The sequence below is a fragment of the Erwinia aphidicola genome, from assembly GCF_014773485.1.
Lineage (GTDB): Bacteria > Pseudomonadota > Gammaproteobacteria > Enterobacterales > Enterobacteriaceae > Erwinia > Erwinia aphidicola.
The window spans coordinates 1-56,924 of record NZ_JACXBP010000010.1 but is presented as its reverse complement, the minus strand read 5'-3'; the positions used below and the strand labels follow the sequence as shown (position 1 = coordinate 56,924).

53 protein-coding genes (1 of these 53 running past the window's edge) are annotated in these 56,924 nt (G+C 56.7%); 17 read left to right on the top strand and 36 right to left on the bottom strand.

What is annotated here, in order from left to right:
• From ID864_RS20260 to ID864_RS20245, 4 genes are all read left to right on the top strand, one after another.
• A protein-coding gene (locus tag ID864_RS20260) for a YhcH/YjgK/YiaL family protein (protein WP_099754513.1) crosses the window boundary here: on the top strand, positions 1–456 show its 3' portion. The gene continues 36 nt to the left of window position 1, outside the view; 456 of the gene's 492 nt are visible here — the last part of the coding sequence; its start codon lies beyond the left edge, outside the window; the stop codon is at positions 454–456.
• Positions 453–1,757 (top strand): MFS transporter, encoded by a 1,305-nt coding sequence (locus ID864_RS20255; RefSeq protein ID WP_048917904.1) that lies wholly within the window; start codon positions 453–455, stop codon positions 1,755–1,757. The genes ID864_RS20260 and ID864_RS20255 overlap by 4 nt, the downstream gene beginning before the upstream one ends.
• A gap of 91 nt (positions 1,758–1,848) precedes the next feature.
• The gene (gene yidA / locus ID864_RS20250; RefSeq protein WP_048917903.1) at positions 1,849–2,658 is read left to right on the top strand and encodes a sugar-phosphatase; all 810 of its coding nucleotides are present in this window, start codon (positions 1,849–1,851) and stop codon (positions 2,656–2,658) included.
• A gap of 104 nt (positions 2,659–2,762) precedes the next feature.
• Positions 2,763–4,022, top strand: coding sequence for a DUF3748 domain-containing protein (locus ID864_RS20245; RefSeq protein ID WP_191150279.1), 1,260 nt, complete (start codon positions 2,763–2,765; stop codon positions 4,020–4,022).
• Here the strand turns inward: ID864_RS20245 and ID864_RS20240 are convergent.
• Positions 4,000–4,410, bottom strand: a complete 411-nt coding sequence (locus tag ID864_RS20240) for a YceK/YidQ family lipoprotein (RefSeq protein ID WP_048917917.1) — start codon at positions 4,408–4,410, stop codon at positions 4,000–4,002. The two genes, ID864_RS20245 and ID864_RS20240, sit on opposite strands and share 23 nt — an antisense overlap.
• A gap of 302 nt (positions 4,411–4,712) precedes the next feature.
• Here ID864_RS20240 and ibpA point away from each other — a divergent pair, with 302 nt between their 5' ends.
• Entirely contained in the window at positions 4,713–5,135 is a 423-nt protein-coding gene (ibpA, locus tag ID864_RS20235) for a small heat shock chaperone IbpA (RefSeq protein ID WP_048917901.1), read from the top strand.
• 52 nt (positions 5,136–5,187) lie between these two features.
• Here ibpA and ID864_RS20230 read toward each other — a convergent pair whose 3' ends face one another.
• Positions 5,188–6,438 (bottom strand): valine--pyruvate transaminase, encoded by a 1,251-nt coding sequence (locus tag ID864_RS20230; protein ID WP_048917900.1) that lies wholly within the window; start codon positions 6,436–6,438, stop codon positions 5,188–5,190.
• Positions 6,439–6,842: 404 nt separating this feature from the next.
• Between ID864_RS20230 and ID864_RS20225 the strand changes: the two genes are divergently transcribed.
• Positions 6,843–8,051: an aldose 1-epimerase family protein gene (locus tag ID864_RS20225; RefSeq protein WP_048917899.1), complete on the top strand. Its 1,209-nt coding sequence runs from the start codon at positions 6,843–6,845 to the stop codon at positions 8,049–8,051.
• A 48-nt stretch (positions 8,052–8,099) separates the two neighbouring features.
• Here ID864_RS20225 and ghrB read toward each other — a convergent pair whose 3' ends face one another.
• From ghrB to fdnG, 15 genes are all read right to left on the bottom strand, one after another.
• Positions 8,100–9,080, bottom strand: a complete 981-nt coding sequence (gene ghrB / locus ID864_RS20220) for a glyoxylate/hydroxypyruvate reductase GhrB (RefSeq protein WP_099754514.1) — start codon at positions 9,078–9,080, stop codon at positions 8,100–8,102.
• A 17-nt stretch (positions 9,081–9,097) separates the two neighbouring features.
• Positions 9,098–10,381 carry an MFS transporter gene (locus tag ID864_RS20215; RefSeq protein ID WP_048917897.1) on the bottom strand — a complete coding sequence of 428 codons (1,284 nt, stop codon included), beginning with the start codon at positions 10,379–10,381 and terminating at the stop codon, positions 9,098–9,100.
• A gap of 72 nt (positions 10,382–10,453) precedes the next feature.
• Positions 10,454–11,407, bottom strand: a complete 954-nt coding sequence (locus ID864_RS20210; protein ID WP_048917916.1) for a sugar kinase — start codon at positions 11,405–11,407, stop codon at positions 10,454–10,456.
• A gap of 3 nt (positions 11,408–11,410) precedes the next feature.
• Positions 11,411–12,160, bottom strand: a complete 750-nt coding sequence (locus tag ID864_RS20205) for a sugar phosphate isomerase/epimerase family protein (protein ID WP_048917896.1) — start codon at positions 12,158–12,160, stop codon at positions 11,411–11,413.
• 225 nt (positions 12,161–12,385) lie between these two features.
• Positions 12,386–13,420, bottom strand: a complete 1,035-nt coding sequence (locus ID864_RS20200) for a LacI family DNA-binding transcriptional regulator (RefSeq protein ID WP_048917895.1) — start codon at positions 13,418–13,420, stop codon at positions 12,386–12,388.
• A gap of 59 nt (positions 13,421–13,479) precedes the next feature.
• Positions 13,480–14,466: a LacI family DNA-binding transcriptional regulator gene (locus tag ID864_RS20195; RefSeq protein WP_099754745.1), complete on the bottom strand. Its 987-nt coding sequence runs from the start codon at positions 14,464–14,466 to the stop codon at positions 13,480–13,482.
• A 122-nt stretch (positions 14,467–14,588) separates the two neighbouring features.
• Complete coding sequence (locus tag ID864_RS20190) at positions 14,589–15,254, bottom strand: OmpA family lipoprotein (RefSeq protein WP_099754746.1); 666 nt, start codon at positions 15,252–15,254, stop codon at positions 14,589–14,591.
• Positions 15,255–15,360: 106 nt separating this feature from the next.
• Positions 15,361–15,942, bottom strand: a complete 582-nt coding sequence (locus tag ID864_RS20185; RefSeq protein WP_048917893.1) for a DNA-3-methyladenine glycosylase I — start codon at positions 15,940–15,942, stop codon at positions 15,361–15,363.
• A 37-nt stretch (positions 15,943–15,979) separates the two neighbouring features.
• Positions 15,980–17,818: a selenocysteine-specific translation elongation factor gene (selB, locus tag ID864_RS20180; protein ID WP_191150278.1), complete on the bottom strand. Its 1,839-nt coding sequence runs from the start codon at positions 17,816–17,818 to the stop codon at positions 15,980–15,982.
• A complete protein-coding gene (gene selA / locus ID864_RS20175; RefSeq protein ID WP_099754749.1) occupies positions 17,815–19,194 on the bottom strand; it encodes an L-seryl-tRNA(Sec) selenium transferase in 1,380 nt (459 codons plus the stop codon). The genes selB and selA overlap by 4 nt, the downstream gene beginning before the upstream one ends.
• Positions 19,195–19,197: 3 nt before the next feature.
• Positions 19,198–19,809, bottom strand: coding sequence for a glutathione S-transferase (locus ID864_RS20170; RefSeq protein ID WP_048917890.1), 612 nt, complete (start codon positions 19,807–19,809; stop codon positions 19,198–19,200).
• Between the two features lie 2 nt (positions 19,810–19,811).
• The gene (gene fdhE, locus ID864_RS20165) at positions 19,812–20,738 is read right to left on the bottom strand and encodes a formate dehydrogenase accessory protein FdhE (protein ID WP_048917889.1); all 927 of its coding nucleotides are present in this window, start codon (positions 20,736–20,738) and stop codon (positions 19,812–19,814) included.
• Positions 20,738–21,388 carry a formate dehydrogenase cytochrome b556 subunit gene (fdoI, locus tag ID864_RS20160; protein ID WP_099754750.1) on the bottom strand — a complete coding sequence of 217 codons (651 nt, stop codon included), beginning with the start codon at positions 21,386–21,388 and terminating at the stop codon, positions 20,738–20,740. The genes fdhE and fdoI overlap by 1 nt, the downstream gene beginning before the upstream one ends.
• Positions 21,385–22,275 carry a formate dehydrogenase subunit beta gene (gene fdxH / locus ID864_RS20155; RefSeq protein WP_048917887.1) on the bottom strand — a complete coding sequence of 297 codons (891 nt, stop codon included), beginning with the start codon at positions 22,273–22,275 and terminating at the stop codon, positions 21,385–21,387. Before fdxH ends, fdoI begins: the two co-directional genes overlap by 4 nt.
• Positions 22,276–22,278: 3 nt before the next feature.
• Positions 22,279–25,326 carry a formate dehydrogenase-N subunit alpha gene (fdnG, locus tag ID864_RS20150; RefSeq protein ID WP_191150277.1) on the bottom strand — a complete coding sequence of 1,016 codons (3,048 nt, stop codon included), beginning with the start codon at positions 25,324–25,326 and terminating at the stop codon, positions 22,279–22,281.
• Positions 25,327–25,496: 170 nt separating this feature from the next.
• Here fdnG and fdhD point away from each other — a divergent pair, with 170 nt between their 5' ends.
• Genes fdhD through ID864_RS20135 form a run of 3 tightly spaced genes read left to right on the top strand, consistent with a single transcriptional unit; the run spans position 25,497 to position 28,264 of the window.
• Entirely contained in the window at positions 25,497–26,300 is an 804-nt protein-coding gene (gene fdhD, locus ID864_RS20145) for a formate dehydrogenase accessory sulfurtransferase FdhD (RefSeq protein ID WP_396018894.1), read from the top strand.
• Between the two features lie 33 nt (positions 26,301–26,333).
• Positions 26,334–27,671 carry an AAA family ATPase gene (locus ID864_RS20140; RefSeq protein ID WP_048917884.1) on the top strand — a complete coding sequence of 446 codons (1,338 nt, stop codon included), beginning with the start codon at positions 26,334–26,336 and terminating at the stop codon, positions 27,669–27,671.
• A gap of 11 nt (positions 27,672–27,682) precedes the next feature.
• Entirely contained in the window at positions 27,683–28,264 is a 582-nt protein-coding gene (locus ID864_RS20135) for a retron system putative HNH endonuclease (RefSeq protein ID WP_048917883.1), read from the top strand.
• Here the strand turns inward: ID864_RS20135 and ID864_RS20130 are convergent.
• The gene (locus ID864_RS20130) at positions 28,261–29,037 is read right to left on the bottom strand and encodes a DeoR/GlpR family DNA-binding transcription regulator (protein ID WP_191150276.1); all 777 of its coding nucleotides are present in this window, start codon (positions 29,035–29,037) and stop codon (positions 28,261–28,263) included. The two genes, ID864_RS20135 and ID864_RS20130, sit on opposite strands and share 4 nt — an antisense overlap.
• Before the next feature lie 180 nt (positions 29,038–29,217).
• On the opposite strand from ID864_RS20130, the gene ID864_RS20125 reads away from it, so the two are divergent.
• From ID864_RS20125 to ID864_RS20105, 5 genes are all read left to right on the top strand, one after another.
• Positions 29,218–30,558, top strand: a complete 1,341-nt coding sequence (locus ID864_RS20125; RefSeq protein WP_048917881.1) for an aspartate aminotransferase family protein — start codon at positions 29,218–29,220, stop codon at positions 30,556–30,558.
• Positions 30,559–30,849: 291 nt separating this feature from the next.
• Positions 30,850–31,467, top strand: a complete 618-nt coding sequence (sodA, locus tag ID864_RS20120; protein ID WP_062818519.1) for a superoxide dismutase [Mn] — start codon at positions 30,850–30,852, stop codon at positions 31,465–31,467.
• A gap of 382 nt (positions 31,468–31,849) precedes the next feature.
• The gene (locus ID864_RS20115; RefSeq protein ID WP_048917879.1) at positions 31,850–33,355 is read left to right on the top strand and encodes a sugar ABC transporter ATP-binding protein; all 1,506 of its coding nucleotides are present in this window, start codon (positions 31,850–31,852) and stop codon (positions 33,353–33,355) included.
• Complete coding sequence (locus ID864_RS20110; RefSeq protein WP_048917878.1) at positions 33,352–34,350, top strand: ABC transporter permease; 999 nt, start codon at positions 33,352–33,354, stop codon at positions 34,348–34,350. Before ID864_RS20115 ends, ID864_RS20110 begins: the two co-directional genes overlap by 4 nt.
• Positions 34,351–34,381: 31 nt before the next feature.
• Entirely contained in the window at positions 34,382–35,443 is a 1,062-nt protein-coding gene (locus ID864_RS20105) for a sugar ABC transporter substrate-binding protein (protein WP_048917877.1), read from the top strand.
• A gap of 57 nt (positions 35,444–35,500) precedes the next feature.
• On the opposite strand, the gene ID864_RS20100 is transcribed toward ID864_RS20105, so the two are convergent.
• On the bottom strand, positions 35,501–35,983 hold the full coding sequence (locus tag ID864_RS20100; protein WP_191150275.1) for a hypothetical protein: 483 nt from the start codon (positions 35,981–35,983) through the stop codon (positions 35,501–35,503).
• A complete protein-coding gene (locus tag ID864_RS20095; protein ID WP_191150274.1) occupies positions 35,980–36,756 on the bottom strand; it encodes a winged helix-turn-helix domain-containing protein in 777 nt (258 codons plus the stop codon). The genes ID864_RS20100 and ID864_RS20095 overlap by 4 nt, the downstream gene beginning before the upstream one ends.
• 343 nt (positions 36,757–37,099) lie before the next feature.
• Here ID864_RS20095 and ID864_RS20090 point away from each other — a divergent pair, with 343 nt between their 5' ends.
• Positions 37,100–37,351, top strand: a complete 252-nt coding sequence (locus ID864_RS20090; protein WP_048917873.1) for a FaeA/PapI family transcriptional regulator — start codon at positions 37,100–37,102, stop codon at positions 37,349–37,351.
• Between the two features lie 68 nt (positions 37,352–37,419).
• Here the strand turns inward: ID864_RS20090 and ID864_RS20085 are convergent, their stop codons facing one another.
• From ID864_RS20085 to ID864_RS20050, 8 genes are all read right to left on the bottom strand, one after another.
• Entirely contained in the window at positions 37,420–39,153 is a 1,734-nt protein-coding gene (locus ID864_RS20085; RefSeq protein WP_191150273.1) for an FKBP-type peptidyl-prolyl cis-trans isomerase N-terminal domain-containing protein, read from the bottom strand.
• A complete protein-coding gene (locus ID864_RS20080) occupies positions 39,150–39,629 on the bottom strand; it encodes a hypothetical protein (RefSeq protein ID WP_191150272.1) in 480 nt (159 codons plus the stop codon). The genes ID864_RS20085 and ID864_RS20080 overlap by 4 nt, the downstream gene beginning before the upstream one ends.
• A 70-nt stretch (positions 39,630–39,699) precedes the next feature.
• Positions 39,700–40,347 carry a response regulator transcription factor gene (locus ID864_RS20075; RefSeq protein WP_191150271.1) on the bottom strand — a complete coding sequence of 216 codons (648 nt, stop codon included), beginning with the start codon at positions 40,345–40,347 and terminating at the stop codon, positions 39,700–39,702.
• Positions 40,348–40,654: 307 nt separating this feature from the next.
• Positions 40,655–41,017, bottom strand: a complete 363-nt coding sequence (locus tag ID864_RS20070) for a YibL family ribosome-associated protein (protein ID WP_048917870.1) — start codon at positions 41,015–41,017, stop codon at positions 40,655–40,657.
• 72 nt (positions 41,018–41,089) lie between these two features.
• Positions 41,090–41,635 carry a mannitol operon repressor MtlR gene (gene mtlR / locus ID864_RS20065; RefSeq protein WP_048917874.1) on the bottom strand — a complete coding sequence of 182 codons (546 nt, stop codon included), beginning with the start codon at positions 41,633–41,635 and terminating at the stop codon, positions 41,090–41,092.
• A gap of 74 nt (positions 41,636–41,709) precedes the next feature.
• Complete coding sequence (gene mtlD, locus ID864_RS20060) at positions 41,710–42,858, bottom strand: mannitol-1-phosphate 5-dehydrogenase (protein WP_191150269.1); 1,149 nt, start codon at positions 42,856–42,858, stop codon at positions 41,710–41,712.
• Between the two features lie 97 nt (positions 42,859–42,955).
• Positions 42,956–44,887 carry a PTS mannitol transporter subunit IICBA gene (locus ID864_RS20055; RefSeq protein WP_048917868.1) on the bottom strand — a complete coding sequence of 644 codons (1,932 nt, stop codon included), beginning with the start codon at positions 44,885–44,887 and terminating at the stop codon, positions 42,956–42,958.
• A gap of 474 nt (positions 44,888–45,361) precedes the next feature.
• On the bottom strand, positions 45,362–46,078 hold the full coding sequence (locus ID864_RS20050) for a DUF3053 domain-containing protein (RefSeq protein ID WP_048917867.1): 717 nt from the start codon (positions 46,076–46,078) through the stop codon (positions 45,362–45,364).
• A 330-nt stretch (positions 46,079–46,408) separates the two neighbouring features.
• On the opposite strand from ID864_RS20050, the gene ID864_RS20045 reads away from it, so the two are divergent.
• Positions 46,409–46,705, top strand: coding sequence for an HTH-type transcriptional regulator (locus tag ID864_RS20045; protein WP_048917866.1), 297 nt, complete (start codon positions 46,409–46,411; stop codon positions 46,703–46,705).
• A 42-nt stretch (positions 46,706–46,747) separates the two neighbouring features.
• Here ID864_RS20045 and ID864_RS20040 read toward each other — a convergent pair whose 3' ends face one another.
• From ID864_RS20040 to glyQ, 3 genes are all read right to left on the bottom strand, one after another.
• Positions 46,748–47,794, bottom strand: a complete 1,047-nt coding sequence (locus ID864_RS20040) for an NAD(P)-dependent alcohol dehydrogenase (protein ID WP_099754768.1) — start codon at positions 47,792–47,794, stop codon at positions 46,748–46,750.
• Positions 47,795–48,027: 233 nt separating this feature from the next.
• The gene (gene glyS / locus ID864_RS20035; protein ID WP_048917864.1) at positions 48,028–50,097 is read right to left on the bottom strand and encodes a glycine--tRNA ligase subunit beta; all 2,070 of its coding nucleotides are present in this window, start codon (positions 50,095–50,097) and stop codon (positions 48,028–48,030) included.
• A 9-nt stretch (positions 50,098–50,106) separates the two neighbouring features.
• Positions 50,107–51,018, bottom strand: coding sequence for a glycine--tRNA ligase subunit alpha (gene glyQ, locus ID864_RS20030; RefSeq protein ID WP_012443081.1), 912 nt, complete (start codon positions 51,016–51,018; stop codon positions 50,107–50,109).
• Between the two features lie 230 nt (positions 51,019–51,248).
• Between glyQ and ID864_RS20025 the strand changes: the two genes are divergently transcribed.
• The gene (locus tag ID864_RS20025; protein ID WP_099754766.1) at positions 51,249–52,244 is read left to right on the top strand and encodes an acyltransferase; all 996 of its coding nucleotides are present in this window, start codon (positions 51,249–51,251) and stop codon (positions 52,242–52,244) included.
• Here the strand turns inward: ID864_RS20025 and ID864_RS20020 are convergent.
• From ID864_RS20020 to ID864_RS20000, 5 genes are all read right to left on the bottom strand, one after another.
• Positions 52,229–52,675, bottom strand: coding sequence for a SemiSWEET family sugar transporter (locus tag ID864_RS20020; RefSeq protein ID WP_048917862.1), 447 nt, complete (start codon positions 52,673–52,675; stop codon positions 52,229–52,231). The genes ID864_RS20025 and ID864_RS20020 overlap by 16 nt on opposite strands.
• Positions 52,672–54,075 (bottom strand): D-arabinitol 4-dehydrogenase, encoded by a 1,404-nt coding sequence (gene dalD, locus ID864_RS20015; RefSeq protein ID WP_048917861.1) that lies wholly within the window; start codon positions 54,073–54,075, stop codon positions 52,672–52,674. Before dalD ends, ID864_RS20020 begins: the two co-directional genes overlap by 4 nt.
• Positions 54,076–54,164: 89 nt before the next feature.
• On the bottom strand, positions 54,165–55,085 hold the full coding sequence (locus tag ID864_RS20010; protein WP_048917860.1) for a GlxA family transcriptional regulator: 921 nt from the start codon (positions 55,083–55,085) through the stop codon (positions 54,165–54,167).
• 1 nt (position 55,086) lies between these two features.
• Positions 55,087–55,629 carry an isochorismatase family protein gene (locus tag ID864_RS20005; RefSeq protein WP_048917859.1) on the bottom strand — a complete coding sequence of 181 codons (543 nt, stop codon included), beginning with the start codon at positions 55,627–55,629 and terminating at the stop codon, positions 55,087–55,089.
• A gap of 311 nt (positions 55,630–55,940) precedes the next feature.
• Positions 55,941–56,810, bottom strand: a complete 870-nt coding sequence (locus tag ID864_RS20000; RefSeq protein ID WP_143355027.1) for an MrpH family fimbial adhesin — start codon at positions 56,808–56,810, stop codon at positions 55,941–55,943.
• Between the last annotated feature and the right edge of the window lie 114 nt (positions 56,811–56,924).

Below are 56,924 nucleotides of genomic sequence, written 5' to 3'. Positions count from 1 at the left end.
CGTCATACCCTGCACCCGGTGATTAACCAGGCTTTGGAATGGATTGCCGCCACGGATTTTGCCGCGCTGGAACCGGGAAAATTCGACATCCTGCCGGATAATAAGATGTTCTGCCTCTATCAGACCATGGCAACCGAACCGGCCAGCGCCCGCCGCGCCGAGTCACATTTTAACTATGTTGATATTCAGTATCTGCTGTCCGGTGAAGAGAGCATCGGCGTGGCGCGCGCGCACCCAAGCCATGTGGTCGTCGAAGACGACGCCGAACAGCGCGATATCGTGTTCTACCATCAGACCCACAATGAATCGATGATTGCGCTGGAAGCGGATACCTTTGTGGTGCTGTTTCCCCATGATGTTCATCGCCCCTGTTGCCAGACCCACGGTGTTTCCCGCATCCGCAAAGCGGTAATCAAAATTCACCTGAGCCTGTTTACTGACGAGACATCATCATGAAAGAGACCTCTGTAGCCGCAACCTCCTCCGTGCAGCCGCTGGCCGCCAACCCGCCGCAGATCTCTCGCCTGCGCTGGGGCATTATCCTTATTCTGCTGCTGGCAGCGGTGGTTAACTATCTGGATCGCGCCAACCTCAGCATCGCCAACACCACCATTGCCGCCGAGTTTGGCTTCTCGCAGACCGAAATGGGGCTGCTGCTGTCGGCCTTCCTCTGGCCGTATGCGCTGGCCAACCTGCCGGCGGGCTGGCTGGTGGATAAGTTCGGCCCGAAACGCATGTTCTCCTGGGCGCTGGGGCTGTGGTCCGGCTTCACTTTCCTCGCCGCTTTTGTCAACAGCTACTCGGTGTTTTATGGCCTGCGTATGCTGCTGGGGATTTCCGAATCGCCGTTCTTTACCTCCGGCATTAAAATCACCCACCGCTGGTTTGGCGACAAAGAGCGCGGCCTGCCAACCTCAATCATCAATACCGGTTCGCAGATCGCGAACGCCATCGCCCCGCCAATCCTGACCGTGCTGCTGCTGAGCTTTGGCTGGCGCGGGATGTTTATGGCAATCGGCCTGATGGGGCTCCCACTGCTGCTGGCGTGGTGGAAGTTTTACCGCGATCCGGATGCGCGTGAAGATGCGCTGATCCATGCCGGGCACCGCAGCGTCACGGCCGCCGGGGAAAAAGTGGTTAAAACCAGCTGGGGCGCGCTGTTTAAGCACCGCACCACGTGGTTTATGGTGATCGGTAACTTCTCCATCATGTTTACCATCTGGGTGTATCTCACCTGGCTGCCAAGCTATCTGGAAAAATCGCTCGGCTTCAGCCTGAAGCAGACCGGCTGGATTGCCTCGATTCCCTTCTTTGCCGGGATCCTCGGCGTGCTGGTGGGCGGAATGCTGTCCGATAAGCTGGTGCGAGGCGGCATGAAAGCCATCCACGCGCGTAAGATCCCCATCGTTGCGGGTGCGGCGCTGGCAGCCTGCTTTGTCGCCCCGATCCCGTTCGTCGACAGTACCCCGCTGGCGATTACCCTGCTGTCGCTGGGCTACTTCTGCTCGCAGATGCCACAGGGGGCTATCTGGACGCTGGCGACCGACATCGCGCCGAAGGATCAGGTGGCGTCACTCGGGGCGATTCAGAACTTTGGCGGCTTCCTTGGCGCCGCAATGGCACCGATTGTCACCGGGGTGATTCTGGATATGACCGGAAAATTCACCAACGTGTTCCTGCTCGGGGCCGGGCTGCTGATGCTGGGTGCGATCAGCTACGGTTTCTTTGTTAATAAACCGCTGGCAGCGCAGCGCTGATGGATGCGTGCCGTTCAGCGCGTAATCAGGCTGGTGATCATTAGCTGAATCGCGCTAGCATGGGAACAAACTGTTGGCTAACGAGGATGGTATGGCGATAAAACTGATTGCGATTGATATGGACGGCACGTTACTGAATCCACAGCACCAGATCACCCCTGGCGTGAAGCAGGCCATTCAGGCGGCGCGCGATAACGGCGTGGCGATTGTCCTGGCGACCGGGCGCCCGTTTGTTGGCGTGCAGAATTACCTGACGGAGCTGGATTTACAGCAGCCCGGGCAGTACTGCATCACCAACAACGGCGCACTGGTTCAAAAGGCGGAAAGCGGTGAATGCGTGGCGGAAGTGGCGCTGCATTTCGATGATTATCTCTACTTCGAAAAGCTGGCGCGCGAGCTGGGCGTGCATTTCCAGGCGCTGACCAAAACCGAGCTGTTCACGCCAAATAAGGATATCAGCGAGTATACCGTTCATGAGGCGTGGCTGACCGGAATCCCGCTGCGCCAGCGCGACGTCGCTGAAATGGACCGCAGCCTGAGCTTCCCGAAAGTGATGATGATCGACCCGCCAGAACTGCTGGATGCGGCGATTAAGAAGATCCCGCAGGAAGCGTACGATCGCTACACCATCATGAAAAGCTCGCCTTACTACCTCGAAATCCTTGATAAAAGCGTCAATAAAGGGTCGGGCGTTAAAGCGCTGGCGGAGCTGCTGGGGCTGAAGCGTGAAGAGGTGATGGCCATCGGCGACCAGGAGAATGACCTGGCGATGCTGGAATATGCCGGCACCGGCGTGGCGATGGGCAACGGCATTGAGAAAGTGAAGGCGATGGCGCAGTTTGTCACCCGGCCTAACTTTGAAGATGGCGTGGCCCACGCGATTGAGAAGTTCGTACTGTAGCCTGCCTGACCCCGTCAGACGGCGGATATTCTTCATCCGCCGTATCCACTATCCTTAGTTATCGGTGGCGGGGATCCTCCCCGCCCCCCTATCAGCGGCCCCCTATGAAAGAAATACAACTCACCTTCGCTGCGCGCCACCACCAGCTGACCAATATCAATGTCTGGACCGCGGACAGCCAGTGGCTGGTGTACGACGTGCGCCCTTCCGGTGCGTCATTTACCGGCCTGACCATTGAGCGGGTTAACGTCAGCAGCGGTGAGACCGAGGTGCTATATCAGGCGCGCGACGGTGCGCACGTTGGCGTGGTAACCGCCAGCCCGGATCTGCCCCCGCGCTATGTCTGCATTCACGGCCCCGAGCACCCGGACAGCCAGTGGAAGTATGATTTTCATCATCGGCGCGGGGTGATCGTTCAGCACGGGGTGGCGGAAAATCTTGATGCCTGCGATATCACCCCGCCGTTTACCGCCGGGGCGCTGCGCGGCGGCTCGCACGTGCACGTGTTCAGCCCGGATGGTTCACGCCTGAGCTTTACCTATAACGACCACGTGATGCATGAGCTGGACGTGAAGCAGGACCTGCGCAATGTGGGCGTGGCGGTGCCGCTGCATGCGGTCTGCCCGCCAAAAAACCATCCGCGTGAATATGACGGCAGCCACTACTGCGTGCTGGTGAGCCGCACCACCGTTCAGCCGCTGCCGGGCAGTGATGAAATCAACCGCGCCTATGAAGAGGGCTGGGTGGGGAACCTGGGGTATCAGCGCGCCGACGGTAGCCGTCAGCGCTGGGCGCTGGCCTTTATTGGCGATACCGTCGCGCCAGGCGGCGAGAAAGTGGCCGAGGTGTTTATTGTCGATCTGCCGGAAAACAGTACCGACTATGCGCTGGCCGGGGACGCGCCGCTGGAAGGCACCGCATACAGCCTGCCAGCGCCACCACGCGGCGTAAAACAGCGGCGCCTGACCTTTACCCGCCGTGGCCTGGCCAGCACCCCGCGCCACTGGCTGCGTAGCTCGCCGGACGGCAGCGCGATTGCTTTTCTGATGGCGGACGAGGCGGATGTGGTGCAGCTGTGGACCGTTTCCCCACTGGGGGGCGAGCCGCGGCAGGTGACGCACGGTCATCACAGCATTCAGTCGGCGTTCAGCTGGCACCCAAATGGGCAGCAGCTGGCATTTGTCTGCGATAACAGCGTGATGATTTGCCAGCTTGCCAGCGGAGCAGTGCGGCGCATTACCGCACGCAGCGAAATCCCGCCGGTAGCCGATGCGGTGGTGTTCTCGCCGGACGGTGAGTCAGTCGCCTATTTACGGGACGGCAACCCGTGGCGGCAGATATTTATCGCGCGGGTGCGTGGCTAGCGCCGCTGGCGGGTGACGGTGCGGCATCGTGGGAGGACGACATGGGGGCCATGGTTTCGTTCATGATGGCATCGGTATGATTGGCCTGCTCGCTGCGCAGCACGCGCGCGCGCGGGGAGTCATCTTCCCCTTTGTCGCCGGAGCGGTAATAGTCCATCGGCAGCAGCAGCGTATCCAGCACCGCCGAGAATGGCAGATCGATAGCGGCCAGCGGTTTCATCACCCAGCCGCTGTTTTTATCGACGATTGTCTCTGCGCTGGCGCGCGTACCGGGGTAGTAACCCTCGTAAGGCGCGGAGTGCATCATCACGCTGGAGCAGCCGCTGGTATTCACCAGCGAAACGCAGGCAACAAAACCGGCAATATGGCACTTCTTCAATGCATTCATCATTAATATCCCTTGTTATGGCAAGCCTGCTGAGACTTGTCGCCGGCGTGCGTCAAAGCATTGTCCACTCTGTGGTGGCTGGCACCGTGGTCCGGCAAACTCATCCCTGAGTGTATGACATTCACTGCTTTCCGGTTAAAAAAATCGCATTTTCCCCTTGAAAGCATCGCGTCTGTCACCATTTTACTCTTACGGTCAGTGAAGCCTGCGCCGACAGGGCAGCGTTTTCTGAACCGGCGGTCCGTCCAATGTGGAGGATCGACTTTGTTAATCACATCTCGCTGACTATCAGGAGCTGCAACATGCGTAATTTTGACCTTGCCCCACTGTACCGTTCATCCATTGGCTTTGACCGTCTGATCAACCTGCTGGAATCCAGCCAGGGTCAGAGCAACAACAATGGCGGCTACCCTCCGTACAATGTGGAGCTGGTGGCAGAAAACAACTACCGAATTACCATTGCCGTGGCGGGCTTCGCGGAAAGCGAACTGGAGATCACCTCCCACGACAACCTGCTCAGCGTGCGCGGTTCGCACCCGGAAGAGCAGCAGGAACGCACCTATCTCTATCAGGGCATTGCCGAGCGCAACTTCGAGCGTAAATTCCAGCTGGCCGAGCACGTACACGTGCGTGATGCCAAACTGGAAAATGGCCTGCTGTATATCGACCTTGAGCGCGTGGTGCCAGAAGCCAATAAACCGCGCCGTATCGAAATCATGAAATAAAATGCTGACGGGCCGCCAGCTGGCGGCCCTTGTTTTATCCTCTTTTCCGGCGTTAGCCTTCGCGGTGCGCCCGCTCGACCTCTTCCGTCAGAATCGCAATTCCGCGCTCAATCTTCTCGCTGTCCGGCACATAGTTCATGCGCATGCACTGATGCGTATGCGGCCACGCCTGCTCCAGCCCCGGGAAGAAGAAGTGCCCCGGCACCATCAGCACGCCGCGCTGTTTTAAACGCTGGTACAGCACTTCGGTGGTGATCGGCAGGTCTTTGAACCACAGCCAGAGGAAAATCGCCCCCTCCGGTTTATGGATCAGGCAGCGATCGGGGGATAAATAGCGGCGAATAACGGCGATTGTCTGGTTAACCCGCTGCTGGTAGAACGGCTTAATCACCTCTTCTGACAGCCGCAGCAGATCGCCGCGCTGGATCATCTCATTAGCGATCGCCGGGCCAATGCTGCCGGGTGCCAGGCTGATAATGCCGTTCATATTGCTGATGGCGGAGATCACTTTCTCATCGGCAATAATGATGCCGCAGCGCGACCCCGGCAGGCCGAGCTTGGACAGGCTCATGCACAGAATAATGTTCGGGTTCCACAGCGGGCGCGCCTCGCTGAAGATAATACCCGGGAACGGCACGCCATAAGCGTTATCGATCAGCAGCGGGATCTGATGCTGCTGCGCCAGCGCATCCAGCTTCAGCAGCTCCTCATCGGTGATGACATTGCCGGTCGGGTTGGTCGGGCGCGATACGCAGATCAGCCCGGTATCGTCGCCGATATGCAGGTGTTCAAAATCGACGTGATACTTAAACTGCCCTTCCGGCAGCAGTTCGATATTCGGGCGCGTGGAGACAAACAGGTCTTCATCCAGTCCGGCATCGGCATAGCCAAGGTATTCAGGGGCCAGAGGGAACAGCACGCGTTTCTTACTGCCGTCGGCGCGGCGGCCAGCGTACAGGTTAAACAGATAGAAGAAGGCGCTCTGGCTACCGTTGGTCAGGGCGATATTTTCGGGGGCGATCTGCCAGCCCAGCTCATCGCGCAGCAGCCGGGAGAGTGAATCCAGCAGGGTGCTTTTACCGCGTGGGCCGTCGTAGTTACACAGCGCTTCCGCCAGCTTGCCTTCGTCGTGCATCTGCTGCAGCAGCTGCTGGAAATAGTCGTTCATCGCCGGGATCTGCGCGGGATTACCGCCGCCGAGCATCACCGTCCCCGGCGTGCGTAAACCTTCGCCCATATCTTCCATCAGACGAGAGATGCCCGAATGACGCGTAAATTTGTCACCAAATGCCGAAAAGCTCATACCCTGTTAATCACTTGTTAGTCCTCAGGAGGACCACCTTAACGTCAGCAGCCGGATGAATGCAATGCTGCGGCGGCAGAATCGCATTTGTCTGATTGTGCCAGCCTGCCTGGCCCCTAATCAGGAGGGCGAGCGGTGTAGGGTCGGGGCAGACCCCACTTGCAGAGGGCGAGCAGCACCCCATAGCTGAATCGTTTTTTACATCCCGCTCAATCTTCCGCTAAACATCACATTTATTTATGTAATTAATCATGAGTCATCATTTTTACGTGACCACTATCGCGTTTAGTGGAGCAAAAACAGCTTAAAAGTCAGTCGGTGATGGTTGTCACGTTTTTATCTGCCGGTGATTTGTAGTCTGGACCCGCATAAAGCTAAATCAATTCAGCTAAAGGGATAAAGAGATGAAAAAAAGCGTTCTGGCAGGGTGTGTGTTGGCGATTCTTAGCGGTCAGGCTGCGGCGCAAAGCTGGCTGCTGACGGATGCTGAAAGCGGGACAGAAAAGGGCAACTGGCAAATCAGCAGCCAGCAGCTGAAGCTGGCAGGCGAGAGTTTCAGCATCGAGCAAAAGGTGTTGCACGGCGGCAAGCAGGAGGGCTCCAAAGTGCTGACGCTGACCAGTAAAAACGGGCTGACCATTGCACTCAGCCCGACGCGCGGTATGGATCTGCTGCACGTCAGCGGCCACGGCGTGCGCCTGGGCTGGGACTCTCCGGTGCAGGAAGTGGTCAACCCGGCCTATATCAACCTGGAGAGCCGTAACGGGCTGGGCTGGCTGGAAGGATTCAACGAGATGATGGTGCGCTGCGGCTTTGAGTGGACCGGGCACCCGGTAACCAAAGACGGGGTGATCTACACGCTGCACGGCAAGGCAGGCAACACCCCAGCGTCGAAAGTTGAAGTGATGGTTGATGATAAAGCCCCGCATGAAATTCGCATTCGCGGGCTGCTGAAAGAGGTCACCTTCAAGAAGGCGAAACTCGAAACCTGGACCGAGCTGCGTTACGTGCCGGGCTCGGACTCATTCACCGTGCATGATGTGCTGACCAATGAGGCAGACTATCCGCACGACTATCAGATTATCTACCACAGTAACTTCGGCACGCCGATCCTGGAAAAAGACGCGCGCTTTATCGCCCCGCTGAAATCAGTATCGCCTTTTAACGACTACGCCAAAAAAGGGCTGGATGGCTGGAACGTTTATGGCGCGCCGACCAAAGATTTCGACGAGATGGTGTTTAACCTGCAGCCCAAAGCGGACAGCAATGGCAAAACCGTGGCGGCGGTGATTAACAGCAAGGGCGACAAGGGGGCCGCGATTGAGTTTGATACCCGCCAGCTGCCGCTGCTGACCATGTGGAAGAACACCGACACCCTGAAGCAGGGTTATGTCACCGGGATTGAGCCGGGCACCAACTATGCTTATCCGGTAACAATCGAGAAAGAGCAGGGAAGAGTGAAACAGCTGCAGCCGGGGCAGAGCACCGAATTTACGCTGACCTATTCCCTACTGAAGGACGCCAGCGCGGTGCAGAAGGTTGAACAGCGCGTGAAGCAGATCCAGGGGGATGACACAGTAGAGATTAACCAAACGCCGATCGCGACGGAGTAACCCTCCCCGTGGTAGGGGCGGGGCATGCCCCGCCCGTTTTGGCGTGCCTCAGCCCAGGGACAATATCTGTGGATTAACGCAGTTCTTCTCCACCTTGCCGGTTAACGCGGCAATCAGGTTATCTACCGCGTCCTTCGCCATACCGTAGCGGGTCTCATGGGTCGCGGAGCCGATATGCGGCAGCGCCACCACGTTGCGCAGCTGCAGCAGCTCTGAGCTGACCGGCAGCGGCTCCCGCTCAAACACGTCCAGCCCGGCAGCGTGGATCGTGCCATCTTTCAATGCGTCGATCAGCGCCTGCTCATCGACCACCGGGCCGCGCCCGGCGTTAATCAACACCGCGCTTTTCTTCATCTTCGCCAGCTGCTCACGCCCGATCAGGTGATGGGTCTGCCCGGTCAGCGGCAGGCTGATGCAGAGGAAGTCTGACTCGGCCAGCAGCGTATCCAGGTCGCAGTACTGCGCGTCAAAGCGCTGCTCGGCTTCTTCATGATGCTTACGCGCGTTATACAGGATCGGCATGCCGAAACCGAGGTGCGCACGCTGCGCCAGCGCCAGACCGATGCGGCCCATGCCCAGAATGCCGAGCTTTTTGTGGTGGACATCAATGCCGAACCACTCAGGGCCGAAACTGCCCTGCCATTCGCCCGCCTTCACGCGTTCCGCCATTTCGACCACGCGGCGTGCGGAGCTGAGCACCAGCGCCATCATGGTATCGGCCACCGTTTCGGTCAGCACCGTCGGGGTGTGCATCAGCAGCACTTTGCGGTCGTTGAGCGCGGCGACGTCAAAGTTGTCATAACCGACCGAGACGCTGGAGGCGGCACGCAGCTTCGGCGCGTGCTGTAGAAACTCCGCATCCACTTTGCCGCCGGAGCCGAGGATCCCCTCGGCGTGACGGAAGGCGTCGGCATGTTGCGCGAGGGTTTCCGGGGTTAAGCCGTTGATTTCGGTCACGCTGAAATGTTCATCCAGCTTTGCACGCAGGTCTTCAGGCAACGATTTATACAGCACCACAGAAGGTTTCATTCATTTCTCCAAAAGCATTAAGCGTGTTTAGCGCCGTCGGGCAGCGGCTGTTGCTTGTTGCGCGCCGGTTTTACGGCCAGCGTCAGCCAGACGGAAATCAGTAATGCCGCGCCCATAAAGATATAGGACGCGGACGGGCTGCCGGTGGCACCGTTCAGGTAACCGACCACCCACGAGCCGAGGAACGAGCCCAGGGCGCCCATCGCATTGATCAGGGCCATCGCGCCGCCGGCGACATTACGCGGCAGCATTTCCGGGATAATGGCAAAGAACGGGCCATAAGGCGCATACATCGCCGCCCCGGCGATCACTAGCAGGGCATAAGAGAGCCAGAAGTTGCCAGGCCCCACCAAATATGAACCTAAAAACGCCAGCGCACCAATCAGCAGCAACGGCCAGACAAACAGTTTGCGGTTTTGTAACTTATCGGAGGCCCAGGAGACGACGATCATCGCAATGGTTGCGGCCAGATAGGGAACCGCCGACAGCCAGCCCGCTTCGACCATGCCCATGCCGGTGCCGTTACGCAAAATAGATGGCAGCCACAGCACGAAGCCGTAAACGCCGATGCTCCAGGTAAAGTACTGCGCGCAGAGGAGAATAACGTTGCGCGACTTAAAGGCTTCAGCATAGTTGCGTACCGCCTTCAGGTTCTCCTGCTCTTTCTGCAGCTGCGCCTGGAGCGCGGCTTTCTCCGCGTCGCTCAGCCATTTGGCCTGCGCGGGTTTATCCTGCACCAGGAACCACCAGGCGACTGCCCAGATCACCGCCGGGAAGCCTTCAATAATAAACATTTCACGCCAGCCGAAGGCGTCGATCAGATAGCCGGAGACCACCGACATCCACAGTACGGTGACCGGATTACCGAGGATCAGGAAGGTATTGGCGCGCGAGCGTTCGGATTTGGTAAACCAGTTACTGATGTAAATCAGCATCGCCGGCATCACCGCCGCCTCTACCACACCCAGCGTAAAGCGGATCGCCGCCAGCATCGGGATATTGCTCACCAGCCCGGTCAGCGTGGCGCAGATGCCCCACAGGATCAGGCACCAGAACACCAGCTTTTTCACGCTGCGCCGCTCGGCATAGATGGCGCCGGGGATCTGGAAGAAGAAGTAGCCGAGGAAGAACAGCGCACCCAGCAGGGATGATACCCCCTTGGTGATGCCGAGGTCTTCGTTGATCCCCGCTGCGGAAGCAAAACTGAAGTTTGCACGGTCCAGATACGCCAGGCTGTAGGTGATAAACACGATGGGCATGATGTACCACCAGCGTTTTGGCGCGATTGTCTGATTGCTCATAGTTCTGTCCTCGGTGTCCGCATTCTGTTGTAGGGCGATGCGGTTTTGTTATGTTTCGGTCAGTGGCAACAGCTAGAAATCACCCAGCGTGGCGCGCGTGGGTAACCCTTCGCTGTCGCCCGATACCTGGATTGCCAGAGAACCGATTTTATTACCGCGCAGGATCGCGGCGGGTAACGATTTTCCTTCCAGCAGGGCGCTGATCACTCCGACGGCAAAACCGTCGCCAGCGCCGACGGTATCCACCACGTTATCCGTCAGCACCGCCGCAATCTGGCCCTTTTCACCTGCTGCCGTTTTATACCAGGCGCCATCGCTGCCGGTTTTGATCACCACCGCCTGCACGCCCATTGCCAGATAGAAATCGGCAATCGCTTCCGGCTGCTGATAGCCGGTCAGGATCTGTCCCTCTTTAATACCGGGCAGTACCCAGTCGGCGTACTGCGCCAGGCCGTTCAGCTGCTTAATCATCTCGGCTTCGCTCGACCACAGCACCGGGCGCAGGTTCGGGTCGAAGGAGATGGTTTTACCCAGCGCCTTCATTTCGCGTGCCGCATGCTGTGACAGCGCCAGCGAGCTGTCGGAAATGGCCGCCGCCACGCCGCTCAGATGCAGATGGCGTGCGCTGGCAAAGTAGTCGCGATCAAAATCGGCGGGCGAGAGATGGCTGGCCGCCGAGCCTTTACGAAAGTATTCAACCAGCGGATCGGAGCCATCGTCCACGCGGGATTTCATCTGGAAACCGGTAGGATAACGCGGGTCGCAGGTGACCTGACGGCGGTCGACGCCCTCCAGATCGAGCTGCTGACAGGTGAAGCGGCCAAACGAGTCGTCACCAATGCGGCTGACCCAGCCTACGTTCAGACCGAGGCGCGCCAGGCCAATCGCCACGTTAAGTTCGGCGCCGGCAATGCGTTTGCTGAACTGCGTCACGCCTGCCAGATCGCCGCATTCGCTGGCGACAAACATCGCCATGGCCTCACCGATGGTCACGGCATCCAGCGTGGGGTGGGTTTGAGCGGTCATCATTTACTCCTCGCGCAGCAGGTCAACATAGTGGCGGGTAACGGCCACCAGGTCGGCCCCTTCCAGCGGAAACTCAATGGCCCGCGGCACGTCGGCAGGTAAAAGAGCCAGCGTCTCGCGCCACAGATTATCGGCATCATCCAGCGCCACCGCGCGCCAGCTGTCTCCGTCGGGCACGGCGGCCTTAACGTGGATATAGCTGACATAGCGGCTCAGGCGTTCGGCTGCCTGCAGCGGCTGGTCGCCAACCCACAGCCAGTTGCCCATATCGAAAGTCATGCCGTTGCAGGTGCGGCTCTCGCCGCAGGCGTGAAAGAATTGGTCCAGCGCGTGCAGTTTACCGCAGGCGGTTTGGTCGTTCTCCACCACCAGATGGACCTTTTTTCCCGCCAGCTTGCCGCGCAGGACGCTGCAGTCAAAGCCGGTCTGATAGTGGCCCAGAGAATATTTTAGTAGCTGCGCGTTAAGCTGTTCCGCCTCGTTGAAATGACCATCGAGGTTGGGGTTAAGCGAACCGTCCGCCATAAACAGCGCTTCCGGCACCGAGTAGGTCGCCATCAGGCGGCTGGCCGCGATCGCGTCGGCTAACTCAGGCAGCGCTGACAGCTGCTGCGCGTTGAACAGCTCGCGGCGGATCTCCACGCCATCGGCCCCGGCGGCGGCAATAATCGGCAGCAGCGCCTGCTGCCCGCCCAGCTCATCTATTTTCTCTCGGCCGTAGGCGGCGGTCACTACAATCACTTCTCTTTTCATCTTTCCTCCGGCATTACTGCGGACCTTTGCGCCCGACTTGATAAAAAAACGTTAGTTGGAACCGGTTCCAAAAGATAGCGGCAGAAGTGGAATTTATGATCGCGCTCACGATGTGAACAATTTCTGGCGGGGAAAGCTCTTAAAAATGGCAGGTGGCGGGAAGGGCAAGCAATGAACAAAAAATCCTGTTCCCGCTATAGGGAACAGGCAAGCCTGTAACGCTGTTTATCCTGAAACGGCCAGCTTCTGCGTCGACCCGCGCACAATCAGTTCACCGCTAAATACCTGCTCGTGCATCGGTGCTTCATCGCCCTCAATGCGTTTCAGCACCTGCTCCAGCGCGGCGTAGCCCATTTGCCAGGTGGGCTGCTTGAGGGTAGTGATGCCGACGCCGGCCAGCTCTGCCCACTCCAGTTCGTCAAAGCCCAACAGGCCAAGCTGCTGACCCCAGTTGAGATTGAGCCGGCGCAGGGCGCGGGCAACCTGCAGCGTCAGTGCGCCATTGACCACCATCACTGCGCACGGGGCGTGCTGATGGCGCTGGTAAAAGTCGCTCAGCACCTGCTCCAGCTTTTCACCGTCGCCAAGCGGCACCTCGGCATGTTCAGCGACCCGCTCCGGCTGCTGCGCCATGCGCTGATGGAATGCATGCACGCGCTCGAGGCGGGTATTCACCAGCCCCAGCGGTTCGCTGATAAACAGCAGGGCGCGATAGCCCTGCGTCAGCAAGTGGTCGGTGGCCTGAAGTGCCGCCGCCGGGTTATCCAGCCCGATCACATCGCAGTCGAAATCGGGGATTTTACGGTCAATCAGTACCATGGGCAGCAGCGACTGCTGCAGCTGATTGAGCGCCTCTTCGCGCATGCCGACGGCGTTCACCACCACCCCCTCTACCTGATAGCTGCTGAGCAGGTTGAGGTAGTGCTGCTCCAGGTCCACTTCGTTGTTGGTATTACACATCAGCAGGGTAAAACCGTGCGCGCGGCAGGCGGCTTCGATGCCGCTCAGCACGTTAACCGAGTAGGGGTTGGTGATATCCGCAATGATCAGGCCAATCAGCCGCGTGCGCCCGCGCTTCAGGCCGCGTGCCATCTGGCTGGGGCGATAGTTAAGCTCGGCGATGGCCGTTTCGATACGGGTTTTCAGCTCGGCGGACAGCGCGTTTAGCTCGCCGTTGAGATAGCGGGAAACGCTGGTTTTGCCGACGTTCGCGGCTTTGGCGACATCGCTGATGGTGGCTTTGGCGGCCTTACGGTTCATGATGGTCCCTGGCGGTGAATATTGCGCGAGACTATCACACCTGCTGCGTTACGCCAGCATCAGGGCAATTTCAGTTCGGGCTGCCACAGCACCTGAAGCGTTGTCACCTCTTCGCCCTGCATCAGCCGCAGCACCATTTCCGCCACCTGCTGACCGACGTCGAGGCGTGTAGCCTGCGCAATGCTGGCAACCGGTTCGGCAATCACCGAATCGCCGGGCAGCCCGTCATACACCATCAGCTCAATGCGCTGCGGGCCGGTCAGCCGCCCGGCTTCACGCAGTGCAATCGCCGCGCCGTCGCCCAGCATATTACAGTCGGCGACGATCGCCTGCGGCGGCTCTGACTGTGCCAGCAGCGTTTGAGTCAGGCGATAGCCTTCACGGCGGTTAGGCTCGGCCTGCCAGCAGCTATCGCGCGCCAGCCCGTGCTGCTCCAGCGCGTCGAGAAACCCCTGGCGGCGCTGGCTGACGAAGGTTTGATCGTGGTGGCTGCCGAGCCATGCAAGCCGCTGCAGCCCCTGCGCGGCATAGTGCGCCACGGCCAGCTGCGGGCCGGCGTAATTATCAAAATCGAACCAGGCATAGGGGGTGTCGAGCTGGCTGCGGCCAAGCGCAAGAAAGGGAAAGTGCAGCTGCTGTAGCTTCACCAGACGGCTGTCATGGCGGGTGGTGTGCGCGACAATCAGGGCGTCAACGCAGTGCGTGCGCAGCATACGCTGCATGCCGCGATGGTCGTCATGGGTATCATCGGCGATGATTAACAGGTCGATATCGGCGCGGGCCAGCGACTGGGCTATCGCCCCCATCATCTCGACAAAGCTGGCATCGTTAAACGGCAGCGGAGCGACGGGAAACAGCAAACCGACCGCGTTGCTGCGCCCGGTTTTCAGGCGCCGCGCGACGGCATTGGGGCGATATCCGCGCCGTCTGGCTTCCTGTTGAATGCGCAGCCGGGTCTCTTCCGCGACGTCGTCATAGCCGTTGAGGGCACGGCTGACGGTGGTGACGGAGAGGCCCAGCGCGTGAGCGATCGCTTTCAGGGACATGTTTGCAGGCGTGATCAATTTTTGCGCAGGGTAGCACAATTTGCTGTAGCTCACTATCGCACGGCGTAATAATTGCGGGTGAGACTTGATCGCCCCGCCAGGGTCAGGCGGGGCCAGGAAGATTACTGCAGCGGGCTGAGGGTGATCTCAACGCGGCGGTTTTGCGCTTTCCCTTCTGCGCTGCTGTTTGAGGCAATCGGGTTGTCCGGCCCCATTCCGCTGGTGCGCACGCGGTTAGCGGCGACGCCCTGGGTGATCAGGGCGCTGCCCACGCCGTCGGCGCGCTGCTGAGACAGGGTCATGTTCAGCTGGCGGCTGCCGCTGCTGTCGGTATAACCGATCACATTAACCGCCGTTTTTGGATACTCTTTCAGCACCATCGCCACGCCGCTCAGGGTATTGGCCCCGGCCGGTTTCAGCGTGCTGCTGCTGGAGTCAAAGGTAACGTTATTCGGCATGTTCAGCACGATATTGTCACCGTTGCGCGTCACGCTGACCCCCGTGCCCTTCATCTTGTCGCGCAGTTTGGCTTCCTGCACGTCCATGTAGTAACCGGCTCCGCCACCCAGCGCCGCACCGGCTGCCGCGCCAATCAGCGCGCCCTTACCGCGATCTTTCTTCGAAGAGGAGATCATGCCAACACCGGCACCCAGAGCCGCACCAAGGCCTGCGCCGATACCGGATTTACCTGCTTCGCGCTCGCCAGTGTAAGGATTGGTGGTACAGCCGGCCAGGGCAAGAGTGCCGCTCAGCACCAGGGCGATAGTGACTACACTTTTCTTATTCATGGGGGTTCCCTCTCATTGCAGCGCTCAGACAAAATCTTGCCTGAAATGAATAACTAAACAGGGCGATTATGCCGCTGAAATGTGAGGGAAATACGTAGGCTTATTCTCAATTTGTAACGCAAGGCGACTTTTTGTGGTCAGGGTGACAGAAACAGTCGGTCATATGTTCATTAATCAGCCCACAGGCCTGCATAAATGAGTAACAGGTGGTCGTACCAACGAATTTAAAGCCGCGTTTTTTTAGCGCTTTTGACATGGCATCTGAGGTCGGGCTGGTGGTGGGGGCACTGCGGTAGTCACTGAAACGCGTTATTTGCGGCTGATGTTCGACGAAGTTCCAGATAAACGTATTAAACGGCTCGCCGTTGGCTTCCATCGCCAGTACGGCGCGGGCGTTAGCGATAATTGCGTTGATTTTACCGCGATGGCGGATAATGCCGCTCTCCTGCATCAGCCGTTCAATATCGTCCTCATCCATCTGCGCCACGCGCTCAACATCAAAATGGTGAAACAGGCGGCGATAGTTTTCGCGTTTTTTCAGGACGGTAAACCACGACAGCCCGGCGACCTGGCCCTCTAGACAGATCATCTCGAACAGCTCCCGGGTTTGCGTCAGCGGCACGCCCCATTCACTGTCGTGATAGGCGATGTATAACGGATCCTCAGATACCCAGCCACAGCGTTGCATAACCCTCATCCCTTTTACTGTTTATATAACCAGCATATTAGCGAAACATCTGGCCGTCGCGCAACAGGTGTTCGTTGCCTTTGCGCCGGGTAAAACCGCAGCGGTCAAAAAACTCCAGAATCTGCACTGCCAGCTTACGCCCCACGCCGAGCCTGTCGCGGAAGTCCGCGGCGCTGGTGCTCAGAGCGGATGCCGCACGTTCGCGGATGATATCGGCAAAGCGCACAATCTGCGGCTGGGCGAAGTAGCGGTCTTTAACAATGGCGACGATCTCCCCGCCCTGTGCGGCCTTGCGCAGCAGCTGGCGCATTGGCGCTTCCTCACAGCCAGCCTGGGCCGCAAGGTCGCGCACCCACCAGGCCTGGTCGCCAAACAGTGGCCGCACCTGCTGCCAGAGCGCGTCCTCCCGGTCATCAAAACCTATCTCAAAATCAGGCAGGTGCAGCCAGCCATGATTGTTGCGCAGCGCCTGCTTATCCAGCAGCGTAGCAATAAGCGCCAGCACCAGCGATTCCGGCAGGTTGGGTAGCGCAATGCGCCGCAGGCGGTCGCGGCCGATACCGGGGCGGTCGTCGTGCTCGTTATGGTAGTTTTCCAGCGCGACCAGCAGCTCGGTCTGCCATTGGCGCGCATCTTTTTGCGGCAGCAGATAGTCCCCGGCAATGTCAGGCGCCACAGCAGTCAGCACCTCAGAGAGGGCGCCGGGGGAGAGCTGCAGCAGCCATTCAAGCTCTTCCGCCGTGCGCGGGCGCTGCTCCAGCAGCAGGGTGACTTTTTCCACCGCGCTATCGGCGTTTTCCAGCTGTTTTAGCCAGCGGATAAACGCCGGCTGTTGTTTACCGCGTTTTGGCGGCGTCAGCAGCAGCACTCTTGCTGCCCCAAGGGTTTCGCGGGCGCTGATATCGCGCAGGATAAGCCGGTCTTTGTCGGTCAGCCACAGCGGCTTGTCGAGCAGCAGCTCGGCGAGGTTATCCTGCAGCAGCGAGATGCGGCCGGTGATGTGGCTGGCAGCGTGATGCAGGTGCAGCGGCTGTCCCTGACGCAGAGCATGATGCAGCGTCAGGGCGACCAGTAGCCGATCGCACGGCTGCGCGGGCGCGTCGCTCAGCAGCCAGTCGCCGCGGGTGACGCGCTCTTTTTCAACGCCGCCGCTGAGATTGAGCGCGATGCGCTGGCCCGCCTGCGCCCGCTCGGTTGGCTGGTTCTGAGCGTGCAGCCCGCGCACCCGCACCGCTTTGTTCATCCCGCTTAGCCACAGGGCATCACCGACGCTGACGCTGCCGCAGAGGGCGGTGCCGGTCACCACCACGCCCGCGCCTTTGACGTTGAAAACCCGGTCGATGGCGAGGCGGAAGCGGCGGCCTGTTTCCAGCGTGCGTGCCGGTAGCTGGCGCAGATGGTCGCTGAGTTCGCTTATCCCAGCCTGGCTGTGAATGCTGGTGCTGAACAGCGCGATCTGCTGCCAGCCAAGCTGCTGCGTCAGCTGGCGGATCTGCTGCTCCACCCCGGCGCGCCGGGCATCATCAACGCTGTCACACTTGGTGATGGCGACGGTCAGCGCAGGCTGACCGCTGAGCTGTAAAATAGCCAGATGCTCGCGGGTTTGCGGCATCACGCCATCGTCGGCGGCGACCACCAGCAGGGCGCGATCGATACCGCCAATGCCGCTCAGCATATTGGCGAGGAATTTTTCATGGCCCGGTACGTCAATAAAACCGATAACCTGCCCGTCGGGCTGCGGCCAGTAGGCGTAGCCGAGGTCGATCGTCATGCCGCGCACTTTCTCTTCCGGCAGGCGGTCAGCGTTGATGCCGGTGATCGCCTGTAACAGCGACGTTTTGCCGTGATCGACGTGGCCAGCGGTGGCAATAATCATGCGGATACCATCCTGATAAACAGTGCCTCATCTTCCAGCGCGCGCAGGTCAAACCACAGGCGCCCCTGATAAATCCGCCCAATAAGCGGCACCTCGCCCGCACGTAAGCGCGCCGCCAGCGCCAGCAGGGTGCTACCGCTGCCATCGCGCGGGGTCAGCGTCAGCGCGCTGCTCGGCAGGCGCTCCACCGGCAGTGAACCGCTGCCGGGCTGCGAATGGCACGGCTCGGCCGCCACGACAAAATGTGCCCCGAGCGCGCGGGTCACGGCGGGCAGCAGGCGTGCGGCCTGGGCGGCAATCTCCCGCGCCGTGCGCGTCAGCAGCCGCAGCGTCGGTAGCTCGCGCGTCAGCATTTCGGGATGCAGGTAGAGCTGCAGCGTGGCTTCCAGCGCTGCCAGGGTCATTTTATCAACGCGTAAAGCGCGCTTCAGCGGGTGCTGCTGCAGGCGTGCAATCAGCGCTTTTTTTCCGACGATAATTCCGGCCTGCGGGCCGCCCAGCAGCTTGTCACCGGAGAAGCTCACCAGGCTGACGCCCGCGGCAATCAGCTGCTGAGGCATCGGCTCGGGCGGCAGCCCATAGGCGTCGAGGTCGATCAGCGAGCCGCTGCCGAGATCGCTGATGACCGGCAGGCCCAGCTCATTGCCCAGCTGCACCAGTTCGGCTTCGCTGACCGCTTTGGTGAACCCCTGCACCTGATAGTTGCTGGTGTGCACCTTCATCAGCAGGGCGCTCTCTGCGCTGACGGCCTGGCGGTAGTCTTTCAGATGGGTGCGGTTGGTGGTGCCGACTTCATGCAGCGTGCAGCCTGCCTGAGTCATCACATCGGGAATGCGAAACGATCCGCCAATCTCCACCAGCTCACCGCGCGATACCACCACCTCTTTGTCGGCGGCCAGCGCGGCCAGCATCAGCAGTACCGCTGCCGCATTGTTATTCACAATGCAGGCGTCTTCCGCCCCGGTCAGGCGGCACAGCAGGTCGGCTACTGCCCGATCGCGATGGCCGCGCTGCGCCTCATCCAGCGCGTACTCCAGCGTGACCGGGGAGCGCATCGCCCGGCAGACGGCACTCACTGCCGCTTCTGCCAGCTGGGCACGCCCGAGGTTGGTATGCAGGAGAGTGCCGCTAAGATTCAACACCGGCTGCAGGCCGCTGGCGTGCGTCTGCTGCAGCTGCTGTGCGGCATGCTGCGCCCAGTCGCTGCACCAGGCGGGCAAGTGTTGATGTTGCTGGATCGCATCGCGGGCCTGCTGTTGCAGCTGGCGCAGCAGATCGACCAGCTGACGGTGACCCCATCTGTCACTGAGTGCCTGAAACGCCGGCTGGCGCAACAGGCTGTCGATGGCGGGAAGTTGACTGAACAATTTTTTCATCGGCTAGTTTGCTGGCGGCTCCGTGCGGGCAAAGCTGTCGCGTTTGAACAGCGTTTCGGCCAGCTTCACCAGCTGCGGGCGGTTGACGCACCAGTCTGGCGCCACGCGGCGAAAGTTGAGGTAGCCGAGCGTACAGGCGGTAGCGATATCGGCCAGCGTGATGTCCGGGCCGTTCAGCCACTTACCCTCTGCGGCGGCGGCTTCCAGCGCGTCCAGCCCGCGGCGGATCTTATCGCGCTGGCGCAGCATTTCGCTTTCCGACTGCTGCGCCGGATCTTTTTGCAGCTCGCGCACGATCAGCAGGCCGGCATCGCAGATGCCATCGGCCAGCGTTTCCAGCAGGCGCACTTCGAGCTGGTCGCGCGGGTCGACCGGCAGAAAAGCGGGCGCCTGATGCTGAAGTTCCAGAAAGGCAGCAATAATCGACGAGTTGTACCAGGTTTCATGCTCATCGACGATCAGCGCCGGGACTTTACCCAGCGGCGTGTAGTCTTTGACGCGGCTGCTGTCGTGCCACGGCGACTCGTTAATAAATTCGAAGGTGATGCCTTTCTCCAGCAGCATCACCGAAATTTTACGCACAAACGGGCTGGTGTAATTGCCGATCAGCTTCATGGCTACTCCCCGGGAAATAAAAATGGATTCAGACTGCTGCGGGCAAAGCCCTCTTGCTCCATACGCGCGTCGAGGATAAGCGAAGCCAGGTCATCGGCCACCGGCTCCACCGCCGGGTCTTTTTCCTGATACAGCATCTTCATGTAGGTTCCGCAGTCGCCGCAGCTCTCCGCTTTAATCGCGGCCACTTCGCTGTCGAGCGACCAGTAGTGCAGGTCCCCCGTCTGTTCGCAGTTGCTGCATTTGGCACGCACCACGTACCACTCGCTTTCACACAGGTTGCAGTGCAGATAGCGCAGGCCGCTTTTACCGCTGCCCATATGAACCACGCTGGCGACCGGTACGCTAGCACACACCGGGCAGAACTGGCGCTGCTCGCCCGCTTCGGCGCGCGCCTTGCCGGGTATCAGCGCCGCCATCTGCGCCCAGTAGACCGACAGGGCCGCCCAGATAAACGGCGACTTGTCGCTGCTTACCTGGGCAAAATCGTTGGCAAACAGCGCGCTGGCCATCGCTTCAAGCTCACTGGATGAAGCCTTTTCCAGATTCTCCAGCACCGACAGTGCCTGACCGCTCATCTCCGGCTTAAGCTCGGCGATCAGCGAGTGCAGCAGGCGCTGCCAGTGGGGATCGCGCGGCAGCGTGCTGATATCCAGCGGCGGCTTGCCGAGGCGGGCACTCTCTTCCAGACGAGTGCGCAGATCCCTCTCCAGCGGATGGTCGTACAGCACGATCTCCTGAGCGGTGGCAATCACCGCGGCAAAGCGCAAATAATCACCCAGCGGGTTTTTCTCCGCCAGCTGCCGCAAACGGGCAGCACGACGGCTGTATAACTGCTTCAGTCGGGGGAAAAGTAACGGCGGGATGGTCGCTGCCGTTATCGGGTCGCTCTTCTCCAACTGGTCCTGGGGGATAATGCGAATTGTCATCAGGGACCTTTTTCCTGTTGTTTTGAACTGGCCTGCTGCTGGCGCAGGTTACGATACCAGCGCGGGTGATGCTTTTTAGCCCAGGCGGGCGTGACCCAGCCCTCCACCATCGCGGTGATGGTGCCTTTGACCCACAGGGCAGCGTAGATATGCACCATAATCACCACGATCAGCACCACCGCAGAGACCGAATGCACCAGCAGCGCAATGCGGATCAGCGGAATGCTAAACAGCGCCGCGAGATAGGGCCGCCAGATCACCATCCCGCTGGCCAGCAGCAGAAGTAAACTGATTATTGCAGCCCAGAATACGCACTTCTGACCAAAATTATAGCGCCCGGTATCGCCCACCTCCTCGTTTAGCGCAATTTTATGGATATTTTTTGCCCAGATCAGGTCTTCCCGCTCAATCAGGTTGTGGCGCCAGTAGCGGAAAAACATCAGCAGGAAGCAGGCAAACATCACCACGCCAACGAACGGATGCAGGATGCGCGCCAGCTGCGGCGTACCGAGGATTTGCATCAGCCAGTTAAAAGAGGGGAAGAAAAAACCCAGCCCGCTGACGGCGGCGAGAATAAAGCAGAACGCCACCAGCCAGTGGTTGATACGCTCAGGCGCGCTGTAGCGCTGAATGCGTGGACGTGACTTCATGGGCGTTCCTCCTTCTCTTTTTCATCCTCTTCCTCCACCCGGTTCGGACCGACGCCGACATAGTGAAATACTGACGCGGCGAAGGTGGCCGCGAAGCCAATCGCGGCAAGCGGTTTCCATATTCCTTTCCAGAAGGTCACTGCCGGGCTAATGGCCGGTGCATCCGGCAGTCCGTGATACAGCGTGGGCCGGTCGGCATGGTGCAGCACGTACATCACGTGCGTACCGCCTACGCCAGGCGGATCGTACAGACCGGCATGGCTGTAACCGCGGCTGTTCAGCTCGCTGACGCGCCCGGCGGCGACCTCTTTCATCGCCTCTTTGCTGCCGAAGTGAATGGCACCGGTTGGGCAGGTTTTCACGCAGGCAGGTTCCTGACCCACGGTTACCCGATCGACGCACAGGGTGCATTTGTACACTTTATTGTCTTCGGGGTTCAGGCGCGGAACGTCGAACGGGCAGCCCGCGATGCAGTAACCGCAGCCGATGCACTGCTCGGACTGGAAGTCGACAATGCCGTTAGCGTACTGGATGATCGCCCCTTCCGACGGGCAGGCCTTCAGGCAGCCCGGATCGGCGCAGTGCATACAGCCATCCTTGCGGATCAGCCACTCCAGCTTGCCGTGCTCTTCCACTTCGGAAAAACGCATCACCGTCCATGATTTGGCGGTCAGATCCGCCGGATTATCGTACACCCCGACGTTGTGACCGACCTCATCACGGATGTCGTTCCACTCGGAGCAGGCCACCTGGCAGGCTTTACAGCCAATACAGGTGGTGACGTCGATCAGCTTCGCCACCTCCTGCTGGTGGTCGCGCGCGCGCGGAGCCGGGGTCGCGGCGTTAGTGGCCGAGCGACGGATGATGTCCTGAGATTGATAAGCCATCGTTTACACCTTCTCCACGTTAACCAGGAACGCCTTGAACTCCGGCGTTTGCGTATTGGCATCGCCAACGAACGGCGTCAGGTTGTTGGCGAGGAAGCCTTTCTTCGCCACGCCCATAAAGCCCCAGTGAATCGGAATGCCGATGGTATCGACCTCCTTACCGTCTACCGCCAGCGTGCGCAGGCGTTTGGTCACCACTGCCACCGCTTTGATGTAGCCACGGCTGGAGCTGACTTTCACCGTGTCGCCCTGCTTAATGCCCAGCTGGCCCGCCAGCCGCTCGCCGATTTCGACAAACTGCTGCGGCTGTGCAATGGCGTTGAGCAGCGCGTGCTTGGTCCAGAAGTGGAAGTGCTCCGTCAGGCGATAGGTGGTGCCGACATAGGGGAACTGCGCCGCGTTACCCATCGCTTTCAGGTCAGCCGGGAACACGCGTGCCGCCGGGTTGGAGATCACCTTCGGGTGCAGCGGGTTGGTGCTAATCGGCGTTTCAAACGGCTCATAGTGTTCCGGGAACGGGCCTTCGGCCATTTTATCCAGCGCGAACAGGCGCCCCATGCCTTCCTGCTGCATGATGAACGGCCCGACATCGCTACCCGGCGGCGCGGTGCTGTAGTCAGGAATATCATCCCCGGCCCATTTCGCACCGTCCCACTTGATAAGCTGGCGTTTCGGATCCCACGGATTGCCCATCGGGTCGGCAGAGGCGCGGTTATACAGGATGCGGCGGTTCAGCGGCCAGGCCCAGCTCCAGCCAGGCGTATTGCCTAAACCGTGCGCATCGCTGTTGTCGCGCCGTGCCATCTGGTTACCGTCTGCGGTCCAGCTACCGGCGAAGATCCAGCAGCCGCTGGAGGTTGAGCCGTCGGCGCGCAGCTGGGCAAAGCTGCCGAGCTGCTGCCCTTTTTTCACCAGCAGCGTGCCCTTATCGTCGAGTAGATCGGCCAGCGCGCGCCCGTTGCTCTCCATGGCAACTTCTTCCGAGGCCGGTGAATCCGGCGTCAGATAGTTCCAGCTCATATTCAGCACCGGTTCCGGCTGTGCGCCACCCTCTTCGGCATACATCTGGCGCAGGCGTTGATAAATACCGGCCAGAATTTCGCCATCGTTGCGCGCTTCGCCCGGGCCATCGGCACCCTTCCAGTGCCACTGCAGCCAGCGCGCAGAGTTAACGATCGAGCCGTTCTCTTCCGCAAAGCAGGTAGAAGGCAGGCGGAACACTTCGGTCTGGATCTGCGATGGATCGGCGTCGTTATACTCGCCGTGGTTCTGCCAGAAGTTGGCGGTCTCGGTATCGAGCGGGTCGATGGTGACAAGGAACTTCAGCTTCGCCAGCGACTCGCCCACCTTCTGCTTATTCGGGAAGGAGGCCAGCGGGTTAAAGCCCTGGCAGAGATAGCCGTTCACTTCGCCGCGATGCATCATGTCGAAATACTGCAGCACGTCGTAGCCTTTGTCCCACTTCGGCAGCCAGTCGAAGCCCCAGCTGTTTTCCGCCTGGGCTTTGTCGCCGTAAAACGCTTTCATCATGCTGATGAAGAACTTCGGATAGTTGCCCCAGTAGTTCACCTGCTCCGGCAGCAGCGGTTTTGGCGTGTTGGCAGTAAGGTAAGTTTGCAGATCTGCCTGTTTCTCCGACGGCAGCGTCATATAGCCCGGCAGGCTCTGAGAGAGCAGGCCAAGGTCGGTCAGCCCCTGAATATTTGAGTGGCCGCGCAGGGCGTTAATGCCGCCGCCTGCCATGCCCATATTGCCGAGCAGCAGCTGGATCATCGCCATGGTGCGGATGTTCTGCGCCCCCACCGAGTGCTGGGTCCAGCCCAGCGCATACAGGAAGGAGGTGGTGAGGTTTGGCGCACTGGTTTCAGCCAGCATTTCACACACTTTCAGGAAGTCGCCTTTTGGCGTGCCGCAGATGTTTTCAACCACTTCCGGCGTGTAGCGGCTGACGTGTTTTAACAGCAGATTGTAGACGCAGCGCGGGTGAGCGAGCGTTGGGTCGCGTTTGGCGAAGCCCTGATCGTCCAGCTCGTAGTACCAGCTGGTTTTGTCATAGCTGCGCGTCTGCGGATCGTAGCCGCTGAACAGGCCGTCGTCGAAGCGGTAATCTTCACGCACTATCAGGCTGGCATTGGTGTAAGCCGAGACATATTGGTGCTGAATGCGATCTTCTTCCAGCAGATAGCGCAGTACGCCCGACAGGAAAGTAATGTCGGTGCCGGAGCGGATCGGCGTATAGAAGTCAGCCACCGATGCGGTACGCGTGAAGCGCGGATCGATGACAATCAGTTTGGCGTTGTTATGGATTTTGGCTTCCATCGCCCAGCGGAATCCTACCGGATGCGCTTCAGCGGCGTTGCCACCCATAACCACAATCAGATTCGCATTGCGGATGTCGACCCAGTGATTGGTCATCGCACCGCGACCGAACGTTGGAGCAAGACTTGCTACCGTAGGTCCGTGTCAAACGCGCGCCTGGTTGTCGACGGCAAGCATGCCGAGCGAACGGGTCATTTTCTGGGTGAGATAGCCGGTTTCATTGCTGGCCGCCGAGGCGCACAGCATGCCGGTGCTCAGCCAGCGGTTAACCGTCACGCCCTGATTATTTTTGGCAATAAAGTTGGCGTCACGGTCGGCCTTCATCAGTCTGGCGATACGGGTCAGTGCCTCGTCCCAGCTGATGGGCTGCCATGTGTCGGAGCCTGGGGCACGATACGACGGGCTTTTCAGGCGGCTTTCGCTGTGAATAAAGTCGAGCAGGCCCGCGCCTTTAGGGCAGAGCGCGCCGCGGCTTACCGGATGGTCCGGATCCCCTTCGATATGGAAAATATTCTCTCTGGCGTTTTTCGCGCCGTCACCCATGCTGTACATCAACAGCCCGCAGCCGACGGAACAGTAGGTGCAGGTGTTGCGCGTCTCGCGCGCGCGCAGCAGCTTGTACTGGCGGGTTTCCGCCAGTGCGGTAGCGGGCATAAAGCCCAGAGCAGCCGCGGTGGTTCCCGCCATGCCCCCCGCACAGATTTTGAAGAAACGTCTTCTGCTGACATTCATAGTGTCATTCCTGTTTTGACCGGGTGCAAAACCCTTTACGGCACTGAATTAACAAGCTCACAATGGGCGCTGATGTTTTTTAGCGCACAGACTGACAATATTACCACAATAAAAATGTGGATGAACGGGGCGAGAAACGCGCAGTGAATGACCAACAGCACAAAAATGAAATTAAATCACCGGGGCCGATTGGTGCCGGTCAGGTAACGGTGTGGCAGCGCGATGCGCTGGATCAGCCTGAGCCCGACTGGCTGGCGGAGGAAGTGCCGGTGGCGCTGGTGTATAACGGCATCTCGCACGTGGTGATGATGGCCACGCCAAAAGACCTGGAAGCTTTCGCCGTGGGTTTCTCTTTGTCGGAAGGGATAATTGCTGGCCCGGCTGATATTTACGGCATCGATATTGTCGCGGGCTGCAACGGCATTGAGGTGCAGGTTGAGCTTTCCAGTCGCCGCTTTATGGCGCTGAAAGCGCAGCGCCGCGCGATGGCCGGGCGCACCGGCTGCGGGGTGTGTGGCGTGGAGCAGTTGAGCGAGATCGGCAAACCGATTCAGCCGCTGCCGTTTACCCAGCGTTTTGAACTGGCGCGCCTGGACGGCGCACTGCGCCAGCTGAAAGCGTTCCAGCCGGTCGGCCAGCTGACCGGCTGCACCCACGCCGCAGCATGGATTACCCCTGATGGGCAGCTGAGTGCCGGATGTGAAGACGTTGGCCGTCACGTGGCGCTGGATAAGCTGCTGGGGCAGCGCAGCCAGGCGGAGTGGGCTGCGGCCGGCGGCGCGGTGCTGGTCTCCAGCCGCGCCAGCTATGAGATGGTGCAGAAATCAGCAATGTGCGGCGTCGAGATCCTGTTTGCCGTCTCCGCCGCTACGCAGCTGGCGGTCGAGGTCGCGCAGCGCAGTAATCTGACGCTGGTGGGCTTCAGCAAACCGGGCAGGGCGACGGTGTATACCTATCCGCAGCGACTGGTGTAATATTGAGCAAGTTTCATAGGGAGGATGTGACTTATGGGGCAACCTTATCGTCTCGAGAGCATAACGCTCAAAGACATCGGTATTTTTGAGCATACGCATTTTGATTTTCCGCCGATCATTAGCGAACAGAAGGATGCTGAGAAGGCCGAAATCCATATTTTTACCGGGCCAAATGGCTGCGGAAAAAGTACGATTTTATACGCGCTGGCGGCAATATTTGAGCTGGCTCCGGATGATGCGCTGATTTGCAAAAGATTCCGCAGTAGCCACAGTGTTGTCGAGTTTAAATTTTATGATGAAGCGGGATATTACGCCCGCAGAAAAAATGATGAAGATCCCTTTAGCGGGTTAAAGTTTGGTGGCATAAATGAGTTTATTTCAACAAAAGAAGCTCAGAGCCTTTTCAACCACAGAACCGCGGGTTTTGATAAAAACGATTCTGTCAGCCGCTCAACTTTCCCCTTTGCCGCATTTGCCTATTCCGGCAATCGTTCGCCCCAGGGCGTGTTTAGCGTTCAGGCCATTCAAAATATCAAGAACTCGCCGTTTGAAGACGCTTTATCTTTTGAGCGCACGGTGCGGCCTGGCGTACTGGCACAGTGGATTGCCAATAACCGTACCAAAGCCGCGCTGGCAAGAGATGATGGCGATAATGCCGAAGCATTACAATATGATGCTGCACTGAAGGCCATCAGCGATTTTATTTATGAAATCTGCCAGTTAAAACTCAACTTCCGCCTTAAGCGTTCCCCGCTCGATGTGGTCATTGAGGTTGATGGTCTGGCAGTGACGTTTGATGTGTTACCTGAAGGATTGAAATCAATTATCTCCTGGGTCGCTGACCTCGCTCTCCGTCTGGAAGATATCCCATTCACAGAACGGCGGGAAATCTTCTCCCAGCCGATAATCCTGTTCCTTGATGAAGTGGATATCCATCTTCACCCGAAATGGCAGCGCCGTATCCTACCTGCGGTGCAGAAATTGTTGCCGAATGCTCAGGTCTTTGTTTCCACCCACTCGCCTTTTGTGGTCGGATCGGTCGAGGATGCCTGGGTTTATCGCCTGCCCGATGCGCAGCGTAAAGTGTTACGCGACCCTTCAATTGCTGAAACCATCATTCCAGTTGCTTCGGCAGCGGGCAAAAGCTATCAGCTGATCCTTGAAGAGGTGTTCAACGTCAGCGAGCAGTTTGATGTAGAAACCGAAGCACTGCTCGATGACTTCTATTGCCAGCGTGATGCTTATCTGAAAAATCCCGCTAATGACCGCGCCCTGATGATGCTAGCCGATAGCATTCGTGAGCGTAGCGACGAGCTGGAATTAATTATTGAGATGGAACTGCGCCAGATTGCGCGTCGTGTTAAAGGATAGGGCTTACAGGGATGAACAAATTGATTCGTGGCGCTCAGCCACTCTGTCTGGCTGCGGGGTGTCAGGAGTGGACCGATCGTTATCTGACGGCGCATTTTTCAGATCCGGCAGCCTCTTTTAGCTGGTACTCCCGAAACTGTTATCAGCATATACGCATGGCGTTACTGGAGATGACACAGGATCATTGTGCATTCTGTGATGGTTTTCTCGGCACGGAAGCGCGTGAAACGGTTGAACATTTCCGCCCTAAGAGCCGCTATCCGCAACAGGCTTTTCAATGGATCAATCTGTTTCCCTGCTGTGATAAATGTCAGAGTGCCAAGCAGGAAAAATATGATGAGCTGTTACTGAAACCTGACGACGCAGACTATCAGTTTGCCCGTTACTTCATCTGCAACTACGCCAGTGGAGAACTGCATCCTGCACCAGATATTAGCGTCTTCGATCGGCAGCGGGCAGAAAAAACCATTGAGCTTTATGGCCTCAATCTTACCCTGCGCAAGCAGGCCAGAGCGCGGGAGCTGATTAAATTCCGTGGCTCTCGCGAAGAGCTACAGCTTGATGATTTTCCCTACCGTTACTTCCTCAGCTAGGCCAGAATCACCTGCGGCAGCACGGCTTTTAGCGCGTTTAGCGCCGGGAGACTCTCCGCGCCGCCGTCGGTGACCAGCGTGGCGATCTGCGCAATGCTGGCATAGTTCATCCGACTGCTGAGGCCGAGCTTGCTGCGATCGGCCAGCAGAATCAGCCGCCCGGCCTGCTCGGTCATGGCGCGGGCGATGGCAGCCTCGTGCGGATGGAAGCTGCTCGCCCCCTGCTTCGCATCCAGCGCCACCGGGGAGAGCAGCGCCACATCGGCACGGTAGCGATAAATCTCGCCGACTGTCAGTTCCCCCCGCGTCTCCTGCGCGCCGGCCAGCATGCTGCCACCCAGCAGGATCACCTGATTATTCAATGCCTCATGCTCTTCCGCCGCGCACAGCTTCAGGGCGGCATTAAGGCTGTTAGTGATAATCGTCAGGCCCGACATCGAGCGCAGCTCCTCCGCCAACATCGTGGTGGTGCTGCCGGCATCCAGAAATACCGTCTGGCCGGGCTGCAGCAGTTGGGCAGCGGTGTTGGCAATCGCCCGCTTCTCTTTCGCCATCACCGAACTGCGCACCGTCAACGGCGGCTCCGGCGTGGCATCCAGCGCCACCAGACCACCGTGGACGCGGCGTGCCAGCCCCTGCGCTTCCAGTTCGATAATGTCGCGGCGGGCGGTTTCGCGAGAAATCCCCAGCTCTTTAACGATCCGTTCAGTGCTCACCTGGCCCAGCGTACTGAGCAGGGCGCGGATGCGGTGGTGGCGTGTTTCCTGCAGCATAATTTTGACTCCCTGGCTTTCTCTCTGCGACATAGCCTAACCGACAATTTGCCACGCTGCATGTGTATTTTATTGTATTTGTGTATTTGATTGCATTTTACAAAAAAGTTGCCATGATGAGAGGCAGAAACCGCTGACTGCCTGCGCCAGGCAAACCTTAATTTTGCAACGGGAGTGATCATGGCTACACGTTCAACCATTATGGATACCAACAGCTTTCGTGCCGAGCATGCCGATGGCCTGAGCGCGGATGTGCGCAAGCTGACCGATAAACGCAGCAGGGTTCTGGGCGAGTCTTACCGCCTGTTCTACCGTAAGCCGGTGCATCTGGTGCGCGGTCAGGGCCAGTATCTGTGGGATGCCGCCGGGGATAAATATCTCGACGTGTATAACAACGTTGCCAGCATCGGCCATTGCCATCCGGCGGTAATTGATGCGGTGTATCAGCAGATGCAGCAGCTGAACACCCACACCCGCTACCTGCACGAAGCCATTCTCGACTACTCTGAACAGCTGCTCGCTACTGCCCCGGCGGAGATCGACCGCGCCATGTACATGTGCACCGGGTCCGAGGCCAACGACCTGGCGATCCGCGTGGCGCGCGCCTACAGCGGCGGCAGTGGCATTATTGTGACTCAGGAGTCCTATCACGGCACCAGCGACCTCACCTCCGGCGTCTCCCCGGCATTGGGCAGCGGGCAGCCGCTGGCCGCGACCACGCGGCTGGTACTACCGCCAGATCGCTACCGCGTTGATGCCCCTGATCTAGGCGCCTGGTTTGCCGCTGAGATTCAGAAGCAGATTGACGACATGGCCGCCCACGGCATTAAGTTCGCCGGCTTCCTTGCCGATTCGATCTTCTCCTCTGACGGCGTGCTGCCAGGGCCGAAAGGCTTCCTCAGGCAGGCTATCGACGTGGTGCATAAAAACGGTGGGATCTTTATTGCGGATGAGGTGCAGCCCGGCTTTGCCCGCACCGGTGAGGCATTCTGGGGCTTTGCCCGCCATGACGTGGTGCCGGATGTGATCACCACCGGCAAGCCGATGGGTAATGGCATTCCGGTTTCCGGCCTGCTGGCGAAAAGCGAGGTACTGGCAGCTTTCAGCGACGATATCCCGTACTTCAACACCTTTGGCGGCAACCCGGTAGCGATGGCTGCGGCGCAGGCGGTGCTGAACGTGATTAAAGAAGAGGGGCTGCAGGAGCACAGCCGCGTGGTGGGCGCGAAGCTGCTGGCGGAGCTGTCCACGCTGAAAGAGAAGTATGAGTGCGTCGGTGACGTGCGCGGCGCGGGTCTGTTTATCGGCTTTGAGCTGGTAAAAGATAAAGCCAGCAAAACGCCGGATAAGCAGTTGGCGCTGGATATTACCGAAATGCTGCGCGATAACCGCGTGCTGACGTCGGTCGCCGGCCCTTATGGCAACGTACTGAAACTTCGCCCGCCGCTAGCTTTCCAGGAGAGCGATATCGACTGGCTGGTCGGCGCGCTGGATAAGTCGCTGGCTGCACTGGGGCATTGATATCGCGGGTCGGGCAGGCCCGCCCCGGAGGGCCGATCGGAAAAGATGATCGGCCCTTACAGGCAGTTTTACCGGACGTTTAGAGAAATAATCCGTTAGATCATTTGGTTGTAACCTGGTCGCGATTAGCTATAACTGCGCCGCCCCGCCTGCTGTTAACGATACCCTTACCAACGTCGGGGCATTGATAACCCTTTTCCCAATGGTTTATTTAACTATAATGATCCCACTGCTTACGTGGTGCTGAACAGTGACTTGCAGCGCCGACTACCATTAATGGAGACGATGAATATGAGCTATACACTGCCATCCCTGCCTTACGCATACGATGCACTGGAACCACACTTTGACAAGCAGACGATGGAAATCCATCACACTAAACACCACCAGGCCTACGTGAATAACGCGAACGCGGCGCTGGAAGGCACCGAGTTCGCTAACCTGCCGGTTGAAGAGCTGATTGCCAAACTGGACCAGCTGCCAGCCGACAAAAAAGGCCCACTGCGTAACAACGCGGGTGGCCACGCTAACCACAGCTTCTTCTGGAAAGGTCTGAAAACCGGTACCACTCTGGGCGGCGATCTGAAAGCAGCCATCGAGAAAGATTTCGGCAGCGTTGACGCGTTCAAAGCGGAATTCGAAAAAGCGGCCACCACCCGTTTCGGTTCTGGCTGGGCGTGGCTGGTTAAGAAAGGCGATAAGCTGGCAGTGGTTTCTACTGCTAACCAGGATAGCCCGCTGATGGGCGAAGCGATTTCTGGCGCATCCGGCACCCCAATCATTGGCCTGGATGTGTGGGAACACGCCTACTACCTGAAGTACCAGAACAAACGCCCTGACTATATCAAGGCGTTCTGGGACGTGGTTAACTGGGATGTGGCTGCAGAGAACTTCAAAGCGGCTAAGTAATATTCAGGAGTTGTCGACCTGACGGGCGGAGCGAAAAAGAGGTCCGCCCCTACAAATATCCCTGTATAAAAAAACCGGCGCTACGTTCGCCGGTTTTTTTGTGCCTGCTTTTCACCTTCGAACATCTCTCTGCAGTCATCCACCGTCAGCGACGCAACAGGTCAGCAATGTCAGGCAGCATAACTGCGCTGTAACTGGCAATCATTCCAATTATTTCCACTAATTAGCACTCTTGCACCAGCGTTTAGCGCTGTAGTGTCTGGACATCTGGATGGCTAATAATATTTTGTGTTAGCTTATGCTCTTTCGTTCGTTGCCTGCCGTGACAATCCAATAAAAAATGCGGCACGCCTCAACATTTATAGCCAGAGAAAACACGCCCATGACCGCGATAAATCGCCTTGAAATGCGCCAGATCTCCATCGCTTTTGGCGGTTTTGCGGCGCTTAAATCCGTGGACCTCACGCTGGAAGGGCACTCCATCCACGCGCTGACGGGGGCTAACGGCGCCGGGAAATCGACGCTGATGGCGGTGCTGTCGGGCGCATACGATCGCTACAGCGGCGAAATCCTGCTGGACGGGCAGCCGGTGACGATTCGTACCCCGCGCGACGCCAGGCAGCTGGGTATTCACCTGGTGCAGCAGGAAGTCGACGTGGCGCTGGTGGCCGGGCTGAGCGTGGCGGAAAACATTATGTTGGACCGCCTGGCAGAAGGCGGGCAGCTGTACCGCTGGGGCGAAATGCGCCGCCAGGCGCGGGCGCTGCTGGCAAGGCTGGATGTCAGCATCGATGTGACGCGCAAAGTGGAGCAGTGCTCGCTGGCGGAAAAGCAGCAAATCCTGCTGGCGCGCGCGCTGTCGCATCACTGCCGCTTCCTGATCCTTGACGAGCCCACCGCCCCGCTGGACCAGCACGAAAGCGCAAAGCTGTTCGCAGTGGTGCGTCAGCTGCAAGGCCAGGGCATCGGCGTGGTATTTATCTCGCACCGTATCAATGAGCTGAAGGCGATTTGCGACCGGCTGACGGTGCTGCGCGACGGTGAGCTGATTGAAAGCGGCCCGATGCAGGGGCTGAGCGGCGAGCAGATCGTTGAGAAGATGCTCGGTCACCAGCTGGATGATATCTACCCACCTAAGCGCCCGCCATTCAGTGATGAAACGCTGCTGCATATCAGCGGGCTGCACGACGAACAGCTGCTGAAGGATATCAGCCTGACGCTGCGCAAAGGCGAAATCCTCGGCATCGCCGGGCTGGCCGGGGCGGGTAAAACCGAACTGTGCAAGGCGCTGTTTGGTGCCAGCCGCAGCCGGGTTGAGCGCGGCGAGCTGCACGGTAAAGCGTGGAAACCCTCTTCCCCGCATGCGGCAGTCGAGAATCGCATGGCGCTGATCCCGGAAGAGCGACGCAAAGAGGGCATCTTCATTGATGAATCGGTGGTGATGAACCTCAGTATCAGCGCCGATAACAGCTTCTCACGCTGGAGTTTGTTCGGCCACCGTCAGGCCTGGCGCTGGGCGGAAGAGGTGATCGCGCGACTCGGGGTGCGCACCACCGGGCCGAAGCAGACGCTGCGCCGCCTGTCAGGCGGCAATCAGCAGAAGGTGGCGATCGGCAAGTGGCTGCGCAATGACGCCGATGTGCTGATTTTTGACGAACCGACCAAAGGCGTGGATATCAAAGCCAAAACCGATCTGTTCACCCTGATCGATGGGCTGGCGCGCCAGGGAAAAGGGGTGATTTATGCCTCGGGCGAATTTTCCGAACTGGTTGGCCTGTGTGACCGTATCTGCGTGCTGTGGGACGGGCGCATCGTCGCTGAAATGGCGGCGGATGAGGTCGACGAAGAGACACTTTTACTTTACTCCACCGGAGGAACGCCTGCGTGAGCAGCAAAGAACTTTCCCTGAAGGCGGCACCGTCCGCACGACACCAGCTGTTCGATTTTCTCTATAAGTGGGGAATGTTGCTAACCGTGGTAGCGCTGATCGCCGGCTTTGGCGTGGCGTCGGACAGCTTCCTTGAACCGACCAATATCATCAACATCCTGCGCTCGATCGCCATTGTGACGGTTATCGCCATCGGGGTGTCTGTTTCTCTGACGATTGGCGGCTTCGACCTTTCCGTCGGCGCCACGGCCTCGCTGGCCAACTCGCTGGTGATCTCGATGTTCGTCTGGTACGGCTTCGGCCCGACCCAGGCCATCGCCCTGACCCTGCTGCTGTGTACGCTGGTCGGCCTGTTTAACGCCTTTATGATCGTGGTGCTGAAAATTCCCGACATGCTGGCGACGCTGGCCAGCCTGTTTGTGGTACAGGGTGTGGCAATGACCTACAGCTTTGGTGGGTCGATTACCGAGAATATGGTGCTGCCGAGCGGTGACATGGCGGAAGGCACTATTCCGGCCGTGTTTTCGCTGCTGGGTCAGGTACCGATTATTGTGATTGTCATGATCGCCGTGACGGTGGTGGCGCAGCTGCTGCTGTCGCTGACTAAACACGGCCGCCGCATGTATGCGATTGGCGGTAATCCGGAAGCGGCGCGCCTGTCCGGCATTCGCACCACGCGCTATCGCGTGCTGGCTTATGTTATCTCGTCACTGCTGGCGGGGCTGGGCGGTATTCTGCTGGCGTCGCGTATTGGCTCTTCGCAGGTCAACGCCGGTGGCGGTTATCTGATGGATGCGGTGGCTGCTGCGTGGATCGGCCTTTCACTGGCTGGTGCAGGCAAGCCCAACGCGCTCGGTACGCTGCTGGGGGCGGTGATCCTCGGTGTATTACAAAATGGCCTGGTGATGCTTTCCGTACCCTATTACGCGATGGACATTATCAAAGGCCTGGTGCTGGCGGTAGCGCTGGCGATCACTTACGTGCAGCGCCGTTAAGGCGCATGACTCTCAGACAGGGATTACTATAATGAAAAAATTCACGGGTTCACTGCTGGCTATCAGCCTGCTCAGCGCACTGCCCGCGTTCGCCGCCGATACGGCGGTACCCGCTGCTATCGCTAACCATGAAGGTCCGGTACGCATTGCGGTGATCCGCAACCTCGGCTCCGACGATAACACCACGCAGTTTGTGGCCGGTGCGATTCAGGAAGGGCGCAAGCTGGGCTTTAAAGTCAGCACCTTCCTCAGTAACGGCGACGATGCGCGCTTCCAGGATTTCGTCAACCAGGCTATCAGCCAGAAATATGACGGCATTATTCTGTCCCACGGTAAAGACCCGTACTCCACCGATCTGGTGAAACGCATTACTGACGCCGGGATTAAAGTCTCGGTGTTTGATACTCCGGTGAATAAGCCGATCGACGGCGTAACGGTTACCGCGCAGGATGATGCGTCACTGGCGCAGCTCTCCCTCGACCAGCTGCTGAAAGACACCAATGGCAAAGCGAATATCGTCAAGCTGTGGGTGGCGGGCTTCCCGGCAATGGAACGTCGCCAGGTAGTGTATGAAAAAGTGCTGAAAGCCAACCCAGGCATTCATCAGCTGGAGTCGATTGGTGCCGTATCGTCAGATGTGCAGGGCGACACGGCGAACAAAATTGGTGCGATCCTGGCGAAGTACCCGAAAGGACAAATTGACGCTATCTGGGGATCGTGGGACGCCTTCGCTCAGGGTGCCTATAAAGCCCTGCAGGAGAATGGCCGTAGCGAAATCAAACTCTACAGCATTGACGTATCCAACCAGGATCTGCAGCTGATGAGTGAGAAAAACAGCCCCTGGAAGCAGACGGTGGCCGTCGACAGCAAGCTGATTGGTGCGACAAATATGCGCCTGGTGGCAAATAAAATTGGCGGGGAAGCGACTCCGGCCAGCTACCAGTTTAAGGCTTCCGCTATTTCACAGTCACAGCTAAGCGGCGGTGCGGTGAACGTGGCGAATCTGAACAAAATTATCCCAGGCTGGGGAACCTCTCAGGACTTCGTTGCGCCCTGGTTCGCCACGCTCGAAGCGAAATACGCCAAGAAGTAATTATCTCTGAATTCAGGGCTTATTCACTCAGGTGAGTAAGCCCTTTTTTTTATCTTTTTACTGGTCGATGCAAACGTACAGCGGGATGCCCGGCAGTGAAACAAGGCGCGCATTGTTGGCAATTTGCTTCAGGGTGAGGATAAAAGCATCTTTCTTTAGCAATGCACGATAGAAGACATCATCTGGCGTGGTATCCACGTCGCTGACGTGACTACGGATATATTCCAGCTCAAGGGCATGATTTTCTGGATAATAGCGATAGTGCATTATCAGCGTCCTGCTAAGCGTGGTGTGCTGTTGATTAGCGATTAGCTGCCCTGAATATTGCAGCGCCAAACGCTCTCTACCCAGCGTTGTCAGGCTCAGGCTGCCGTTCATCAGGGTGGTTGAGGCCGGCAGTTGAATGTCGAACTGGACCTCAGCCCGGCATGACAAAACCAGCGGATGTCGATCATCATCAGGTCTGGCACAAAGGAAGTAGATACTCTGGCCGATGATAACCAGGGCGGTAAACCCGATGGCCAGCATAATATTTCTCATGGTTTTTTTAGTAAAATTGAAAAATAATTCTCACAGTGAGAAAGGGTGTCATTTTCAGTTATTTCGCACTGGGATATAAAGGTAAGATCCGGGGCTTTAGTATTAGTGGTTTTGGTATTAGAAAATTTATAAAAAATAACGCTATCCCTGCTTTCGCAGTCAATGCTGTATTTCCTGATGAATCTTTTTAACGTTTTTATGTTGTTTTTTCTGAATTCATGACTTTCATGTGATATCTCTTTGATTTGGCATTTTTCTACGTTGATTGATGCCGAGCGGCAGTAGTGAAGTAACAAAAGAATCACCACGATCGAGACAGCGATGATTAAAAAAACTGATAAATATAATTTATCTGTTTTGCTGTGTTGGTTTATTTTGGTTTTATCTTCATTGTTTTTTATATCGTGCGTATGCTCTGATTCTTTACAAGTGACGTTTGCCTCAATTTTAAATCCCTCCTTTGGTACGGTAATAATGGTTCTTTCATGCTCGCCTAGCTGAGAGAATACCTTTCTTAAGAAGCTAATATGGTTGCTTAGATTGCTGGTAGAGGGGGTTAATCCATGATTTTCCCATACGGTTTGTAACAGTTCTTCCCGGGAGAGAGTGATACCAGGTTGAGTTAACAGTTCCTCTAATAATCGGCTGCTGGGTTTGGAGAGTTTAATCAGTGGCGTGTCGCGGCCGATGGGTTTGATCGTTTCATTTATGCCATCAAAATGAAACTTTTGATTAATAAAATATTCCATTGTTTTATCAATATAATCCGTCATTAGCGTGGTGATTATCCGGATAACCGTTTGAGATGTCAATGAAACTCACTTTTCCGGGTTTTTACTTATGATTGAAAAATATTTTCTTGTCTGATTATTAATTTTAAGTTGAGATTAATTGTGTCAGTTATTCCTTTTAATGAATCAGCGTATTTTGGACTATTTAGTGATTTGTACTGCAAAATTAATTATTAAAGGTGATATATTTTAATATTTATTAATAATTGATATTAAGTTTTGTTTGGGTTGTGCTCGTACTATCATTGTTCACCTGCGATTAAGCAGGTTTTTTATCATTTTTCATTATGCGGCAGGAGCCGGAATAGAGAAAAGGAGAGGTATAATGAGCACTCAAAGAAAAACAGCAGTAGATAAAGTTATTCATGCTTTGAAAGCATTTTTTGAGGAGAATGGCCATGATGGAACCTCCTCCGTTTACGCAACCACCAGAGACATTGCTAACCGTTCCGAACTAAGCATTTATAACACACGTCATGTTCTTATAAAGCTGGAGCAGGAAGGGGTTGTCACTTCAGTGAAGAGAGAAAACCGTAAAAGTTTATTTTGGGATAAGACAGATCTTTTCAGGGCTTAAGGCTCTGATGGCGCAACCGCACAGGTTGCGTTTTTTTTGCCAAACCGTTTATGCTTGATGGTTTTTAATCATCCATTCCCGTTTTTCACTTCATTTTTTTTCTGATTTTCTGGATACATATCTGAAATGCGAAGTTGATATACCATGGTCGCATTGGGCGGAATCTTGGGAGGATAGCCCTTACTGCCATAGGCCAGCTCAGGCGGTACTACCAATATGGCAGAGCCGTGGTTTCTGAGTTTAATTAACGCTTCACGAAAAACGGGTGGGAATGCAGAGACAGGTTGTGTCAGCATCGTCCCGCTGGCATCCATATCCGTAATGACGGTACCATTAGTCAGGCTCTCTTTCACCACGACATCAAGAGTGGCATTTTTAGGAATGGCTGAATCACCAGGATAATCTATATTGTACCAAAAACCGGCCGCAGATTTGATGGTGCCTTTCCGTTTAGTAAACTTAGCCAGGTAGCTTTTCGTTGCCATATCCAGGTTGTTATGGATTTTGTCGCGTTGCTTTTTTAATCGGCCGTTAAGTTCAGTTAGCGTTGTACGTAATACATCGGAAGAGAGTTTTGCCTGGTTCTGAAAAGCATCAATGATCCCGCCTAAAACAATATGCTGATCCTTTGGTAAGTCATTAATCGCATTTTCAGCCTGCATCTGTAAGATCTCCGCTCCAAGAGACATACCAATGGCATAGGCTTCTCGTGACGCTTTTTGTTTTAACTGCTCTTTAGTCACTTCTAATGGGTTAGTAACCATCGCTACCGGTTTGTTGGCCAATGCTGCATCCAGTTTCGTCTGTAGTTCTTTGGCTTTTTCGTCGCTGGCCTGCTTGTCGGCCGTCAGGGCCGCAATGCGGGCATCACTACTTTTCGTTGAGGTCAGCTTGAGGCTGTCTAACTGAGCTTGCAGAGATTTAACCTGAAGCTGGCTGGCAGCTAGCTGTTCGCCTGAGTTAGGGCCAGCAGAAACTTGCTCCAGCAGCAGCTGCTTCTCTGCGGCAAACTTCTGTCGCTCAGCCTCCATTTTAGCTGACAACATTTTCATCTGTTGCTCAATCTTCTGCTGCTGTGCTCTGGCCTGATCTACCTGCTGGCGGCTTTGTGCTAAATCGATTTTTGACTGCGTCTGTGACTGCGTGAGTGCGTCAATCTGCTGAGCCATGGCGTCATTTTTTTGCCCGCTCTCCCTCTGCCGGTCGGCTGTCGCTGCCTGAGACCGGACTTTACTACGCAGTTCAACCAGTTCCAGGTTTAGCAATTTAAGCTTGCTCTGCAAGCTGCTTTCACTCTGGCGTGCTTCGTTCAGCTGCTGGTTAGCCTGCCTCAGTTTTTCTGCCAGGGTTTCAGGCGTGGGTAACAGCGATGCCGCATTTTTAAGTGACAGCAACGCCTGGCTGGCGGCCTGCTGAGCTAATTTTTTCTGTCCGGCTTCGATCGTTTTTTGCAGTTCAGCGCGACTCTGCTGCAGCTGATTGATGGTCGAGCTTTTCGCTGAAAGCTGCTGATCTTTTAACTTTAGCTCCTGCTGTAGCTGCTTTAACTTAAGGTTATCGACAGGCAGGGTGACTTGCTCAGCGCGTTTTTTTGCCACATGTTCAACCACCTGAGGTTTGTTCCTGGGGGGATAAACCGGTGGTTTTAACTGCTGCTGTTGCTGCTGATACTTTCGCGCAAATTGCAGGATGGCGGGGGCTTCACCCTCTGCGGCACAGGCATACTGGCTAGCGGCGGTCAAACAGCAGATAAGCAGTGCAATGCGAGAAAAAGCGAAAGGAACGATGCGTTTGCCGATCATGGACGCGCCTCACCCCTACTGGTCAGACTATCCAGCAGCGCTTGCGCAATCTGAGAACATAACAAGTTTGCCCGGTAGCGATACAGTGCATCAACCGTATCCTGGGTATCCACATTGGTGTTCTGACGTATCACGGTATATTGCGCAGCCCCGTTCATCAGGTAATCAAACGAGGTATGCAAACGCTTATACTTATCGGGATTCATCGTTTTAAGGGCTTCAAGCTGAGACTGGCACTGCTTTAGCTTTTCACTTTCCGCATCATATTTTTCATTGTGCAGCGGAGCTGGCCTGTTCTGACTCATTGCAGTTGGATTCTGCGATATTTCAGACTGGATAGGCGGTATTACCGGCACCGAAGAGGCGGCTGGTTTATCACGATGGTGCAGAATCTGGCAGCCTGAAAGAAAAAAAGCTAATAATAGAGTGATTCTGGTTATATTTTTACTGAATGAAAATCGGCGAATAGTTATCATGAAAAAACTCTGTTTTGAATCATTTACAGCGCGAAAATAACCCCATGCTGTACAGAAGAATTGCATCCGCTTATTGAATGCTACTCATTAACTCACCCGAAAAGCGGGCTTCACACCACCCTTCCTGAATGAGCCAATAGTTAAGTTCAGCCGGGCGGATCATATTGAGCTTCGACATAATATTTCTTTTATGAGCGCTCACTGTTTTCTCACTAATTTGAAGAAAACGCGCTACGCCACCGTTACTGATGCCTCGCGCCAGGTAGCGCAGAATCTCGGTTTCCCTTCGGGTCAAATTATTTTCACTGCGTATAGAACATGTAGGGATGAAAATATTGCGGATATCTTGTTGTTGATCGAGCTTTTCGCTCACCACGGCAAGAATGCTTTCGACGGACCAGTCACGATAAATGGGCACATAATTAGTAATGTCGCTCTTCATTGTCTCTGATGTTGCCTGTTGCGTACCATCGCCATCACGAATAATAAACACGCTGGAAGGGCGTGTTTGCAGGCGGTGATTAAGATAGTGGATATTGGCGATAGACAAGGCATCTTCAGCAAGAAAGACCATTTTTGCCCGCGTATTAAAGATGCAATCGGTAAACTCAGCATGTGTTTCGGCGGTGGCTAATTTCGCAGAGAGAGAGAGCTTCAATCCTTCCTGGAAAAAGCGATTGGGATCGTTTACCACAATGGTTATTGTACTTTGTCTCATATGGCCACTCACCTGTATTGTCCTTAACAGAAGACGCTTACCTGAGTCGAAACAAGCATCCTTACGAATCTTAATTTAATCCTGAGTAGGCTATTATATCGTCGTGTTTATTTTGTCGGTAGTTAGTTTTTTCTCATTTGATAATTGCGATATTTAATTCTGTTTATAAAAAAATAGCGAGTAGTAAAGTCGCGACTATCGCGTTATTGATGTTTTTCGATATTTATTCTGGAGGGGGGAGTAAGACGAACGAGTACAAGAGGGCTGGGGAACAGCAGCAATCTGCTCCCCGTACAGCTTTGGGCACTTAGAATGGGGTTTTAGCGTAGCCAGTCATGACTTTCAGGCCCATTTCTCGACCCAGGGCAGTCGTTGGGTGAACCACGATCAGGCCGCGCACGCTCTTCTTCAGCGCGCCCATGTTAGCCTGCTCTTTCTTGGTGATTTCACGGCTAAACGGCAGCTGCTGCAGCTGCTGAGCTTCTTTACTCAGGTTTTCCGCACGCACGCCGCGCAGACGTTCGATTTCCGCTTCCAGCTTGTCTTTCTCTTTCAGCAGTTCGCCGAGCTTTTCGCTCTCGCCAGAGGCCAGCAGCCCGGGTTCTTTGTGATTAAGGGCATCCAGCTTGTCGCTGAGCTCTTTGATTTCTGCCTTAACTTGTTCTTTCATCGCGATTGACCGTTAAATTGATTCATTGCTGCAAAGGATACACGAAAGCGGGGCAAAGGGGGAAAGGGCGGGTTACTTTTTAAAAGCCTGCTTAAGACTGATCACTGAGATTAATGTCGTCAGGGACAGCACCATCGTCGAGCGCACCACCTGCTGATAACGCTGCTGCTGCATGGCGCGCAGCTCGCTATCGTCACTGGCAAAATCAGGGCGCGGCGGCAGCGCGCTAACGCAGTGCAGCTCGCCAAAGGGCCCGAGAATTTCATCATCGGTAAAGCGATACTCGCTGCCGTCATGATTCAGCTCTTCACGCAGCGCCATCAGCAGCTCGCAGTCTTCATACTCGTTGCGGTTAATCATCCCGAGGCCATAAATCAGCTTCAGGCGCACCGAGAGTTCCCCCAGCGGGCCATCGCCGAGCAGCAGCGGTTCTACGGCATACTTAACGGCGTAATCATCCTTACGGAACACCTGCACCACCAGAATGTTCACGGCCTCAGCCAGCAGTTCAACGGCGGCGATCAGAAAACTTCTTACCGATCGTCCGGCGTTCAGGCGTTCGAGCACCCGATTTTCAAAAGCCTGTGGTTGTTCCATGAGTGCCTGCATATCTTTCATATGGCGTAAGGACGCCTGCGCGGGCACAGCAGTGCTGTGCCCTGGTTGTTCGTCCGTGAGGAGCGCTTGCACCATTATGCCATAGCGTTCCAGGCCTTCACTACCGCCTTGACGACATCGCTGTCGGCAGGCAGGCCGGAGATCTGCGCCAGCACGCTGTCAACATCCTGCTGCGCCAGCAGCCCGGCCAGTTCCTGCGCCTGCGGGTCCTGATCGCTGCGGTAGTGCAGAGCAGCGGCGATACCGGTCACCAGATTATCGTGCGGCAGGTTATATTCGAGCGTGCCGAGCGTTGGCTTGATCAGACGGTCGCCCGCGCTCAGTTTACGCAGCGGCTGGCGGCCGACGCGTTCCACATCATCTTTCAGGTAGGGATTCTCGAAACGACCGAGGATTTTCTGGATGTACGCCGCGTGTTTTGCCGCGTCAAAGCCATAGCGCTTAATCAGCACTGCACCGCTCTCTTCCATCGCGCCCTGCACCACTTTCCGCACTTTCTCATCGAGAATCGCTTCGCGGATGGTGTTATGCCCGGCCAGCTGGCCAAGGTAAGCGGTGATGGCATGGCCAGTGTTCAGCGTGAACAGCTTACGTTCGACGAACGCCATCAGATTGTCGGTCAGCTCCATGCCGGGAATATCAGGCAGCGCGCCTTTGAACTGGGTCTTATCGACAATCCACTCGCTGAAGGTCTCCACGGTGACTTCCAGCGGGTCGCTGTTGCCTGCTTCAGACGGCGGCACGATGCGGTCAACGGCAGAGTCAACAAAGCCGACATGCTCTTCAACCCAGGCGTGATACTGCTCTGGCAGCGCCTTCAGCACGTGGCCTTTCAGCTGCGTGGTGCCGCGCACCATATTTTCACAGGCGATGATATTGAGCGGACGGGAATTAGCGCTATCACTGCGTTTGGCCAGCCCTTTGGCAATGCCAGCGGCAATGCGCTCAAGGATCTGTGGGCCAACTGCCGTGGTAACGATATCAACCTCTGCGACCAGCGTGATAATGTCATCGCTGGTGCTGTTAACCGCGTTTACCCCTTTAACGATCTCAACCTGCGCCTGCTCACCGACGACGTGAACCGGATATTCTCCGCGCGCGTTGAGGGCATCCAGTACCACCTGATTCACATCCGCGAAGGTGAGCTGTATACCGGCATCCGCCAGCAGTTTACCGATAAAGCCACGGCCGATATTTCCGGCGCCAAAATGTAATGCTTTCATAATTATTCCCGTATCAAAAATGGAAAGGTCGGGCATGCCCAAAGCAAAAAAGGGCCGGGCATGCCCAGCCCCCAGGGAGGTATTAACTTCAACCGGCTCAGGCGCTGGTTTTACCTGACAGCAGGTCGAGAACTTCCTGCACGTCGGTGGTGCTGGCCAGGCGGGCAATCACGCTGTCATCGTCGAGCGCGTTAGTCAGGCTGGTAATCACCTGGATGTGTTCGTTATTGCGCGCGGCAATACCGATCACCAGGCGGGCAATATCTTCCGGCTCTTCACCGAAGTGAACGCCCTGCGGATACTGACAGAACACGACGCCGGTTTTCAGCACGCGGTCTTTCGCTTCCACGGTGCCGTGCGGCACGGCAATGGATTCGCCGAGGTAGGTTGGCGTCAGTTTTTCACGCGCCAGCATCGCCTCCACATATTCCGGCTCAACGTAGCCGCCTTTCACCAGCTGCTCACCGGCAAAGCGGATCGCCTGCTCTTTATCCGTCGCAACGTTGCCGAGGAAGATGTTGCTGGCGCTCAGTTTGAACAGGTGGTCCTGGCCATCATCGAAACTGTCGTTCAGCGTCGCGCTGACTTTCTCACGATGGTCGGCGCTGCGTCCGGCTTCCACCAGGCGTGCCGTCAGGTCGGTATACAGGCCGCTGTCGAGGAAGTTAGTCAGCGAGATGTGCTGGGCATGAGGGGCCTGGCGCATCGCACGTTCGGTCAGGTCGCGGTGGGTGATCACCAGGTCAACGTCGCCCGGCAGGCTGTTAATCGCCATGTTGGTAACGGAAACCGCAGTCAGACCAGCATCGTTCACTTTCTTACGCAGCACACCTGCACCCATGGCGCTGGAGCCCATACCGGCATCACAGGCTACGATGATTTTGCGCACGTGGCTCAGGTCACCGTGCAGGCCATCAGCAGCAGCAACGCCGGCCGCACTCTGACCTTTAGACTGGGCTTTCATCTCCTGCACACGGCGAGCCGCGGCTTCAATATCGTCATCTTCTTTCACTTTGCTGGTTTTCAGCAGGATGGCAGAGACCACGAAGGAGACCGCAAAAGCAGCGACAATCGCGGCGATGTTCGCGAAGTAGGCGCCTTTTGGCGTCATTGCCAGCACCGCCAGGATAGAGCCCGGAGAAGCCGGGGACACCAGGCCGCCGTTCAGCAGAGTCAGCGTGAACACGCCGGTCATACCACCGAGGATAACCGCCAGAATCAGGCGCGGGTTCATCAGCACGTACGGGAAGTAGATTTCGTGGATACCACCGAAGAAGTGGATGATTGCCGCGCCACCGGCGGACTGTTTGGCATTGCCGCGGCCGAAGAACATATACGCCATCAGCACGCCCATACCCGGGCCTGGGTTCGCTTCAATCAGGAAGAAGATCGACTTACCGGCTTCGCTGGCCTGCTGGATACCCAGCGGCGAGAAGATACCGTGGTTGATGGCGTTATTCAGGAACAGAATTTTAGCTGGCTCAACGAAGATAGAGGTCAGCGGCAGCAGGTTGTTCTGCACCATCAGATTCACGCCCGCGGCGAGAATATGCGACAGACCTTCAACCAGTGGACCAATCGCCAGGAAAGCGAGGATGGCCAGCAGCATGCCAATGATACCGGCAGAGAAGTTGTTCACCAGCATCTCGAAGCCAGATTTGATCTTGCCATCAATCTGACGGTCGAAGGTTTTAATTGCCCAGCCGCCCAGTGGACCGGCAATCATCGAGCCGAGGAACATTGGCATGTCGGCACCGACAATCACACCCATGGTGGTAATCGCACCGACCACGCCACCGCGATCGCCACCAACCAGGCGGCCACCGGTATAACCGATCAGCAGCGGCAGCAGATAGGTAATCATCGGACCAACCAGCTTCGCCATGGTTTCGTTTGGCAGCCATCCGGTTGGAATAAACAGCGCGGTGATAATACCCCAGGCGATAAACGCCCCGATATTCGGCATTACCATGTTGCTCAGAAAGCGACCAAAGTTCTGAACCTTGATCTTGATATCTGATGAGGACATAAACAAACACCCCTTATTGGTACGCGCTGACAATAAGAGAGCGCGTTGATTTTTGTTTTAGACGTGACAGCGGGTTAAACCGTCAGTATCACTGTATGCAGGCGGACTTTATCACGCGGATATGGTGCTGCGTAGCGGCGGGCTAAAGTGTGATGCAGATCACTATGAAGGGTGGGGTAGATGGGGTTTTTCAGTGATGAAGATCACATTTATTCACTGTAGCAAAAGGACTTAGCCTGAAATTTAATCGATTGTAGCGTATTGATGTGACATGAATCACAAATTAACGTTGTGGCTTTGTAGCTTTTTTGTGATTCAAGTCACAAAATATTTTGAGGCAAAACGCGCCAGATCACACTTCATTGGCCGATCAATCTGCCGGCCGACTCTGATGTAATAAAATTACGGCAGGAAATTAATTATTGACGCGAAAGAGAGAGAAAGGGCCGAAGATCTCCGGCCCTGACGAATGACTTACTGGAAACCACCCTGCAATGCACTTTGTGCCTGCGGCAGCGCCTGAGCATTCGCGCTCAGGTTGCTCATCAACGTGTTGTACTGCGTGGCCTGCTCCTGCGTCGGGAACTGTACCGTCGAGCCGTTGAAGCTGACGCGAGTCCCCTGCTGCTGCAGGAAATCACCCGTCTGTACCGCGTCCTGGCTCAGCGTCTGCAGCGCCGGTAACAGCGGGGCCAGCGAAGCAGCAGGCTGAGTCACCACTTTGTTATAGACGTTGTCATACACCGTCTTCAGCTCTTCCGGCTGCTTAAGGGCACCCTTGCTGCTGTCGGCCTGCGTCTTCGCGGCCTGGATCTGCTGGGCCAGCACGCCCAGTGAACCGCTCGCCTGGCGCAGCGAGTCGCGGCGCGTCAGGTAATCTTGCGGAGTACGGATAGCAGACAGTTCGTCCACCACCGGCTTCAGGCCGGAATCGACCGCTTTATTCACCTGCTGGGAGAAGCCGTAAATAATCGCGTAGTCGCTGACGTAAGCGCCAAATTTCTGCTTCTGATCTTCACTCAGGCTCGGCAGGTGTTCACCGCTGCGCATTGCGGTATTTTGCAGAAAATCGATGAAGGCTTTACGCTGATCGGCTTCTTTGTCGCCACAGCCGGTTAGCTGCAACACCAGAAACAGTGCCATAAATGGCACCAGCAGACGCGTCCAGATGCGTGATGTTCCTGTAGTCATAAAAAATTAACTCCTGTTAACAAGTACTTACCGAATTGGCTGACAGATAAATTCTGGGTAAAGAATAGTCCAATTCACTTTTGATGGATAGCGGATAGCGCGATTCTTCTGATTGTTGTGACCCCAGTTAGCTGATTTTAAGCAAGTTTGAAAAATAAGCATAAAATATGGCTCCGCTTCACAGAATTGATCCCATACTTAAGTCTCTGGCATTTCCCTGTGCTGCCTTAAAAGCTCCCCAGCGGCTGTTGTATGCCAGCATTCAGAACCTGAGACTCAGGTTCTCCCCCCTCTGGTTGTTCACGTGATGTGAGTTTTTGAGGAGTGCTTATGGAGTTGAAAGATCCTATGTCGGAGCTGCTGTCCAGTCTGGAGCAGATAGTGTTAACGCGTGAAGTGATGATGCAGGCCGCACCCGTAGCGAAAAGCGAGGTGAATCTCCCCGAGCCTAAGCGCGTTCGGGAAATTACCGGCATGCAGATAGGTGAGTTTGCCCAGGCATTAGGCGTGAGCGTTTCGTCGGTGAAAAGCTGGGAGGCAAACCGCACCAGGCCATCAGGCAGTGCACAGAAATTAATGAAGTTATTACATTCGAATCCTTGCCTTGGCAGACAGCTGCTGGGCTAGCAGAAGAAACCCGCCCCGAGGCGGGTTTTTGGTTTTTAAGGCTTATTTCCCGGCTTTCATATCAATGACAAAACGGTACTTCACATCGCCCTTCAGCATGCGCTCAAACGCCTGCTCGACCTGATCAAGACGGATCACTTCCACCTCGGACACGATATTGTGCTGGCCGCAAAAATCGAGCATCTCCTGCGTCTCTTTGATGCTGCCGATTGAAGTGCCGGAAATGCTCAGGCGCTTAAACACCACAGGGGTGACGTTCGGCGATTTGTGCGGCGCGTCAGGAATGCCGACCAGCACCAGATGACCGTTGGTTCTCAGCGCATTGAGGTAAGGGTCGAGGTCGTGCGGGGCGGCCACGCAGTCGAGGATCATATCCAGGCTGTTCGCCACGCTCGCCATCTGCTCCGCGTCTTTGGAGACCACAACCTGCGTCGCCCCGAGGCGCAGCGCATCTGCCCCCTTCGCGGGGGAGGTGGTAAACAGCACCACTTCCGCGCCCAGCGCATGCGCCAGCTTGACCGCCATATGCCCCAGGCCACCCAGGCCGATCACCCCAACACGCTGGCCCGGCTGGATGTTCCAGTGCTTCAGCGGCGACCAGGTGGTCACGCCCGCGCACAGCAGCGGCGCCACGGCGCTCAGCTCGAGGTTTTCCGGCACGCTGACCACGAATTTGCCGTCGACGACGATGTTATCGGCATAGCCGCCGAAGGTTTTGCCGCCGATGATTTTCTCTTCGCCGTTATAGGTCGCGGTAAAGCCCGCTTCGCAATACTGCTCCTCACCGCTATGGCACTGCGCACAGTGGCCGCAGGAGTCGACCATGACGCCGACGCCGACCAGATCGCCCGCTTTCACGTGGCTGACCGCGTGGCCGGTGCTGATGACGCGCCCGACAATTTCATGGCCAGGCACCAGCGGGAACTGGCTGACGCCCCACTCGTTACGCGCCATATGCAGGTCAGAATGGCAGACGCCGCAGTAGTGAATGTCGATCAGCACATCGCCAGGCTGTACATCGCGGCGGATAAATTCGAAAGGTTCCAGCGGGGTGTTAGCTGCTTTGGCAGCGAATCCAGAGGAGTGCATAGTGTCTACCTGGTTGGCAAAAACCGCACAGGGTAGGGAAATGAGGCGCCAGGGGCAAGGAGGAATTGTAAAACAGGATGAACGGAATACGGGGCGACCGGAAAAAATGGTCTTCATGACGGCGGGTGCAAACCCTCAACGCGGGGCGACCGTAAAAGAAGGTCGCCCCGTACGGTTCGGGGCAATCTCAATCATGTAGGGGCGGACCCTCTTTTCCGGTCCGCCCGCAAAGGTTACTGCAGCAGCGAGATATCCGCGACCTGCAGGAACAGTTCGCGCAGCTTTGCCAGCAGCGTCAGACGGTTGATACGCACTTCTTTCTCTTCGGCATTCACCATCACCTTATCAAAGAAGTTATCCACCGCTTCACGCAGCTGGGCCAGCTCGATCAGCGCATCCTGGTAACGGCCTTCGGCGAAGAACGGTGCCAGTTTGCTGCTCAGCGCGGAGACGTAGGTCGCCAGCTTAATCTCTTCATTCTCTTTCAGCAGCGACGCCTGCACGCTGTCGTTCAGCGGCTCGGTTGCCTTCGCCAGAATGTTGGAGACGCGCTTGTTGGCGGCCGCCAGGCTGGCTGCTTCATCCAGCGTGCGGAAGTGAGACACTGCTCGCATGCGGGCATTAAAGTCAGCAGGGCGGGTCGGGCGACGAGCCAGCACGGCCTGGATAGTATCCACGCTGTGGCCCTCTTCCTGATACCAGGTGCGGAAACGACCGAGCATAAAGTCGATCACTTCATCCACCGCTTTGGCGTTCGACAGCTTGCTGCCATACAGGCGCACGGCTTCTTCCGTCAGGGTCTGCAGGTCGAGAGGCAGGTTCTTCTCAACGATAATACGCAGCACGCCCAGCGCGGCGCGGCGCAGTGCGAACGGGTCTTTATCGCCTTTCGGATGCTGACCAATACCAAAGATGCCCGCCAGGGTATCCATCTTATCGGCAATCGCCAGCGCACAGGCTACCGGGTTAGACGGCAGATCGTCACCGGCAAAGCGCGGCTGATACTGCTCGTTCAGCGCCACCGCCACGTCTTCGGCTTCGCCGTCGTGACGCGCGTAGTGCATGCCCATCACGCCCTGAGTGTCGGTGAACTCAAACACCATGTTGGTCATCAGGTCGCACTTGGAGAGCAGGCCAGCACGGGTGGCGTGATTCACATCTGCACCAATCTGTGCGGCAATCCAGCCCGCCAGCGCCTGAATACGGTCGGTCTTATCGCGCAGCGTACCCAGCTCTTTCTGGAACAGCACGGTCTCCAGACGCGGCAGGTTATCCTCCAGGCGGCGCTTACGGTCGCTGTTGAAGAAGAACTCGGCGTCGGCGAGGCGCGGGCGCACCACTTTCTCGTTACCGGAGATAATCTGCTGCGGGTCTTTCGACTCGATGTTGGTGACGAAGATAAAGTTCGGCAGCAGCTTGCCCGCATTGTCGTACACCGGGAAGTATTTCTGGTCGCCCTTCATGGTGTAGACCAGCGCTTCCGCCGGAACCGCGAGGAACTTCTCTTCAAACTTCGCCGTCAGCACGACCGGCCACTCAACCAGCGAGGTCACCTCTTCCAGCAGGCTTTCGCTCAGGTCGGCGACGCCGCCAATCTGCGCGGCGGCTTGTTCCGCACCGGCTTTGATCATTGCTTTACGCGCTTCGAAGTCCGGCTGGACCTTGCCGCGCTCGACCAGGATCTGCGGATACTGGTCGGCATTATCGATGGTGAACTCCGGCTCGCCCATAAAGCGGTGGCCGCGAATAGTGCGGGCAGAGTCGATACCGAGGATTTTCGCCGGGATCAGCTCATCGCCCAGCAGCAGCGTGACGGTGTGGACCGGGCGCACGAACTGCACCTCGGAAGCACCCCAGCGCATCAGTTTCGGGATCGGCAGCTTAGCGAGGGAGGTGGCAATCATCGCCGGCAGCAGAGCCTGGGCGCTTTCGCCCGTCACCTGTGCGCGGTACATCAGCCACTCGCCTTTATCGGTGCTCAGGCGCTCGGCCTGGTCAACGGTGATGCCGCAACCGCGCGCCCAGCCTTCGGCCGCTTTGGTTGCCACGCCGTTGGCGTCGAATGCCGCCTGGATTGCCGGGCCACGTTTTTCAACTTCGCGATCCGGCTGTGCGGCGCTCAGCCTGGCGACTTTCAGCGCCAGACGGCGCGGGGCCGCGAACCAGCTCACTTCACCGTGGGCCAGGCCCGCAGCATCCAGCTCGGCGGTCACGTTGGCAGCGAAGGACTCGGCAAGGCTGCGCAGCGCTTTCGGAGGCAGTTCTTCGGTGCCAATTTCCACCAGAAAAGTTTTATCAGTCATGGCTGCCTCTTATTTCTTGTTATTGCACATCGGGAAGCCGAGTGCCTCGCGGGAGGCATAATAGGCTTCAGCCACGGCTTTCGTCAGGGTGCGGATGCGCAGAATATAGCGCTGGCGCTCGGTGACGGAGATCGCTTTACGCGCATCCAGCAGGTTAAAGCTGTGTGCGGCTTTCAGAATACGTTCGTAGGCCGGCAGCGGCAGCGGTTTTTCCAGCGCCAGCAGGCTCTGCGCCTCTTTCTCGTACTGCTCGAAGCAGGTAAACAGGAAGTCGACATCGGCGTATTCGAAGTTGTAAGTGGACTGCTCCACTTCATTCTGATGGAACACGTCGCCGTAGGTGGTTTTACCCAGCGGGCCGTCGCTCCATACCAGATCGTACACGCTGTCGACGCCCTGGATATACATCGCCAGGCGCTCCAGACCGTAAGTGATCTCGCCGGTTACCGGCTTACACTCCAGGCCGCCAACCTGCTGGAAGTAGGTGAACTGCGTCACTTCCATGCCGTTCAGCCACACTTCCCAGCCCAGACCCCAGGCGCCCAGGGTAGGGTTTTCCCAGTTATCTTCCACGAAGCGAATATCGTGAATGGTCGGATCCATACCCAGCTCTTTTAACGAACCGAGGTACAGCTCCTGAATGTTATCCGGCGATGGCTTGATGATCACCTGGAACTGGTAATAGTGCTGCAGGCGGTTCGGGTTTTCACCGTAGCGGCCATCGGTCGGGCGGCGCGAAGGCTGCACGTAGGCAACCGCCGTCGGCTCGGGACCGAGCGCACGCAGGCAGGTCATGGGGTGAGAGGTGCCCGCGCCCACTTCCATATCCAGCGGCTGGATGATGGTGCAGCCCTGGCGCGCCCAGTAATCCTGTAAGGTCAGGATCAGGCCCTGAAAGGTCTTGGTATCAAACTTTTGCATGATGATTTCGCACGCGATACGAGTGGTGATAAAAAGTGGGCGCCAGTATACCCTTTGACCGGGCCTATTACCAAAAGGCACAGAAGGATTCATTCAGGGATATTTCACCGCCGCGCCATAAATCGGTTCATCCTGTTCTGAATTTTCCTTTGGCCGGGTTGTTGAAGCGCAGCCACCTGGCTACCCTCAATCTCGCATTGATGCAGACTTTGCCGGGAAATGAGGACGAAATGTCGCAAAAGATTGGCTGGATAGATAATTTACGCGCGGTTGCCTGCCTGATGGTGATTATGATCCACACCACCACCTGGTACGTCACCACCGGCATGTCGGTAGGAGAACACAGCTGGGACCTCTCCAACCTGCTTAACTCCGCGTCGCGCGTGTGCGTGCCGATCTTCTTTATGATCTCCGGCTACCTGTTCTTCGGCGAGCGCAGCGCCGAGCGGCGCCACTTTCTGCGCATTGTGCTGTGCCTGCTGTTTTACAGCGCGGTGGCGCTGGTTTATGTCACGCTGCTGACGCCGATCAATGAGGCGATGTCGGTGAAACATCTGCTGCAGAAGCCGGTGTTCTACCACCTGTGGTTCTTCTTCGCGATCATCGCTATCTACCTGTTTTCCCCTCTGATTCAGGTTAAAGCGGTCAGCGCCCGCTATCTGGCTATCGCCACGCTGGTGCTGGCGCTGCTGGCGAACCCGAACACCGTTGACAGCTCGATCGCCCGCTTCCACTGGCTGCCGATCAATCTGTATATCAATGGCGATACGATTTATTACCTGCTGTACGCGCTGCTTGGCCGGGCGATCGGCACCATGGACACGCAAAAGCGCGGCGTCAGCTGGCTGGCGGGGGGGAGTTTTATCGCCTGCGTGGCGCTGATTGCCTTCGGCACTAAACGGCAGTTCGCGATTAACGGCGCCTTTGCCGATACCTGGTATCTCTACTGCGGCCCGGCGGTGTTTATTGCCGCCGTCAGCCTGCTGGTGCTGTTTAAAAACACCATGAACCATCGCGTCAATCCGTTCTTTGCGCTGATTGCGCGTAACTCGCTACCGATCTACGGCTTCCATGCGCTGTTTATCCACTTTATGCGCACCCATCATCTCGATAACACCGACCACCCGCTGATCGACATTCCGCTGGTGTTCGGTGTTACCCTGGCCGGTAGCCTGCTGCTGGCTATCGGCCTGCGGCGCATCGATCAGCGTCACTTGGTGAGCTGACCTTTTTTGCGCTCGCTGCGCGCCACTTTTAACGGGCGCAGGCGGCGGATACGCGGGTTGAGGATCACCCCCGGCATGCGCACCAGCCTGCGGCGGTTAGGGTTGGGCATCGGGCGCTCGTGCCACAGCTTGAGCAGGATCACCGTCAGCGCCAGCAGGGCGGTAATGCCGTTGGCGGCCATCACCGGCACATCGTGCATACGGTGACCGTACCAGGTCCAGCAGGAGACGCCGAAGAACAGGGCCGCCCACATCCCCAGCGACAGGCCGCTGGTGTCTTTATTTTTGACGATATGCATCACCTGCAGGCAGAACGAGCCGGTCGTCACCCACGCGGCCAGCGTGCCGAGCCAGACCGGCCACGGCGACAGAAAGATGATGGATAACAGCGCCAGCGCAATAGTGGCGGCAACAATTAACAGATTTTTCATGACTGACCTCGTGTCTGCTGTAAGCCACTGTCGACCCGCTCCAGCGCCCGGCGCATATCCTGCGCGAACTGTGGGATAGCGGCCAGTGAACCAAACAGCGTTTTCTCCTGGATAAATGCTTGTAGCGGATCGTCGCTGGCGAAGATCGCATCAAACGGCACCTCATTAAGGGCGCGATCCTGATACTCAAACGGCAGCTCGCCGCGCTGGCGCAGCTGCATAAAGCGGAACAGCAGCGCCGGCAGGATCAGCGCGGCGTGCGGCGAGCTCTGCTGCTGATAGCGGGCTTTCAGCGTCGGCACGATAAACTGCTGCAGTTTAGCGATGCTGTCCGACGAAACGCGCTGGGTCGTATCGCGCACCCACTGGTTGCTAAAGCGGTTTAGCGTGGTATCACAATAAAGCGCCAGATCGACCTGAGTCTCGCCCAGCGCGGCGGCGACATCCTGCTGCACATAATCGCGCATCCACTGGCTGATAACCGGCTGCAGGCTCTGATCAATATACTGTTTACCCAACAGCGCCCCTGCCCAGGCAATGCCGCTATGGCTGGCATTGAGCACGCGGATTTTTGCCTCTTCATACGGCGTGACGCAGCTGACAAACTCCACCCCTGCACGCTCCAGCGCGGGGCGCCCGGCAATAAAGTTATCTTCCAGCACCCACTGGCTAAAGGACTCGCAGGAGAGCGGCGCACGGTCGTCAGTAATACCCTGCTGTGCCAGCCGCGCGAAGATCGCCTCATCAAATTTTGGCGTAATGCGGTCCACCATGCCATTGGGTGCGGAGGTATTGCGCTCAATCCACGCCAGCAGCGCTTGATTACCCTGTGCGGCGACGAATTCGCGCAGTCCACGCGCCACGCTGTCGCCGTTATTGCGCAGGTTATCGCAGTTTAGCAGGGTGACGGCACCGCTGTTATCGTCCATACGCTGCTGCAGGATTTTGACTAACGCACCATACAGCGTGCTGGTCTCTTGCTGCTGCGCGAGATCGGCGGCAATCGCCGGGTGTGTCAGGTCAAGATGACCGTCCTCATTGAGGAAATAGCCGCCCTCGGTGACGGTGAAAGAGATGATTCTGGTGCGGGGGTCGGCACCGCGGGCAACCAGCGACTTAAGCTCGTTATCCCATAAAATCACCTCGCCGATCGCCTCTATCGGCTGATACTGTTTTTCCCCATCCGGTGAGATAATTTCCAGCGTGTAACGCCCCTGCTGGCGGGAAAGCTGTTGCAGGGTTTGCTGAGTGCTGCTGTTGCGAATATTGGCGAGGGAGAGGGCCCAGCTGCGGTCGCCCTGCTGGTGAAGTTGATTAAGATACCAGCTCTGATGTGCGCGGTGAAAAGCCCCCGCCCCGAGGTGCAGCCAGTATAATTGTTCATCGTTTTTTATAGGCAAACCTTATCCTTAATCTGAAACAGACTGTGACAATGTTACAGGTAACACTAGCACAGTAATTCAGCAAATTGAAATCGCGGGGGGTGACTTCACTCCTGCCAGCGCTGCAAAGCGCGGCGCAGCTGGCGTGACGAGGAGAAGCCAGCGGAGAGGGCGGCGCGTTCGCTGTTTTCCCCACTGTGCAGCCGCTGCCGGGCAATCGTCAGGCGCAGCTGCTCGTGGTAGTCGCGCACGCTAATGCCAAGATGCTGGCGGAACAGGCGCGTCAGGTGGCGCGAGCTGACGTGGACCCGGGCGGCAATCTCCTCCAGCGGCCACTCCTGCTCCGGCTGCAGCGTCAGCAGATCCTGCACGCGGTGGATCGCCGGGTGGATATGGTTGCGGTGGCGCAGCCACGGTGACAGCTGCGGATCCTCGCCCGAACGACGAAAATAGACCACCATTTCCCGCGCCACATCCAGCGCCACCTGCGAACCGCACAGATGACCGATCAGATGCAGGCATAAATCGATGCCCGCGGTAATGCCCGCGCTGGTCCAGATGCCGCGATCTTCAACGAAAATACGGTTTTCTTTCACCAATGCAGCGGGTTCTGCCGCTTTCAGACGCTCAATCACTTCGTGATGCGTGGTGCAGCTCACCCCTTTCATCAACCCGGCTTTCGCCGCCAGCAGCGCCCCGGAACAGACGCACACCAGGGTGATTTTACGCGCGTGGATCGCGGGCTGCATGCGCATCAGCCAGTTGCGCACCGCCATCGCCTGTGGCGTATCAAACCACACCTTTGAGTCGCTAACGCCGGGCAGCACCAGCAGGCTGCCGTCCGGCAGCGACGCCGGCAGCGGTTCAATACGGCTGACCAGCATATCCGTCGACATCAGCACGCTTTCATCGGGGCCGATATAGCGCAGGGAAAAGGCATCTCGCGCCAGCTTCAGCGTCTCCGCCGGGCCGGTGAGATCCAGCGCCATCACGCCGGGCAGGGTGATAAACCACACCGGGATAGTCATGTTATGCAAGCTCCTGCAGGCAGCCCTCAACGGTGCGGATTTGCGCAAAGCGGTTGATCAGCACGCTTTCGGTGCGGTGGCGTAAATCTGCAATGCTCAGAGTAATGCCGTCATGGGTAATGGGGAAAGTCAGCGTTGCTTCGGTGACGAAGGTGACGCGATAGCCGAAGTCCGAGGCGACGCGCGCCGTGGTTTCACAGCACTGCTCGGTGCGCAGGCCGCTGATAATTACGTGCTTTACCTGGTTCTGCACCAGCCAGGTCATCAGGCCGGAGTCGGTCAGGGCGTTATGGATACGCTTCTGCACGGTGCCCGTCGCTTCATGGGTGATAAATGGCAGGCGCGTCACCAGGCCCGAATCCAACGAGAACGGGCCCTCGTCTTCGACATGGAACACATCCACCACCGGAATGCCTTTCGCCTGACAGCCGGCAATCAGCGTGCTTAGCGCCTGCTCAAACGCTGGCGTTTCTGCTGCCTCGTTGTAGCCACGATGATAGAAGGATTGCTGCGCGTCAATCACTAACAGTACGGTATCAGTCATTTCTGGACTCCTGCTAAAGGGGATTAACGCTATGATGAATGGGGATTAGCAAGGAAAGAAGGCCAAAAAAGGACAGGAAACTATCGTAAAGGGACAAGCGGATTAACTGTGAAAGAACGTCATTGCCATGGTAAAAGGGCACAGAATAAATTGTGCCCTGCAATAATTCATTTTACATAGGAAGGGCTTTATCTTTTAAAAGATCAAAATGACACATAAGAGATTCCAGGCAGAGACGTTAGTTTTATCAGGTGCCAAGATCTAAATAGGTCTAACATTCGATTGAAAACTGTAACAAAGAATACGTAACCCTACTGTATATCTAAATACAACACTGAAGCGTTATTGAAAACCCCAGTTAAAGAATCATTACCCGTATAATGAAGAGTTGAAGTGAAATCAATTTTTTTGGTGTTATCAATAACCATGGTTGCCTCTCCATCGTTTCCATCAATCGAAATGACTGAATACAGGGACCCATCTGTATTTAATTTTATTTTTCCATCATTTTGAATTCTTATTCTAACTGTCGATTTTTGCGTACATTCTACCGTTTGTTGTAAGCTAGAATTCTTACCATTAAGCTCACCACTGATAACCGAACCATGATCAAAGAAAATATTTTCAATTGAACAACTGGCTGGTTTAATCGGTGGTTCGACTCCACCACCACCTGAGCCAGAATTACATGGATATGAATCCCCATAAAAAGGGATGCCCAGTGAATAATAAGTGCTACCATCCCGCCAGACTCCACTAGCGCTACTGTAAATACATATTTTCTCATTGCCGTTGACTTGGAAGTTAGAAAGTGTACATTTTACGCCAATAGTTTTACTTTGCATATTAGACAGGGCTGAACCATAACTGCTTCCCTTAGAGAATTCTAAAGTTGGGCTACAAACTTTATAAGTACTCCCCGCCCCGCCATTAACAGATATTATCCATCGCCCTATACACTTACCGCCGAGACCAGGATCGTAACATGTAGCACTTTTTGATATTAATGCATCAAAAGTTCCACTCGGAGTGATACTAAGTGACCACAGGCCGTTCGTATTTTGAGTCCATTTCTCATTGAGATTGACATAAGCTTTACAATGGGCTGCCAGTGCAAACCATATAACCACTGCAAAGGTAAAATTTGTTAAACTTGTTGATTTAAAATAAAAGTTAGCCATTTATAATAATCTCAATAAAATCTTGAAAATCACATAGTATTATAACTGAGTGAGTAGGTGTCTTCACATAATATTTTGGGGTGTATATAATAGTAGGGCTTTATCAGGATGTTT

Coding starts and splice junctions, on each gene's coding strand:
- ID864_RS20115 (WP_048917879.1), top strand. CDS start 31,850: ATGACCGCGATAAATCGCCTTGAAATGCGCCAGATCTCCATCGCTTTT.
- ID864_RS20055 (WP_048917868.1), bottom strand. CDS start 44,887: ATGTCCTCATCAGATATCAAGATCAAGGTTCAGAACTTTGGTCGCTTT.
- ID864_RS20205 (WP_048917896.1), bottom strand. CDS start 12,160: ATGAAAAGAGAAGTGATTGTAGTGACCGCCGCCTACGGCCGAGAGAAA.
- ID864_RS20020 (WP_048917862.1), bottom strand. CDS start 52,675: ATGAAAAATCTGTTAATTGTTGCCGCCACTATTGCGCTGGCGCTGTTA.
- ID864_RS20245 (WP_191150279.1), top strand. CDS start 2,763: ATGAAAGAAATACAACTCACCTTCGCTGCGCGCCACCACCAGCTGACC.
- sodA (WP_062818519.1), top strand. CDS start 30,850: ATGAGCTATACACTGCCATCCCTGCCTTACGCATACGATGCACTGGAA.
- ID864_RS20080 (WP_191150272.1), bottom strand. CDS start 39,629: ATGATAACTATTCGCCGATTTTCATTCAGTAAAAATATAACCAGAATC.
- ID864_RS20140 (WP_048917884.1), top strand. CDS start 26,334: ATGGGGCAACCTTATCGTCTCGAGAGCATAACGCTCAAAGACATCGGT.
- mtlD (WP_191150269.1), bottom strand. CDS start 42,858: ATGAAAGCATTACATTTTGGCGCCGGAAATATCGGCCGTGGCTTTATC.
- ID864_RS20195 (WP_099754745.1), bottom strand. CDS start 14,466: ATGTCCCTGAAAGCGATCGCTCACGCGCTGGGCCTCTCCGTCACCACC.
- mtlR (WP_048917874.1), bottom strand. CDS start 41,635: ATGAAAGATATGCAGGCACTCATGGAACAACCACAGGCTTTTGAAAAT.
- ID864_RS20045 (WP_048917866.1), top strand. CDS start 46,409: ATGGAGTTGAAAGATCCTATGTCGGAGCTGCTGTCCAGTCTGGAGCAG.
- glyS (WP_048917864.1), bottom strand. CDS start 50,097: ATGACTGATAAAACTTTTCTGGTGGAAATTGGCACCGAAGAACTGCCT.
- ID864_RS20010 (WP_048917860.1), bottom strand. CDS start 55,085: ATGACTATCCCGGTGTGGTTTATCACCCTGCCCGGCGTGATGGCGCTG.
- ID864_RS20100 (WP_191150275.1), bottom strand. CDS start 35,983: ATGAGAAATATTATGCTGGCCATCGGGTTTACCGCCCTGGTTATCATC.
- ID864_RS20085 (WP_191150273.1), bottom strand. CDS start 39,153: ATGATCGGCAAACGCATCGTTCCTTTCGCTTTTTCTCGCATTGCACTG.
- ID864_RS20090 (WP_048917873.1), top strand. CDS start 37,100: ATGAGCACTCAAAGAAAAACAGCAGTAGATAAAGTTATTCATGCTTTG.
- ID864_RS20125 (WP_048917881.1), top strand. CDS start 29,218: ATGGCTACACGTTCAACCATTATGGATACCAACAGCTTTCGTGCCGAG.
- ID864_RS20225 (WP_048917899.1), top strand. CDS start 6,843: ATGAAAAAAAGCGTTCTGGCAGGGTGTGTGTTGGCGATTCTTAGCGGT.
- fdhE (WP_048917889.1), bottom strand. CDS start 20,738: ATGACAATTCGCATTATCCCCCAGGACCAGTTGGAGAAGAGCGACCCG.
- ID864_RS20200 (WP_048917895.1), bottom strand. CDS start 13,420: ATGAACCGTAAGGCCGCCAAAGCCACCATCAGCGATGTCGCCAAAGCC.
- ID864_RS20215 (WP_048917897.1), bottom strand. CDS start 10,381: ATGAGCAATCAGACAATCGCGCCAAAACGCTGGTGGTACATCATGCCC.
- ID864_RS20040 (WP_099754768.1), bottom strand. CDS start 47,794: ATGCACTCCTCTGGATTCGCTGCCAAAGCAGCTAACACCCCGCTGGAA.
- ID864_RS20255 (WP_048917904.1), top strand. CDS start 453: ATGAAAGAGACCTCTGTAGCCGCAACCTCCTCCGTGCAGCCGCTGGCC.
- yidA (WP_048917903.1), top strand. CDS start 1,849: ATGGCGATAAAACTGATTGCGATTGATATGGACGGCACGTTACTGAAT.
- selA (WP_099754749.1), bottom strand. CDS start 19,194: ATGAAAAAATTGTTCAGTCAACTTCCCGCCATCGACAGCCTGTTGCGC.
- ID864_RS20130 (WP_191150276.1), bottom strand. CDS start 29,037: ATGCTGCAGGAAACACGCCACCACCGCATCCGCGCCCTGCTCAGTACG.
- ID864_RS20025 (WP_099754766.1), top strand. CDS start 51,249: ATGTCGCAAAAGATTGGCTGGATAGATAATTTACGCGCGGTTGCCTGC.
- ID864_RS20105 (WP_048917877.1), top strand. CDS start 34,382: ATGAAAAAATTCACGGGTTCACTGCTGGCTATCAGCCTGCTCAGCGCA.
- ID864_RS20070 (WP_048917870.1), bottom strand. CDS start 41,017: ATGAAAGAACAAGTTAAGGCAGAAATCAAAGAGCTCAGCGACAAGCTG.
- ID864_RS20230 (WP_048917900.1), bottom strand. CDS start 6,438: ATGAGCTTTTCGGCATTTGGTGACAAATTTACGCGTCATTCGGGCATC.
- fdoI (WP_099754750.1), bottom strand. CDS start 21,388: ATGAAGTCACGTCCACGCATTCAGCGCTACAGCGCGCCTGAGCGTATC.
- ibpA (WP_048917901.1), top strand. CDS start 4,713: ATGCGTAATTTTGACCTTGCCCCACTGTACCGTTCATCCATTGGCTTT.
- glyQ (WP_012443081.1), bottom strand. CDS start 51,018: ATGCAAAAGTTTGATACCAAGACCTTTCAGGGCCTGATCCTGACCTTA.
- ID864_RS20050 (WP_048917867.1), bottom strand. CDS start 46,078: ATGACTACAGGAACATCACGCATCTGGACGCGTCTGCTGGTGCCATTT.
- ID864_RS20170 (WP_048917890.1), bottom strand. CDS start 19,809: ATGAAGCTGATCGGCAATTACACCAGCCCGTTTGTGCGTAAAATTTCG.
- ID864_RS20210 (WP_048917916.1), bottom strand. CDS start 11,407: ATGACCGCTCAAACCCACCCCACGCTGGATGCCGTGACCATCGGTGAG.
- ID864_RS20240 (WP_048917917.1), bottom strand. CDS start 4,410: ATGAATGCATTGAAGAAGTGCCATATTGCCGGTTTTGTTGCCTGCGTT.
- ID864_RS20095 (WP_191150274.1), bottom strand. CDS start 36,756: ATGACGGATTATATTGATAAAACAATGGAATATTTTATTAATCAAAAG.
- ID864_RS20000 (WP_143355027.1), bottom strand. CDS start 56,810: ATGGCTAACTTTTATTTTAAATCAACAAGTTTAACAAATTTTACCTTT.
- ID864_RS20185 (WP_048917893.1), bottom strand. CDS start 15,942: ATGCAACGCTGTGGCTGGGTATCTGAGGATCCGTTATACATCGCCTAT.
- selB (WP_191150278.1), bottom strand. CDS start 17,818: ATGATTATTGCCACCGCTGGCCACGTCGATCACGGCAAAACGTCGCTG.
- ID864_RS20005 (WP_048917859.1), bottom strand. CDS start 55,629: ATGACTGATACCGTACTGTTAGTGATTGACGCGCAGCAATCCTTCTAT.
- ID864_RS20190 (WP_099754746.1), bottom strand. CDS start 15,254: ATGAATAAGAAAAGTGTAGTCACTATCGCCCTGGTGCTGAGCGGCACT.
- fdxH (WP_048917887.1), bottom strand. CDS start 22,275: ATGGCTTATCAATCTCAGGACATCATCCGTCGCTCGGCCACTAACGCC.
- ghrB (WP_099754514.1), bottom strand. CDS start 9,080: ATGAAACCTTCTGTGGTGCTGTATAAATCGTTGCCTGAAGACCTGCGT.
- ID864_RS20135 (WP_048917883.1), top strand. CDS start 27,683: ATGAACAAATTGATTCGTGGCGCTCAGCCACTCTGTCTGGCTGCGGGG.
- ID864_RS20075 (WP_191150271.1), bottom strand. CDS start 40,347: ATGAGACAAAGTACAATAACCATTGTGGTAAACGATCCCAATCGCTTT.